The following is a 57,671-nucleotide window of genomic DNA, read 5'->3' as shown; positions in this document are numbered from 1 at the left end:
CTACCGTACCATTCTTAAAAATAAATATAGTATGCTCTTTATTTCGGTTCGGGCTTAATTTGATGACATCGCGTGATTTAGTTGAAGTAAATTCAGTCGACTGTTGTTTAAAATAATTATCTAACCGTGTTAGATCAATGGTTTTGGCAATACAAAAACTTAAGCATTCCATGATGGTAGTAACCCGCGAAAAAAAGCTTTTTAAGATAAATTTTTATACATATATGCTGTATCTGATTATCAATCAGCTAAGTCAGATACAGCATTCTACAATATATAATAATTATCTCAACTTTAACTATTATACACTATCTGCCGTTTCACGGCTTGTATAAGTTTTTTTTCGGTCAGTTGCGCCCCCTAACCATTGAGGACAAACTTCTAAAATTTCAGCAATTTTATCCAATTGCTCTCCGCCTGGAAGCATATGACCAAAAATTAAAGAGTTTGCTAAATGGCGAGAAACCCCAAATACTTTTGAAACCGCTTTAATTTTCTCTGCTAACTCTTCTGGAAAGCCAAGTGAAGCTAACTCGCGATTGAAGCGTTGCGAAAATACTTTACTGTTCATTTTCTCACTCCATGAAAAAATAATAATCAGCATTATGCTGCCCCATCTTAGATACCTGTCAATCCATGATTCAGGTAAAAAGAGTTATAACCCATTTTTTTTTAATAGCAAAGCCTTTTTTACCTATGTAATCAAATGGTTATTTGGAGCCTTACATCATGCTAACTCCTTGACCAACAATTTAACTCATAAAAAGAGTCCGAAAGCCATTAATAATTGGTTATAATAAGATCAATACGGCTTGTTGGTGTGCGACATGGTTATGAATTTGGCGAGAATTTTAGGCTTTAGTTTAAAAGGCTCGAATGCCAGTGCTCATGAAGTACATTTAAATACCATTGCCTATGATGATGAGGGTAAAGCACATCATGTCATTTTCAAAAAAAATAAGTTTTCCGGGAAAAAAGGACAAGAATCATCCAGATTAGAGGCATGCTTTACGGCGGCGGCCAATGCTTATTCTTCACCCGATCGCGCTTTAGGACAAGACATCGTTATCAATTCTCATAATCAAATTGTCGGAGTAAGTTCTGAACACGCGGCGCATGCTTTATTGCGCCTGCGTCAAAAAAATAGAAATATGGTATTCCTGCAAGCACCTCATCCATTACCCGAAGGCACTATCAGTAGTGAGCAATTCGAAACTTGGATAAAAGGCCATACCCGAATCGATGAATCTCCAAAGAATACAGTGACAAATTTTGGAGGAAGTAAATGGGCAGCAATTGCTATCAGGCGAGTATTTCAAGAACATGAAGATACTCGAAGGAAAAGGGAAGAAAATTATAATCAAAGATTAGATGACTATTGGGAAGAACGACTAAGGCTGGGTGAGTTCCAGAATATAGATCCCAAAAACTTAAAGATCGCTCTTGTGTATTGCCAGGAGCAATTTAGTAGAAAAATAAGAGAGTTTGACGTCAACAAAATCCCACCAAGATTAAAGCCCACATTAGAACCTTTGTCGGATCTCCTCCGGTATATTTTTGCCGTTGAAAATTTAAGAAAAAAATGGGGGTCCTACCAGGCGAAAGCTGAAAATCTTGAGCAAGAAGCAGCAATAGCTCGTTATGATGTAGGGAAGGGCATTCATTTTTTAAATAAAATGCCCCAAAATTTCTTTGCCAGGTTAATGGAACAAAAAAATCGAGGCAATGTCGACATAGATATGGATTCATTGGCTGATGTGTTTGCTACAGCCTATGGATTAGAAGAAGATGACTTACACAAGGGGAACATAGGCTATTATGTCACTCAAGAACAAGGCCGTCCCCGCTTCCATTTTTTTAAAATTGATCATGATCTCATGTTTAGTGACAAGATCATGGCGGCGCGCAGTGCGCGAGCCGCAAATCTCCGTTACTCGAGTGATAAATTTAGGATTACGGCTCGTGATTTGATTGGTTTTCCGGATTTGCAGGATTCAGGAAATCACTATTGGCCGACAAAAAGAGCAATATTTACTTCAGGTTCTAAAGCCTATCACAACGACGAAGACCGTGCGGCTTACAAAGGATTGAAAGATGATCTTGAATTTCAAAAGGCAAAGTGGAAACGCTTTTTAAAGCAAGCGGTACTCCCCCCGGGCTATCTTTCTAGATGTTTGCGGCAACCTTTACTAACCGCGAATACAGATCCAGAAATGGAAAGTACCTTGACTATAGTCCAACGTGCTAACTCTTCTAAAATAGCGGAATTAAGAACAAGGCTTCTGTCTATTCCTCAATTTAAAGAATATTTAGAAGAACACTTTGTTGAGGCAAGCCAATCAATCATTGATGAAATTGAGGAATATTGCATTAAAATGATGTGTACAGAGCGGGAAAGACAGCAATATAAGAGGGAAACTTTGAATATGCTCCATTCAATCTATGAAGCATGTCAACAGTATACTCCAGAAACAGCGCTACACGCTGCAATTCAAACCCAAAGTTATCGCTGTTTTGAAAGTGCAAAATATTTTAAAAATATTTTAAACAATACAGACCAGGAAGGTAAGACACCGCTCGATTTTGCAATCGCCCGTTTTCATGAGTGTGAAGAGAGATTACGGACACATCCAAAAAACCCTAAGGCAGTTGAGCTCAAACAAATGCAAGTCTATTATGCTGATGTCATTCTGGATTTGGATCAACATCAGGGAAAACATCATTTCTCTGAAGTAGAGTATTCAAGGGTTCTCGCCACAGTCAAAACAACAAGCTCTGCCTCTATTCTTATTCCTAGAATTAATACGTTGGAAGATTTTAAATATTATCTCGGGGTAATGCGCAATTCGCCTTTACAAACTTTAAAACAAGATAAAGTGTATGCTGTGAAGTTACTGGAAAAAGCGGATTTATCTGAAGAGGAACTTTTGCAATTGAAGGATGAATTAAATATGAAAGAACCCCCTGGACATCTGAAATTTATTAAAGAGCTTCGTTCTGAAATATGGATAATCAAAAAAATTAGAGGGGTATATGGTGAAACAGGAACAGTTTCCCAAATGAAAACATGTATCGATCAAAAATTACAACAATTAAGCGGACAACCTCAAGAATCCGGTTCTTTATTATCCTTTTATAATTCATTATAAAGCTCATTTTTTAGCATTTTTATGATGTTATAAGGTTTTTAAAGTTTTCTTAAACTGCTATATCAACATCCAACCGAGCTCATCTGTTGGCCATCCTTTTTCTCCAATACTCTGAGAAAAACCTTTTTTTTCCTGTCATTTTTCGGCCAAAATAAGAAAAAATTTATAAATTTTTACACTATTCGTATGAAATCGGGTATAATGGCCAACTGAAATTAATGAGAGTTGTCTTTTTTAGATAATTTTTTTATTTAATTGTTCTTTGTATTGGTTAAGGGATAATAACCCATTACATGGAATTTATTTCATATTAGGAGTTAAAACAGAATGATAAAAACAGCCTCAATCCTCTTAGGTTTGGTTTTAACTGGTTCTGCTTTTGCAGATTACCCTAAAGAAATAGCAGCTCATAAAGTCACCCTTGCTGGTTTACAACCTGGTGAAGGTCGTTTTATTCGTAGTGATGTATTTGAGAATAACCGATTTAAATCTGGTTCTTATTTTTGTGCAGGCGCTGATAGTGTTCTCTACGACATGCAATATGTTATTTCAAAAAGCCACGAACCATTTCATGCAGAACACTTAATCAAGTTTTCTATATGCCAAGATGAAACTCTTGCTGATTGTCAAGAATTTGCTACTGATAAATACCTTACTTTTAGAAACCTTGAAGGTTATTTACAAAATGATAAAACTAAATCAAGTGTAGACGTTTCTCCTTTAAAAGTTGTTTATCAATCTTGTGAACCTAATGAAGATATGGATGAGTTGGTGAAACAATCCATTTATGAAAATGATCGTCGATTCTCGCGTATTGGCTAATCGTCCTATCTTTAATTCACTATGTAACCGGCAATGAGGTTTGTAGATTTCACCGGTTACATGGCTCAGGTTAATTCAATGGTCTTTTGAGCGAATCGAATCAAACTATCTATATTCTATTTATGTCAAATTCATTAACAATTGGCCTGATATTTTTTTAATGTGATTATATGATAATCACTGATCGCATAATGTATTCTGGAGGTGCAGCAAATGAAAAAAATGAACTTATTAGGAGGTTGTTTGTTATTAATACTTGCATTGGATGCGCACCCTTACCAAACTCGCGATGGTAAAATTTATGATGGAAAAGACCAGCCAGTTCATATAGATGGCCTATCATGGTCTGGATTTCAGGATACGAATGTTTTTCAAGGGTTACAAAGTAATCCTTTTTATGCAATACCTTCTTTGAGTTCAAATCCAAGGACCTATGGAATGGTGGATTTAATCAGCCATCCCTGGGACTTTCCCAATTCAGGTGTAGACAAAAATTCAGGCGTACGCTTTAAAACAATACGTTTGCCCATTCAACCGGAAGTTCTCTATGATGAGCAACATGAAGTAGATTTGAATAAATCCATTTCTGACAAAGCCTTACCCAGGGCTGGCAATGGTATATTCTGTAAAACATGGCAAAGCAATGGTACCGCCTGTGAAAAGGCAGTTAGTCCTAAACAAGCTTTTTGGATAGTATTGCAAGAATTAAAAAAAAATCATCTTAAAGTCATGATCGACATCCACCACCGCCATGGTTATGGCGATGGAATGCGAGATGGTACGGTCTATGACATGCAACGCTATGCACAAGATATTTCTCTCTTGGCAACAGAAATTAAAAACCGCAATTTAGATAATGTCATCGGAATAGACATTTTTAATGAACCTTACCAATTAAACTGGTTTAAAACGCATAATGCGCAAGTCCCCTGGACCAAGGTCATCGCAACTGCAGCCAATGCTGTACAGAAAAATAATCCAAATTTATTATTATTCGTGGAAGGTCCTGATTCAGGAAGCGATGATGCAGATAATCCAGTCATTTGCGTGCCTAAATCACAAGTGGTCAATGACAATGGATATAGCCACTCCTCTGATCCTGCTTTATGCGGCAATTTAGAACGCATGTTTTTTAAAGGAAATTGGGGTGAGGATTTCAAACCTTTACTAAATCAAAACCAGGCTAAAAAGGGAATTCCCACATTGGATAAGAATCTTTTAAAAAATGAGTTAGTCAAACAAGGGATAAACTCATCAGCCCTTCAATGGCTATTAGGAGATGAAGCCCAAAACAGTCATTTGGTTTTCTCTCCTCATGTTTATCCTGCTGAAGTAGCAGGCTGGGAAACTGCTCCAGGAATGCCAAGCCAATTACGATTTGATTGGTCTTGGGGATTTTTGCACCAAGCAGGATATCCTGTAGTTCTGGGAGAAGCTTCATGGAAATCTGCAAAAGGAAAAGCGTTCTTTACTCATGCGCTGATGCCTTATTTACAAGCCAATATGGAAACCAGTGATCTCTTCTTTTGGGCAGTTGGTTATTTGGGAGATACAGTAAGCGCAATTGATCCCAATTCAGGTGAGCTCAATTTAGATGTGCAACAAACGCTAAAAGATTATTTTAATACTATATAATTCTTTCATTCTTCTTTCCTACATAATCCATCATTATCCCCCGCTCAGGCGGGGAAACTGTATTCACATAATAGATACAATGAAGATGTTTGAATTAATTAGATCTAGATCTCAAAAACATTAATTTTTGGGCAAAACCTTCCCATAGATTCACTTTTCAAACTTAATGCGGAGAAAACAAGTCACCCTGAAATATTATTTTAAAGTTTGTTCTATACTTATGAAAAGAGTTTTTTTATAGATTTGTATCATGGCTAAAATTAAGGTGGCATCAATAGACTTTGACGGTTGTTTAAGTCATCAAAGTTATCAAGAAAGTTTAAAGCAAAACCCTGAAGCAGACAGAGGTCAAAAATTGATCGAACATAATCAATTATTGATGGACCGATTAGCGGGATTTGATAAAATAATGGTTGGTTCTAATCGCCAAGATGTTCGAGGCGATGTGCAAGAATCCATGAAATCCAATTTTGCTCTCAATAGTATTGATCATACTGGTTCCTGCTTTTCGACTTTTCATTCAATGAGTGAGCATTTAGAAAGTACCTTTGATACTTTTTTGTTAGGAGATCTGTATACCCAAAAACCTCCAGGTTTTACCATTCAAGAAGCGATGAAGCTACAAAAAGATCATAAATATAGTGACGATCAAAAAGCAAATAATGTAGCTCATATATCAAGCTGGGCATTTGATCACAAAAAAGTTTCTGTTGTTTATGCACAAATCCAGAAATTGTCTTTAGAAAACCCCAATGATGAGATTGAATATAACTTTGTTGACGATCGAACAGATATTCTTCACGAGATAGAGCAGTTTTTTAAAGAAAATCCTGATTTAATTCCTGGCAATGTAAAAATTAAAACCGTTCGTTATTATAATGGTAACCCAGATAGACACAGTGTTGATTCTCAAATGCAAGTTGTAGAAAGAGAGACTATAGAATCAAATGATAAAACTACAAAGGCCAATCCTTTTTATGCTCAAACTCTTAGGTCTTGGGCTACTGATTGTAAAGATGAGACTGGGGAGCTGAGGCCTGACGAAAAAGAAAATTATAAGCACTTAGCCAAAGTACATACTTCAACACAAGAGGCCATGCAAAAATTACATCATGATTTTCAAGGCGTTCTAACGCTCACTAAAACCTCTTCTAAAGCAGCAAACGAACTTATTCGCTCGGATTTAAGCCAATACTCTGCTGATTCTTATAGGCAGAAGCTTGTTGATGTATACAAGGAATCTTGGGAAAAACAATATTACGCTGGCAAACTGAGCATCGGGTATTCTGCTGTATTAAGAAGTTTGACTCGGGAATTAGCGAATCAGCCAGAGCTTTTAACACAGGTAAAAAATGATTTGAAGGACTCCATACAAAAAGATAACACTTACGAAAGGTATCGTGCTGGTCCTACATCCTTTAGAGATGAGCAATTTGAGCAGGACTGGAATAAATTTACTGGGGCTGATGTTAATATATTTCAAAGAGCTGCGAAAACTATTATGCAAGCGTTCAAAAAGCCTAAAGAAGAAGTTGAACTTCCAAAAATGGATCCAGGGATTCATATGTAAAAAGAAGAATATCATTTATGTTTCTTCGAATAAATGTATTACATAAACCTGTGAGTTGAGCAAAACCTGATTGGTATTTAAGTAAAATTTTTACTTATTTCAAAGTCACAATCATAGTTCCATTGCAGGTTTAACATTCCAGGCAAGGCAATCCCACCTTATAGCCCGTTCTTTATTTTCAAAGACAGACAATGCCCCAGTTGACATTTTTATTCCATGCTGGGCACTGAATGATTCAAAATCGCCCGTCAAATAAGGCGCAAAACGGGCAATGCCATTACTTGTAACCACCAGACAGGTTTTTCTAGAGTATTCTTTGCGAAGGTGATTGGAAAATTCAAGCCAATTATTTATGAGCGTATCAGGCTCAACCTTCCAGCCTTCCGGGACTATTGCCTGCTTTTCCCAGGCACGAATTGCGTCTATCCCAATGCGCGCAACCACTTCTTCTTCGGGTTGGTTTTCGTCGGGTCCATAATCAATTTCATTGAAAATAGCCAAGGACTCAATAGCTAGATGTGTTCCCATAACAGTTTGTGCTTGTTCTGCGGTTTGTATGGCGCGCTGAAGTTTTGATGTGATAATGACATCAGGAATAAGATGATTTGTTTTTAGGTAGGAGCCGAGCATCCGGCCTTGTTCCAATCCACTTTTGACCAAGGGTAAATCAGTAGTTCCTACCCGCCGAACAATGTCACCAGGACTAAATGTATTTCCATGTCGCGCAATAATTAATCGTGTATTCATGATTCACTAGTCTCTAATAACTCACCATGTTGTAGAATCAAAGCTTCCGCTCGAGCCACGTCTTCTGGGCTATCAATGCCAGACATATTGGCACGATCTTTATAATCTACAGGAATGCAACGAAGCGTGTGGCCGTTTTCCAGAATACGTAATTGCTCCAATCCTTCCATTTTCTCAAAAGGGCTTTCTGGCAATGTAATATATTTTTCTAGCATTTCTCTCGAATAACCATATAAACCGATATGACGAAAAATGGGGCTTTTTTCGCTCTTTTGCCTTAACTTTTCTTCTTTGCGGATTGCCGGAATAATATTTTTACTAAACCAATAAGCATTGCCGGTTTTTTCATGAAACACTGCAGTCGTTCCACTAAAGGGAGTGATCTGTTTGTTTTTGCGAAGTTCATCCAATTGCTTCCAGGTTAATTGTGTGACAGGAGTCACAGCATCACAAGGAGAAGTTGCAAAAGCATCGATCAGTGCACGTAAAAAATCGGGTGGGGTTAAAGGGGCATCACCTTGCATGTTTAAAATGAAATCAGGTTTGTCAGCCAAAGATTGGATTGCCTCAGCCACGCGGTCAGTGCCGCTGGGCGCTTCTGGTGAAGTCATGACTGAAGTTACACCTAAAGCATTACAATGTTGAATAATGCGTTCATCATCAGTGGCTACCAGTACAGTAACTTTTTTTAATCCTTTCGCAGCAGCAAGCGACAAACGGACAACCCGTTGCAACATGGTTTGTCCACCAATTATAGCTAAAGGTTTTCCTGGCAAACGAGTCGATGCATAACGGGCTGGAATGACAATGGCACTGTGCATAAAAAAAAGATTCCAAATAAAAAAGGTCAATCATAACGTAAATATTATAGGGTGACTACAGTAAAAAGGTGATGTGAAACAAGTCTAAATAACATTTTAGAAAGGTACAGAAGCTGCATGGCAAGTATTCAGAAGGGTTACTCTTTCATTTTTTCTTTGCACTGTTGGAGGAAATATTGGGCGGGCAAATCATTACTATTACTTACAAGGATTTGTTCAAAAAGAGCCGCTGCTTCATCAAAGCGTTTTCCCTCATAAGAATCTAATGCATTCGCAAAGATAGAAGTGGAGTCCTTTTTTAATTGCACTTCAGCTGGAGGATTATGGTTAAATACTTCATAAATTTTAATAGGATGAACCTTACCTTTAACTTTAGTCGTTCCTAAGGAACGTACATCAAATGCATCTTTGAATTTGAACTGTTCGTAGGTCTCTTCGCCAATAATAATCTCAGTATTGAAAGTTCGTGTTAATCTCTCAAGCCTCGATGCAGTATTTACCGCATCGCTTATCACACTGCAATCCATGCGCTTTTCATAACCCACAGTTCCTACGATTAAATTACCGGTGTTGATGCCAATACCGACACGAATGGTAGGCTGGTTTTTTTTCTCCCTTAAGTCATTAAAATTATCCAAAGCTTCTAACATCCCTAATGCTGCATGTACCGCATCGTCCGCATTATCAAATAAGGCCATAATGGCATCACCGATGTATTTATCAATTACCCCCGAATTTTTAAGGATCGCAGGATCCAAGAAACTCATGAGCATGTTAAACAGATTGAAAATTTCCACAGGCGATAAACGTTCTGCCATCGTGGTAAATGATTTGATGTCCAGAAAGAGAACGGTCATGACTTTTTCAACGCAATCGCCAAGCTCTATATCTCTTATATTTTTGCGGTTTAATACTTTCAGAAAATCTTGGGGGACAAACCGCGCAACAGCAATGGCATTTTGTTGGATTTCGACGAGTTTATTAATCAACTCATCGTTTAATGCCCTAACCTTCTGTTCCGCAATTTGTAACTCCTGAAAATACGAACTGGTACGCACCATGTAGCGTACTCTATAACCTAATAGGGTGGGGTTAATTGGTTTGCTGGTAAAATCCGTTGCACCAGCCTCAAAAGCTTGGTTAATCGATTCATAATCCTCTAATCCGGTAACCATCATAATTGGAAGATATCGCCATTCTGCCGACTTACGAATTTTCTGACACACTTCAAAACCATTGAGGCCTGGCATTTCTACATCCAATAAAATCGCATCAGGTTTTGTGGTTTTCAGTAAAGACAATGCAGATTCCCCATTTTCTGCCTGCAGCACATTAAAACCTTCTTTGAGGAGTGCATCACAGGTGATCAAGCGCATCGTCGCGCTATCATCTACTACCAGAATGACCGGATTTTCTTTTTCCATATAAGCCTACTTATGTTCGGGGCTACAAATTTTATTTAAATAGCCTGCAATGTGCTCCAATGCGACAATATAATCTACCGCATTTTGAGATTGAGCGACGGCCCCCATGCCAAATACTATCGAACTCTCCTGGTCTTGAATTAAAGTGTGGCCATGGGCTTTTTTCAGCTCCAAGAGACCTTCTGCTCCATCATCACTCATACCGGTGAGTAAAATACCGATGGCTTTTTTACCACAAACTTGAGCAACAGATTGAAGAAGTCGAGTGATGGAAGGGCAGAAACCAGAAACTGGATCGGCATCGATCAATCGACAGATTAATTTATCATGATGACGTTCAATTTCCGTATGCTTGTGATCAGGAGCGAGATAAACAGTGCCTTTTTCTAAGGGCTCAAAATCTTCTGCAGTTTTGACATGAAGCTTTATATTCTCTTCAAGCCATTTCGCAAATCCACGAATAAATCCACTGCTCATGTGTTGAACTACGACAATAGGTACTGGAAAATGAGCATCTAATTGCGAGAGGATTGTCTTTAATGCAATGGGTCCGCCAATCGAAGCGCCCATCGCCACTATCTCAAAATGGGTTGCATCCCCATATTTCGCAATTTGTTTTTTATGCTCCTCAAAAATAGAATGTTTTTTTAAAGGCTTTTTGATGACTTTTATATCGGAAAGGCTACGAATCGTATCTGTTATGTGTTTGCTGCTTTCATGAAAAGATGGAGACAATACATTGACTGGCTTTGCTAAGGCAGTTAATGCTCCGGCTTCCAGTATATGAAAGGTTGCATCAAGGGATTCATCATTAACTAAAGAGCTGATGACAATTATGGGTGTTGGATTACTATCCATGATGATACGAGTTGCTTCGAGTCCATCCATGATCGGCATTTGGATGTCCATGGTGATAAGGTCAGGTTTTAATTTTGCCGTTAATTCAATCGCTTCTTTGCCATTTTTTGCGATACCAATGACTTGCATGTCCTGTTCAGCTTCTATGATGTGCTGAATCAAAGCAATTTCTGTAGGGGAGTCATCGACCAATAAAATATTTATCATGGGTAGCCATTCATAAGAGCAACATTCTTTTAATCATCTCTGAAGAGTTTAGTACGAAATTAATTTGATTGCTTCCTGTCAGTGTAGCTCCGATGACACAAGGGATGTTCGATAGGGGTTCTTGCAGTGGTTTGAGTACAATTTCCCTTTCTCCAATAATATCGTCAACAAGCAGGGCGATACGTTCTCCATCATGTTTGATGATTACAAGAGTATTGTATTCCGTTTTATTGTATTTTTTTTCTGAAAGATTCAGTAAATTTGCCAATGAGCATAGCAAAACAGGCTGTTCTTTGACAAGAACAGTAGGGCTTCCTTCCACAAGCTGTATCTCATGTTTTTTTATCAACATGACACTTTCAACCGAGTTGGTGAGAAGGACGAATATTTGATTCGTGCAAGAAACAATTAAACCGCGTTCAGTCGCTAAAGTTAGGGGGACTTTGAGATAAAATACAGTTCCTTTGCCAGGTTCACTTTTCACGCTGACCTTGCCTTTCAGATGGAGTAAATTAGAGCGAACCACATCCAGACCTACACCACGGCCAGAAATATCAGTCGCGATGTCGCGGGTCGAGAAACCTGGTTTAAAAATGAGCTCATAAAGCTCGTCTTTTTTCATATTTTCAATTTCGGATTGAGTCAAAATATTCTTTTTAAGGGCCACACGAATCAAATCATCAGGATTGATGCCCGCACCATCATCAATAATTTGGAATACAATTTGATTGTCTTCCTGGTGCACATTAATAGAAATGTTCCCTTGTGGTGTTTTGCCGGCTGCCAAACGAGTCTGGGTATTTTCAATGCCATGATCAATGGCATTACGGAGAAGATGTACCATTGGATCTTTCAAACCATCAAGAATCATTTTATCCATTTTTACATCATTACTGTTAATTTCAAGGTTGATCTGCTTATTTAGTTCATGAGACAAATCACGTACGATTCTAGGTAAATAACGCAATTGAGTGGTTACAGGAATAAGACGTAATGTCCGTATTTCATCTTGTAGTGCATTTAATAAAACAGATAATTCACCTACAGAAGTTCGCAACTCTCTTTGCATGAAACGAGAGGAGTTGGTGATTTCTGATAATTCGTTTAGATTAGTCAATGCCAATACGTCTATTTCATCTCCAGAAACCGGTTTTAAATGCGCTCTATTTTTTTTCCAGGATTGAATCAGCGTATCCATTTTGAAATTCATCTTTGCCAACTTGGAATAATATTCCTCTATAGCAATTTTAATCGCTTGAATTTCTTCTGTATAAACGGATACGCGTTCTAAATTCTGCAAAGAGACACGTATCGTTTCAAACTCACTGGTTTTTGCCTGTGTTTCTGAAACATTAGACCGTTCTTCTTGGCTTTCTGCTATTTTATGATGCGATGCTAAGGGAACAATTTCCTTCGCTGGCAATTCAATGAAATCTTCCAGCTGCTGCAAATGTTTTTTTAGATCAAATGACAAAGGTTTTTGTTCGCTATAACATTGCATCGCTTCATTCATGTAATCTATGGATTGCAAACACAGACTAATGAGATTCGGAGAAATTTGAATGGTTTTTTTTTGAATTGCGGAAAATAATGTTTCTATGTGGTGCGCTATTTCTCCAATATCCTGAACACCAATGCCCCGCGCTGATCCTTTTATGTTATGAGCCACTCGAAAAACTTCATCCAATGTATTCTGGAATTCCTTTTCGGAATCAATCCCTTTCTCAAGTTTTAGCAAACCATCGGTTATGGTCACTAAATTATCTTGAAGTTCTGCTCTAAATGTTTCTAATAGTTTATTTAAGAAAACATTATCCAATGTTTGAGCAGAGGGTTTCGTTTCTGAGTCGACAGGTTCAGTTAAAATGGGTTTTTCTTTGATTATTGGTGCTTGATCTTCGTATTCCCCAGAATTTAGGGCACGTTGCAATTGCTTTAATAAGGAATGAAGATTGTCTGAGATAGGTTTTTTATCGATATATTCCTGGAGGGCTTCCCTCATTCCATCTACCGCACGAAATCCTAAATTCAAAATTTCGGTTGGAGATTCTTGCAAGGGTCCAAATAATTTTTCTATATGTTCGGCGATTTTACCCAGATCTGGAATCCCTACTGAATATGCTGAAACTTTAATATTGCGTCCTGCTCGGGAAATTTCTGCCATATCCAGTTTAAAATTCCCTTTCGATTTGCTTCGGTCGATCTGTTTTAAATGATCGGTTATTATGGTTAATAATGATTCTAGTTCTTCACTAAATGTTTCAAGCAATTGCTTGGATACATCTTCTGGAGTCATAGATAATTCCTAAACTTTATAGATGTCCACATCTTCTTTCAGATGCTTGGCAATATCATCCAACTTTTGGATAAAGGCCATCATCTCTTTGATACCGCTGGAAAAAGTTGAGGTCGTGCGGTTAATCTCATTCATACTTTCAACGATTTGTTCAATGCCAACCGTTTCTTGACGAATGGCTACTTCAATATGTTGGCTTGAAATAGATGCTTCATTAATCATTTTACTTAACGTTTGAATCACATGGCCTGCTTTCTCAATGAGCTTTATTCCTGAGTCCAAAGTAGTTGCTCCTTCCTCAGTCACTGTAACTGCTTTTTCGGTAGTACGCCGAATGTCTTCGAGAATTTTTTGAACTTGTACTGTGGATTGCTCGGATTGCTCCGCAAGATTTCTTACTTCAGTGGCTACTGCAGCAAAACCTTTCCCTGCTTCTCCAGCTTTTGATGCTTCAATGGAAGCATTCAAGGCCAACATTTTGGATTGTTGGGCAAGCGTGTTCACAACGGAGGTGATATCCCCAATTTGTTGGGTATGATTGCTTAGATCAAGAATGGTTTGTGCAATGAGCTTCATCTTTTCTTCTGAAGCTTTAATTCCCCCGATACTTTGTTCCACAGATTCTGTACCCAGCTTCCCTTGCTCATAAGTGCTTTTCGCCACTTCTCTTAACGCTTGTGCTTTCGTCATCGTCTGTTTTGAACTTTTATCTATTTCTTCCAAAGAAGCACTGATTTCATTAATAGCGGATGCTTGAGATGTAATTCCTTCTGATTGTTCGTTGGCGGAATTGAGTACTGTTCCAACCATAGAGACAATATCAGAGCTGACTTTGGTAATTTTTTTGGTAATCGATGCCAGCCCATCTGTCATCAAATTGAGGTCTCTACCTAAATCTTGTAAAACATCTTCCCTGTCAATTTCTAGCCGTTCTCTTAAATCTCCTGCTGCAACCTTACTGCTATGAATTCTGAATTTTTTAGATGAAGTGACCAGTTTTTCAAACAGTTCTCTTGATTCTTCTTCTTTATGGCGAAGAATATCTTCATTTTTCTTTATTGCCTCTTGCATTGTTTTTAGCGATAAAAGTAATTTACCCAACTTATCTGCTGAATGGATTTGAATGTCGATATCCCGTTCCCCAGCTGCTATGCGTTCTGCAATGTTGATTGCATTGTCTACCGGGCGGGCTATGGCTCGTTGGGTTAAGTAAGGTACAATAAGTGTTAATGCTATAGTGAGGATTAAAAGCCAATAAGCGTAGGTTTTTAATGAATTTAAGCTGGTGTTTATTTCGTTGGTATTTCGTTCCACTTCTTGACCTAGAAGAGTATAGATACCGCCTATCCTCGCATTGAGGTCTGAAGTATAGTTACCCAGTATGATGTTGATCATTGAGTTTTCTATATCTCGTATTTTATTTCTACTATTTTCGACATTATTTGGATTATTTGGATCTCTTGGTGCATTCACGATAGACATTTGAGTATCATAAAAAGGGATGTAATATTCTTGTAATTTATCCCAAGATTCTTGTAATTTCGCATTGCCTATGGAATGCATTACTTTATCCCATTGGGTTCTCACGGAATTGATTTCACTCCACACGCGTTTTAAGTGTTGCTTCGCCAGAGGATTACCTGTCATTGCCCAATCTTCAAGTAAATCTTGAGCTTGATATATTTGGCTATCCAGAATTTGGGGCAAGTTTTCACTGTGGATTTTTTGACTTAAATAAATGACGCTGTTCACTTTAGGAATCAAGAAAATAATGAGAAGCAATACAGGCAGGCTAAGTGTCATAAATCCTATGATGAGACGAGCTCGTACAGTAATCACCAAACGTGGTTTATTGCCTTCACTCACCATGAACTTCTCCTATCTTGTATAGACGTCTTTTTATTTCTTGATTTAAATGAACGATTAGGGATTCCATATGAATAATGGCAGTAACTGACTGATGCAATCCTAAAATAAATTCCGGGTTGGTAGCCTTCGATGAAGAGATTGGCGCGGCTAAATAGTTTGGCAAGTAAATATCGCTGCCCTCCATGTGATACACCAGAAAACCTAGGGTGATATTGTTTGCCTGTACCACTATAATAAATTTATTTTCATATTGCTTTATGGGTAGAGAATGGTCTAGATGAAAAAATTGGAACAGATCAACCAATGTAATCAAAGCACCACGCCAGTTGATTACTCCAGCAATAAAATGAGGCACGAAAGGAGGCTTGGCGATAACACTACAATTGAGGACCTCTTGAACATATTGGTAAGGAATGCCATAGCTTTCTTTTTGTCCCAGGAGAAATCGAACAAAATGAATGCCGTTATTTTGACTGACATCGACTTCCTCCTTGGCCAGTTGTTTTGTTCTTGCCTGCAATATTTTTAATGCTTCCGGGCTTTTGGGCATTAATTCAGAAGCATTCTTTTGTTCTGTACTCATCATTCAAATCCTTTATGATTCTCATCATGCTTTTCTAATGAAAAATAGATTGCACCATCATGATGAAAGACAAGATTGGTTCCTGATGTAACAATAGGATCCGATGCGCCCAGTATAAGATAAGCGTTGTCATTCATGCTTGCGCTTATCTTTTTCATAATTTTTACAACAAGTTCATTATCAAAATAAATTAGCACATTGCGGCATAAGATTAAATCAACATCAAATATACCATTGATTATGGATGGATAACTGTTATCACACAAGTTCAGGTACCTAAATTGTACCAAGTCCAGAATTTCCTGGGAGAGTAAATAAGAGCGGTTATTTTTTTTGAAATACCGTTGCAGGTATTTTTCAGGAATCGAACGCATAGACCACTGACCATAAGTACCAGAAGTCGCTTTTTTCAATGCAGCCGAGTTGATATCAGTACCCAATAAATAAAGGTTCCACATATCAATATTGGGTAAAAGTTCAGTTAAAAGTATGGCAATGGTATATATTTCTTCACCTGAAGAGCAACCGGCACTCCATATTTTTAAATTAAAATTGTGAGATTTTTTTTGTATTAATCGAGGCAGGAGTTTGTTTTCAAGTAAATGCATTTGATTCTTATCGCGAAAAAAGTAACTTTCCCCTACTGTTATTGTGGCGATTAAATCCGCCAACAAGGGGGAACTACTAGAGCATTTTTTTAATTGGTCTAAGTATTCTTCCGGCAAATAATTGAATCGGTTACAGGCACTGGTTACCACTTTCGCCAACTCTTGAGCTTGATTGATATGAATAACAAGACCAAAACGACTATGAATTAACTCTATGAATTGAGGCTCGAGTAACTTAATTTCGTTTAATAGTTGATTATCCATATTGTCACTCATGAGTCGTACTGGAAGTATATGTCTTTTGTATTAACTTGACATTAAAAACCCAATCAATACTGAGCAACAATGAAATACCTGTATCCAAAGTTAACGCTCCAGAAAAGGGTGATTTATTTCTTGAAAATTCTTCATGCATTTCGATTTGATTTTGTTGGACATGACTCAATCCAAGGACTTTATCGACAATGAGACCGAGTTGATCCGTTCCATTAGAGCAAAGTAATATCGGCGTATTTAAAGGGTATACTTCAATCCGGTGCAATCCAGTACAAATGGCCAGATCGAGTACGGGAATGCATTTATTTTTAAGATTCATTAAACCGACAAAATAAACCGGACACGAAGGGACTATTTCGAGTGATGGCAAAGGAAGAACTCTCTCGATATAATGCAAATCCATACAGACTTGTACGTCTTTTAAAAGAAAATGCAGTACAGTAGGTTGATTGGTGAGCACTTTATCATCTTCCTCAAAATCGTTTTAAACTTAGCACCTATCAGAGACAAGTAAATTATTATTTGACCAAAGTATCAATAATTTGATTTGCCCATTTATAGTTATAGACCCAATAGAATTGATGTACAAGACAAGAGCTGAGAGTATGAGACGAATGCTGAGGAAAAGGGCTTCACTTGGGAGCAGAATGGAACGCTCCCAAAGTTAGATGTATTGAAAATTATTTATGATTCATGATGCGCAAAGTAATTAAGATCTAATTCTCGGGCTGCTTTGACATCGTCAAGCCGTTTGACTGGCAAAGTGTGAGGGGCCTCTTTAAGTAAATCAGGATTTGTAGATGCTTCCTCTCGAATGTTTTTCATGGCTTGAACGAAATGATCTAATTCTTCTTTACTTTCTGTCTCAGTAGGCTCAATGAGCAGGCACTCAGGTACGAGAAGTGGGAAATAGGTCGTCGGAGCATGAACGCCATAATCCAGTAATCTTTTGGCAAAATCCATGGCGGTAACCCCATACATTTTCTTCTCTGGGCTTAAAGTTAAAATAAACTCATGAGAAGCCCGCCGACTTGGATAAGCTGCGGTAAATCCTGCTTTGGTGAGCTCTTTCAGCAGGTAGTTTGCATTTAAGGTTGCATATTCAGAAACGCGCAATAATCCTTCTTTTCCTAATACTCGTATATAAAAATAGGCGCGCAACAAGATGCCTGCATTGCCCATAAAACAAGAAAGGCGGCCAATACTTTGCGGATAGTCTTGATGGTTCGCCCATTCATATCCAGACTCTGTTTTTTTCACAACAGGCAGAGGTATAAAAGGTAATAAACGTTTGCCTACAGCAACAGGACCAGCTCCTGGCCCACCGCCGCCATGAGGTGTGGCGAAGGTTTTATGAAGGTTAAGGTGCATGACGTCAAAACCCATGTCTCCTGGTCTCACTTTTCCTAAAATGGCATTAAGATTGGCACCATCATAATATAATAAACCGCCAGCCTGGTGGACCAAAGAAGCAACTTCCTTAATTTGGCGCATAAACAAACCCAAAGTCGAGGGGTTGGTCAGCATAATCCCCGCTGTCCGTGGACCAATTTTACTTTTTAACTCTTCAAGATCCATATCCCCGTCAGCCGCTGTAGCAATTTCCACAATTTTAAAGCCACACATCACAGCCGAAGCCGGATTGGTACCATGGGCTGCATCAGGAATAAGCATTTCATCTCGTGCAGTATCCCCTCGGGATTGGTGATAGGCTTTAATCATGGCAACACCTGCAAACTCCCCCTGCGAACCGGCCATAGGAGTTAAAGACACACCGGCCATACCAGTAATCTCAGCAATGTATTCTTGCAAGTCATACATTGCTTCTAAAAACCCCTGGCTATTTTCAGCGGGTGAGAGAGGGTGTCGATTGAGGAAATTTCCTATAGATGCTGCCTTATGAACCCCGCGGGGGTTGTATTTCATCGTACAAGAACCCAAAGGATAGAAATTACTGTCTATTGAGAAATTTTTATGCGACAAACGCGTGAAATGCCTTATCACTTGTAACTCAGAACAAGCCGGCAATTTTGGCGGATTCTTCCGCTGCAATTCTGCAGGAATGGCATATTTGCTGGTTGAAGTTTTTGGCGCTTGGGCGGTTGCCTGCCGATCGGTTTTGGATAATTCAAAAATCAACATAATTTGCCTTCCATTTTTTGAATGAATTCTTTTAGTTCAGCCCGATGATTGACTGGGGTAAATTCAATAAATTGATATGCTGCGATTTCTGCTAAATAATAGGGATCTTGTTTGAAAATGGATTCTAAATAATCCCGATCATTGGTGGCAGCAATAATAATGCCACCGGTGCGTGGTTTCATAGGTCCAGACACCAGCAATAGTCCTTGCTTATAATAGTAATCAAGAAATTCTCTATGTGCTTGCAGATACTTATCTACTTCACTTAAAGGAACCAAGTAGGTTAGCTGAATGACAAACATGACCGCACCCTCGTTAAGACATAATGGATTTCAATGTATTTGCATAGCGCATGATTTCTTCTTCGGTACGCATTTCAGTGGCGCAAACCAAAAGAGTGTTTGTAAATTGAGAATAGTGAGCACCTGGCATATAACCACCATTTATTCCTGAATTGGCTAACTGTTCTAATACTTTATCAACAGGCTGATTAAGCTTTAGTAATGCTTCATGAAAAAAAGGTGCTGTGAAAACTTGGGTAACACCTTCAATTTGGGTTAAAAGTGCCACTAATTCATGGGTATTTTGATGACATTGGCTTGCGACTTGACGTAAGCCCTCAGCACCTAAAAGACTCATGTGGATGGTGGCCGCTGTCACTAATAATCCCTGATTAGTACAAATGTTTGAAGTGGCTTTTGCACGGCGTATATGCTGCTCACGCGCCTGTAAGGTCAGAGTAAATCCTCTTTTTCCCTCTTTATCTAAAGTGCAGCCGATAATTCGACCAGGCATTTGCCGTACATGTGCCATTCGCGTACTTAAAAATCCAAAATAGGGACCTCCTGAAGCCATTGGCGAACCTAAAGGTTGCCCTTCTCCACACACGATATCTACGCCATGTTCCCCCCACGCACCAGGCGGCTTTAATAAAGCGAGAGAGATGGGATTCACGCAGGCGATGCTAATGGTTTTGTTCTGATGCGCCCAATGACTTAGTTCGTCTACTTGTTCCAAACAGCCAAAGAAGTTTGGTTGTGAGATAACCAGGGCGGTAATGTCTTCCCCAGTATAATGTTCTAAAGCAGAAAGCGAAGTAATGCCTTGTTTTTCGTCAAAAGGGAGGGTAATGACTTCGATATGCTGATTCCGCAGGATTGTTTCGATGGTTTCCCGATAAAAAGGATGCGTGGTCCCAGTAATCAATACACGACTTGTTTTGCTGTGTTTGTTCACACGCACTGCCATTAAAATGGCCTCAGCCAAAGCGGTGGCGCCATCATACATCGATGCATTGGCTACATCCATGCCGGTAAGTTCGCAGATCATAGTTTGGAACTCATATAACAGCTGTAACGTTCCCTGGCTCGCTTCGGCTTGGTAGGGCGTGTAAGCAGTTAGGAATTCACCACGAGAAGCGATGTCCCACACTGCTGCAGGTATATGATGCTCATAACATCCTGCACCCATAAAGCAGATTCCATTATGATTTTTATCCGCTATTTTATGTGCTTCTTTTAACATATCCATTTCATTCATGCCTGCAGGCATATTTTGGAATCCTGCATATTGCAAAGACGATGGAATCTCATCAAATAAAGATTGGGTATCTTGTGCTCCAATGGCATCAAGCATGGTTTTTCTGTCTTCGGGGGTGTGTGGGATATAAGGCATAATTAATGATCCTCAGCGATCTCATTTTGATATTGTTCGGCAGTAAGCAAAGTGTTTATTTCCTCAGGATGGCTTGGCTTTAATTTTACCAACCAACCGGCAGCATAGGGATCTGAGTTGACCAGAGCGGGATTTTCGATAACCACATCATTAATTGCCGTAACCACACCGCTAATCGGTGCGTAAAAATCTGAAGCAGCTTTTACTGATTCCACGACACCGAGCTCTTCACCAGCGCTGACTTTATCTCCAATTTCTGGTAATTCAACAAAAACCATGTCGCCTAATAATTGTTGCGCATGGTCAGTAATTCCTACAGTGACTTCATTTTGGTCTTCTTTTAACCATTCATGGGTATTTGTGAATTTAATTTCATTCATTGCTTTATCCTTATTTAATTATATATCCAAGGGTGTAGTGAATCAAAAACCAGCCATTGTCTGCATCAACTCTGCATTTTCCCTGGAAAGTTTACATAGTATTACTAATTACTGCGTTCTGTTAAATGGCTTTTCCTGATTTCACAAAACGGGGTTTTCCTACTTTTGCAGGAATTAATTTCCCACGAATGTCTACCAGGACTTCATCACCTGTTTCAACTGGGACTCGCGCGAGTGCAATGGATTTCTCCAGGGTAGGAGAGTAGCTGCCACTGGTGATAATGCCATCCGCGTATCCAGGAATGACCACCCGTTGACCATGGCGCATAATACCCTTATCCAATAAGGTGAGCCCTACCATTTTCTTTTTAACACCGATTTGTTTTTGGGAATATAAGGCTCCCATACCAATAAAGTCACGATCTGAGGGTTCCCATTTAATGGTCCAGGTGAGTCCTGATTCCAAAGGGTTGGTGGTCGTATCCATATCTTGGCCATAAAGCAGCATTCCCGCTTCAAGGCGAAGGGTATCCCGTGCACCTAATCCACATGGATGGACACCAGCCTGCATTAAATCATTCCATAAAGGAACAATTGCTTCCGAAGGGACTATGATCTCAAAACCATCTTCCCCGGTGTAACCTGTGCGGGCAAAAAACCATTGTTCTACATCGACGCATTCGAAGTTCGTTAGTGTTGAAACTGCATCAATTTGTGCTGGATTGAGAATTTTTAATGTTTTTTCGATTGCTTTTGGCCCTTGTACCGCAATCATGGATAACTCTCTTCGTTCTTGTAAACCTACGGCAAAGCCTTCGCTTTTTTTGCGGATCCAGGCTAAATCATTCTGACGCGTTGCGGAATTCAGCACAACACGATAATTATCAGAAGCCCGTTGATACACAATGAGATCATCAATGATTCCACCATGTTCATTACACATGCAACTGTAAAGTGCTCTTCCATTGTGTTCAAGCAAATCGACATCATTCGTCAAAAGCTTTCGTAAAAATTGGCGGCCACCAGCGCCGAGAATATCGACTATGGTCATGTGGGAGACATCAAACATGCCTGCATCTTTACGAACAAAGTGATGTTCATTGAGCTGAGACCCATAATGTAACGGCATTTCCCAGCCATGAAAATCGACCATTTTAGCGCCACATGCTAAATGTGCGGCGTGAAGTGGGGTTTTAGCAATCATCGTACGTCCTTTTTCAATCACCTCGATGGGTGATTATACCTATTGAGATATATACTGTATATTGCATACTGCATATTTCTTAGGACAACTTCAATGATTGGACCAAATATTTGGCGTTGGACGCTTGATTTAGGATGGTTGCTTTTTCTGCTCGTCATTTTCCGACATTTCTGGCGGGACAGACAAAATTTGGCACAAGCCCAATCCTGGTTACAAGTGAAAGGCCGGATTACCGGGTGTGAATGGACTCAAGTGGGCCATAGTGTCTGGCCTAAAATTGAATACACGTACGAAGTCTATGATAAGGTATTCACGGGTGAATATTTATTTTTAGACACAGCCCACAACAGTCCAAACAGTAAATATTCACGAGGGGTAGCTTATAAGGCAGCGGTTGCCTTTAAGGAAAATTCAGAAATTGATATTTATTACAACCCCAACCACCCAGAACAATCAGCTTTAGATGTCACCATGCCAACCAAATTAACGACAATATTAATTTTGATTGGCGGATTAATTGTGGTGCACCTTGGACTTATGGCTTGGCGTTACTTGGGCTAGGTGGGTTCGCAGGTCCTGTTTTTGCGGGGGGAGCACTTGTTGAAGGTGTGTTTGAAGCAGGGGTACTAGTCGAAGGAGCCGGTGGATTGGGTACTGTTTCCTCATCAATATCACATTTACAAGGTTGTTTGATAACAAGCGATTGCAAACTGGTAATACTATAACCTCGTACTCCTTGTCCTGATGGTGCGACCATAAAATTAATCGTCACTTTTAAATGCTGTTTTTGTTGATATTGTGGATTTCGATACGCGACCAATAAATCCATAGAGGCTTTCCAATGGGTTGGGTCTACATTCGTGATTACAGGAGGAGTTGTCGCAACGGAACTTACCTCATAAAGATTTTTTTGTACTTCATCGGGAATTTTGGAAGCATTTAATGCGTTGGTATAAGATATCCAGGCTTCAGCAGTGAAATATTTCGCTATTTTCTTCTGATCTTCGAGATAATTTTTATAGCTAAACGTATAGGTTGCAACGATGGCTTCATTGACCCACACGGATAATTGTGCTGGCTCCGATTGTGCGTAACTTATTTGTAAAACCATTGCTAATAAGAAAAAAACTATTTTTTTATTCATTTTGCATACATTCCAATTGAATCCATAATTGATTGTATAGTGTAACTCATTCAATAGACATAAAAAAATCCCCGGCGGCTGCCGGGGCAAATCGATGTTTGGACATAAATCCAAACACTGCCCCGCTTAAGAGGGGGTAAAGCGGAGCTAAGCATTCGGGGGAAATGCTCATTAGATTAGACACCAAGACGGATTAAAAAGTTCAATAATTAATCAAAAATATTTAAAAGAGGGCACAGATAATTTTCAATTTAAGAATTTTATTCGTTTACAATTGCTTTTTTTCATTAAGACGCGCATCATATTCGCCCGCTTTAAATCTATCGATTGAAGCATCTTTATGGTATTTTATAATTCAAAAAAAAGCAGCTGAAGGTACTCTAATATTAATTGCAATTGCTAGATAGTTTCGGAAGCGGACTTTTTTTCATAATTGATCTACTTTTAAATTTTACTGCGTGATTTCTCGTTGCAGAGAGTTTTTAGCTGTCGACAAAAAAGATTAAGGAGGCAATGTGCGCGAAAGTCGGTTCTACTTTGCTAATCCTGATAGATTTGGCCGATATGTCAATCGTTGGGATTTATTGCTTCTGGTACTTGTTTTTTCAATCCTGTTTTTTTTGGGCTGGGCAGGCTCGCAAATGGCTACTCCTTATCAGTTAGGAGAGCAGATCCCCATCTCTTTAGATCCTGCCAATCTGCCTTTTTATGCGCTCCGAACGGTACTTCGCATGTTTATTGCGCTCTTTTTTTCTATTCTATTTACATTTGCTGTAGGACTTTGGGCAGCAAAAAACCGCCGTGCGGAGCAAATTATTATTCCGGCGATTGATATTTTGCAATCCATACCCGTATTAAGTTTTTTATCTATTACCGTTACGGCCTTTATCCGTTTATTCCCCAATAGTTTATTAGGACCTGAATGTGCGTCCATTTTTGCAATTTTTTGTGCACAAGTGTGGAATATGACTTTTGGTTTTTATCAATCTTTGAAAACATTACCCCATGATTTACAAGAAGTATCTTCAATGTTCCGACTCTCCGCCTGGCAGCGTTTTTGGAAACTTGAAGTTCCTTTTTCCATGTCCAGCCTGTTATGGAATATGATGGTTTCCATGTCCGCAAGCTGGTTCTTTGTGGTTTTATCCGAAGCAATATCTGTAGCGCATCAAAACATCCGCTTGCCTGGGGTAGGTTCCTATATTGCGTTAGCCATCCAGCAACGCGATTTACATGCAGTAGGCTACGCCATTGTGACCATGGTTGTGGTCATTTTTTTATATGATCAAATCTTTTTTCGGCCTCTCATTGCATGGTCTGAAAAGTTTAAAACTGAGCCCTCGCCGGATGGGGTGGAATACCAATCTTGGTTGGTGGATTGGATGCGCGGGAGCCGGTTAATGAAGCAATTCGCTGAAATTCTGAAGATTTTTAAAGATCATTTCATTAATGCACGCTGGTTAAGAATTAATGAAAATAAGACAATCAAAGAAGTCAATTTTAAAAAACAAAAGATAATTGATCGGTTTTGGAATCTTTTGGTGCTCACTTGTGTGGGTTCTGGGGCTTGGTTTTTATTGCGCTTTATTCTGGCTGAATTAAAAGTGAGCGATATCTTGCATGTGTTCCTACTGGGCGCCGCAACGGGTACACGGGTACTTTGTATGATTGTCTTAAGCTCTTTGGTATGGATTCCGGTGGGGGTCTGGATTGGTTTGCGGCCCAGAATTGCTCAAAAAATACAACCTATAATACAATTTGTGGCAGCGTTTCCGGCAAATTTGTTTTATCCTTTATTTGTCATAGCCATTGTTGCGTTTCATTTAAATGTAGAAATATGGGTGACGCCGCTCATGATTCTTGGAACCCAATGGTATATTTTATTCAATGTGATTGCAGGCGCATCGACTATTCCACGAGAGCTCTATTTAGCAGCCGATAATTTTGGCCTCAAAGGATGGATTTGGTGGAAAAGACTGGCGTTACCAGGAATATTCCCCTTTTATATCACTGGGGCGATAACCGCAGCAGGGGGAGCATGGAATGCCAGTATTGTTGCCGAATTTGTGAGTTGGGGTAGCACCACCTTGAGGGCTACCGGTTTGGGCGAGTACATTCAAGCCAGTACTGCAACAGGTGATTTTCCAAAGATTGCGTTGGGCACGGCCATGATGTGTTTGTATGTGCTTACCTTTAACCATTTGATTTGGCGTCCGCTTTACCGTTTAGCGGAAGAACGTTTTAACTTTAATTAAAGATACTTATGTCTGAAACCATTATTGCTATAGAAGGCTTATGCAAATCATTTAAAAAAGCCGCCGAACAAGACTTACTGGTACTTGAGGATGTCAATTTCAAGTTGCAAGAAGGTGAAATCGTGGCTTTGTTAGGTAAATCTGGCTCCGGAAAATCTACCTTATTGCGTATTATTGCCGGTCTTATAGCGCCCACAAGTGGAACAGTAACTTATCGAGGCAAACCGGTTAATCGCCCCGTAGATGGTATTGCCATGGTTTTTCAATCCTTTGCCTTGATGCCCTGGCTTACCGTTTTAGAAAATGTAGAACTTGGGCTCGAAGCTCAAGGGGTGAGCCGTGATGAGCGCAGGCACCGGGCAATTGAAGCAATTGATATTATTGGTCTTGATGGTTTTGAATCGGCATTCCCAAAAGAACTTTCTGGGGGAATGCGACAGCGCGTTGGCTTTGCCAGAGCATTGGTGATCAACCCGGATGTTTTATTGATGGATGAGCCGTTTTCCGCACTGGATGTACTAACCGCAGAAAACCTGAAATCCGACTTATTAGAATTATGGAAAGAAAAGAAAACAAATACGAACGGTATTTTGTTGGTTACTCATAATATTGAAGAAGCAGCGAATCTGGCTGACCGAATTGTTATTTTTGGAAATGATCCTGGCTATATTCGGGCAGAATTACCGGTTACTCTACCCCAACCACGCGATCCAGAATCTCCTGAATTCAGGGCATTGGTGGATAAAATTTATACATTGATGACCACTGGGCCTAAAGAGAAGGCCAAACGGGCACAAAGAGAGCGTCAAATCGGTTTAGGCTATCGATTGCCTGATGTAGAACCTTCAGAGCTTACCGGTTTGATTGAGACTATGACTTCTTTTGAAGAACGAATTGATCTTCCTGAACTTGCTGATGAGCTCATGATGAATATTGATGACTTGTTCCCGATACTTGAAACTCTTGAAATATTGGGCTTTGCCAAGGTTTCTGCAGGAGATATTCAATTAAGCGATTTAGGAAAGCAATTTGCAGAGGCAGATCTCCAGGAACGGAAACAATTGTTTGCGCAAAGATTATTGGAGAAAGTACCCCTGGCGCGTTACATCCGTCGCATTTTAGATGAAAAGGTAGGTCATCGGGTGTCTGAAGAACGATTTTTAAGTAAACTCGAAGATTATTTAAGTGAAAAAGAAGCAGACCGGGTTTTGCGGACCATGATTGATTGGGGGCGCTATGCAGAAATTTTTGCTTATGATTTTAACACTGGAATATTAAGTTTGGAAAATCCCGGTAAGGGAATATAACAATCCTTAATTAAGCCGTCGTATTATTGTCATCTTTGTATTCTTCCCAGGGCTCCTCACGGTTAAAAAATGACTCTTTAGATCAAAAAAAGCTTAAATCGTCATGATTTATTTGTTATTATTTGTTCAGATTGATTCAAGGAGGAGTATATCGCATGGAACAGAAGCAAGAATTCAATGAGCATTTCAAAATCATCCTGCTGGGTAATAATTTTGTTGGAAAATCGAGATTGTTGCTTACCTATTGTGGTGGCCAGTTTTACATCTCTGATGAATACATGGACACAATGGGCGTAGATCAGGGAATAAAAAAGCTTAAAGTTTTTAATAAAATCATCCAATTGCGGATTTGGGATGCTTCAGGCTCCCCCAAATTACTAAAAATAGTCTCTTCCTATTTTCGAAGTGTCGATGGGGCTTTGATCTGTTTTGATCTAACCAACAGAAAATCCTTTATCGATACCAAGGGACACATCGGCCGGCTAAGGGAAGTTAAAAAAAATATTCCCATGATACTTGTGGGTTGTAAAGCAGATTTGGATAAACGCAGAGATATTTCCCTGCTCGAAGCAAAAGAATGGGCTAAGCAACTGGGCGTTTCCTATTTAGAAGTCTCATCGCTGGCAAAAGAGAACATTGAGCAGCCATTTACCCTAATTACCAATCAAATATACATTGCAGCGCAACTTAATAGACTCAAACCTAAACTGGAGGAGTGCTTGAATCATTATTTACAAATTGTTCATCCTCCGAGCCGTTCCAATTTTTTTAGCGAACAAAATTCAGATTTAGGTAAAGAGGGTGCCTTAAAAGAAGAATATAAAATTCTGTATGAGAAATTGCTCCTGACAAGAAGTGCGGATGAGTTAAAGGACATCGAAAAAGATATCATGCCACTTTTAGACAAGGCCAATGATTGTTATAAAGTAAGTAGCCCTTTTTTAAGTTCCTTTGTATCAAGTCCTCTTGCAAAAGCATTAAAGCAAACATTAGATTGCCTTAAGGAATTACTTGCAGAAACGCAAAATTTTCCCACGGACAAAGAAATGGTTTATCCGAAAAAACTAGAAAGCATGCAGATGGTAGTGTAATGGAAGATGCATTTTACCTTCTAGATTTTCAATCCCTATTTTTGTCATCCCCACGCAGGGCGGGAATCTATCCCTCAAGCAAAGTGATGGAGTAACTGCATGGATGGTTTTCCCGCCTGCGCGGGAATGAAAGGGGGTGGAAGGAGCTATAGAATCGTAACTCATCGTTCATTATCCAGAAATTAAAGCATCTCTTGTTTTCATAGGTACAATGCATTTACCTTCTAGATTTGCAATCCCCATTTTTGTCATTCCCGCGCAGGCGGGAATCTAACCCTCAAGCAAAGTGATGGAGTAACTGCATGGATGGTTTTCCCGGGATGAAAGGGGTGGAAGGAGTTATAGAATCGTAACTCATCGTTCATTATCCAGAAATTAAAGCATCTCTTGTTTTCATAGGTACAATGCATTTACCTTCTAGATTTGCAATCCCCATTTTTGTCATTCCCGCGCAGGCGGGAATCTATCCCTCAAGCAAAGTGATGGCGTAACTGAAATGGTCGGTTCCCGCCTGTGCGGGAAGGACAGGGATTTGTGGAATGAGCTCTAGAATCGTAACTAATCTCTCATTAGCAAAAATATTAAATATGTCTTGTTTTCATAAGTATGGGTTGGGCCTTGGCCCAACCTGAGTGAATTTAGGCGGATTTTCGAGCGAGGAAGTTTAATATTTCAAATAAACGGTCTGGAGACCCTGCCATTTGTAAATCGGTTTTATACTTATTATTGACTACAAAAGCCGGAACAGCGTTAATTTGATAAGAACCCATGAGGCTTAAGCCATTTTGCACGCGCATATCAATGGCAGGGGAGTTTTCAAATGCACTCTTGGCAATCTCTTTATCCACACCTTGGGAAATAAAGAAGTTAATCATGGCTTGTTTTGAATCAAGAGGCTTTCTTTCTATCTGTATGGCTTTAAAAAGCAAGGAGTCCATTTTGTCAGAAAGCGCAAGCGTCTTTGCAGTATAATATGCCTTTGCATAGAGTTCCCAGGAAGGTTTAAATACCACAGGGATGCGTTCAAATTGAATGTTGTTTCCCATTTTGCCAACCCAGGTGTCCAATTGTCCCTCTAATTTGTAACACCAAGGGCATCCATAGCTGAAAAATTCTTCAACCAAAGGCGCTTTATTTTTGTTATTGGTTGTGCTTGGATTCGAAACAATTTGATAATCTTTACCTTCAACAAATGAAGCGGCTAAAGCCAGAGTGGGAAAAAGAAAGAATACTGCGATTAATTTTTTTAGCATAATTTAAATTCCTAATGTAACCCTTCGATATAATGTGCCACTGCTTCCATATCATCTTGACTCATTCTACTGCTAATGTCTTGCATAATATGATTTAAATCATTTTTCCTTATACCTTCTTTGAATGCATTTAATTGCAAAACAGTATAAGCGGCGTGCTGACCAGAAAGTACCGGAAAACCTGCCTGGCTATTGCCAGTTCCTTTAGGACCATGGCAAGCAATGCATGCAGTGATCCTTTTTTCAAAATCTCCTCCACGATAGATTTGTTCTCCACGCTTGAGAAATTTTTCAGGCGTACTTCCTTGGGCAAGAGGCATTTTAGCATAATATGCTGCCAAGTCACCCATATCCTTCTCGTTCATAGCGGCTACCAGGGCGCTCATTACAGGCACATCCCGTAATGCAGGGTTTTTCATGTCCTTCAATTGCTTCATGAAATATTTGGGATGTTGGCCGGCAATATTAGGCCATTGAGGATTTGTACTATTGCCTTGCTCACCATGGCATGCAGTGCACACAGCCGTTTTATTTGGTTCAGATGCAATGACTTTTGGAGCAATAAGGACAACTGAAAGAAATGTCACCAAAGTAAGTACAAATTTTTTCATCGATCTCTCATAATAATTGACAAAGTAATGGTACACTGCCTGGGTTGAATCCCAAAATTATATAATTTTATGCTGGAAAATCCTTATTCTAAAGCAGTATTTCTAAAAAGTGCTGCCCGTGTTTCTCATTTGCCTGATGATTTGGGATATGAAGTTGCTTTTGCTGGCCGTTCCAATGCAGGAAAATCAAGTGCTTTAAATTGCCTTACGGGCATTAAAAATTTAGCCCGGACCAGTAAAACTCCGGGGCGTACCCAATTGATTAATTTATTTTCACTCGATGAAACCCGACGTCTTGTGGATTTACCCGGCTATGGTTATGCCAAAGTGTCTTTAAATATCAAATTGGAATGGCAAAAAAACTTAGCTCATTACCTTGAAGTCAGAAAAAGCTTAAAAGGTTTAATTTTGTTGATGGATATACGCCATCCTTTAAAAGATTTAGATTTAATGATGATCGATTGGGCATTAGATCGCGAACTTCCAGTACATATTTTATTAACTAAGTCCGATAAGTTAAGCCGCAGTGAAGTAAAAAATACTTTATTCAAAGTACGGAAATTTTATGAGCTGAGCGAACATTTAATTACGGTGCAATCGTTTTCTTCCTTGAAAAAAGATGGCGTTGGGGAGTTGATTGCTTTATTAAATCAATGGTTTGATCTCGCGTAGCCTTGACGCAGCGTCGCGCAACCCAGGATTTTGCCATTCATTGATATTCAGAAATCCCGGATTTCACTACGTTGCATTCAGGCTATGCGTTCAGGTATTACTTAATCTCTGCGTTTTCTAATACTTTTTCAGCTTGTGCTTTACGGTAATTTTTAATTGCATCCCGATATTCAGGATATTTATTACCCAGGATTGTGGTTGCCAAAATCGCAGCATTGGTTGCCCCTGCCTTACCTACTGCAAGAGTTCCAACTGGAATACCAGCAGGCATTTGCACAATGGACAAGAGCGCATCCAGACCGTCAACGAATGTGGAGGAAGGCATGGGCACGCCTAGAACAGGTACAATGGTTTTCGCCGCAACAACACCTGGCAAATGCGCTGCGCCACCGGCTGCCGCAATAAAAATTTCTACACCCCGTTGTTCTGCGGATTTAAGATACTCAAACAATGCATCGGGGGTGCGATGTGCGGATAAAGCGCGTACTTCGTGCGGAACATTAAATTGTTCCAGAGTCAGGCTGGCTGCCTCCATAATGGACCAGTCAGATTTAGAACCCATCAGTATTGATACAAGTATATTTGACATAATTCCCTCGTTATTATCATCTTAAAGTGTTGTGACCGAAATTTGTTTTCATGGAGCTGGCGAGTATCCGGATTGCTTCCACCAAAGCGGGTCCTTCAAGTTCCTGTACTCTGGTTTTTAAATGCTCAGGAGTATCTCCTGCAAGTACAGGGCATTTCTTTTGCAATATAATGGGCCCGGCATCCACGTGTTCTGTAACGACATGAACGGTACATCCAGTTTCCTTTTCTGCTGCATTTAATACAGCTTGATGTACTTCCAAATTCATTAATCCGCCATAAGCAGGCAAAAGTGAAGGATGGATGTTGATTATTTTATTTTCCCACTGTTGAACAAATTCAGCCGAGAGGATACGCATATAACCAATTAACACAACAAGTTCTATGTGATGTTGTTGGAGTAATCTGGATAAATGAGTGTCGTACTCAGGGCGGCTTAAACCTTGTGGATCCACAAACATTGATTTAATCCCAAAATCTGCTGCTCTTTGTAAAATCAGCGCGTCTCTTTTATTGCTCAATACCAGCTCTAGCGATGCCAATAAAGTGTGATTTTTTGACGCAGTAACCAGTGCGTTAAGATTAGTACCACGAGTTGAACCAAGTACAGCGATGCGGATCATGAGGCGCGTATCCTTTGCATGTGATCAATACGTTGCTGGATCAATTTCTTGGTGCCGATATCCTGACGATGGAATAAAGGACCTTCGATGCAGGAAATTGCCTCTTCTGCTTTCTTTTCGGCGGCATAAATCGAGTCAGCAATACCTACATAAGCGGCTGTACGCGATCCTTCAGCAAAGATTTGCTGCGCAACCTGGTTCACAGAAGATAGGTATAAATGGTCTTGGCAGGCGACATTTGAGAAGTCAACAACAAAATTCTTTTTTGGCGCATCGGGATAACCTTCCGGAACGGTGTATTTGCAAACAGTCGCTTTTTGCGAAAATCGAACTTTATCTTCAGTCAGCTCGCCCTGGACCATCGCCTGGCATAAAGCAACGAAATCAGATTCCAGGATAGATAATACGTTTAATGCTTCGGGATCGCCAAATCGCGCATTAAACTCAATGACGTAGATCCCATTTTTAGTGGCGATAAAGCTTCCATATAAAATACCGATATATTGCTCTTTGCATTCAATGGATAAAGCGCGAAAAACGTCATGGTTAATCGCCAAAGCTTCCTGTACTTCTTTGGGCGTTAAAAATGGCAGTCCATGATTGGTGTCGGAATAACTTCCCATACCTCCGGTGTTAGGCCCTTTATCGTCATTGTAAGCCCGTTTATGATCTTGTACTAAAGGCATCGGAATCAGCGTTTTTCCATCAGCAAAACACATAAAAGAAAATTCCTGTCCTATCAATTTTTCCTCTATCAGGACCGTTTGTTTTTTATTGAGAATTTCCTGACAAAAACCTAAAGCTTCCGCCATTGAATGCAAATGTTCTCCAGCTACTTTGACGCCCTTACCACCCATCAATCCATTTGCTTTGATGACATAATTGCCTTCTCCAAGCTCTTTTAAAAAATCTTCAATGTGCTCCAGATTAATAAATTTTTGATAGCGGGGAAGACCGGCTATTTTATATTTTTGCATCAGATCACGGGCAAATTCTTTGGAAGTTTCAATTTGTGCCAATTCTTTTTTGGGGCCTATGGTGCGGATCCCTGCTTGCCATAATGCATCAGCCATACCCTGTTCAAGTGGTGCTTCAGGACCAATAATTGCCAACTCGATGCCCCATAGTTTTGCCATAGAAACGATTTCAGCACAATTGGTGATGTCACCAGAACAATATTGTGTAGTGAACTGATGGATACCCGGATTAATGGCTGTACCATAACAGAACAAAGACGGTTGTTGCGGCGAGCGATGTAATGCTTTGATGAGGGCATGCTCGCGCGCGCCAGAGCCGATTACAAGAATGTTCATTCAATAGGGTCCTCAATTTCTGGAGTAGTGGTAATTCGTGTTGTTTCTCTCTGGAGTTCCAATTGTTTCATTTTAGCTGCCGTTAACTTAGGACAAAAATAATCTCCATCCATACAGGCCATGCAAGGTTTTTTAATTTGGTGATCTCCGCGGCGTGTGACTGCTTCCACCAAATCCTTATGGGATTGATAGAGTAAAACGTCAACGCCTAAATATGCAGCAATCTCTTCATCACTTTGATTTGCGGCAATCAACTCTTTGCGTGAAGGGATGTCAATGCCGCTAAAGCATGGATTTTTTAAAGCGGGAGAAGTGGAGGCAAAATAAATTTGTTTTGCTCCCGATTCTCTGACCATTTTGACGATTTCTCGAGAAGTTGTCCCGCGGACTATGCTGTCGTCGATAATCATCACTACTTTATTTTTAATTTCTGTGCGTTGGGGTGTTAATTTATAACGGATGTTGCGGCTTCTTGCCTTTTGATTCGGCATGATGAACGTACGCCCTATGAACGGGTTCTTGTATAAACCTTCAGAGTATCGAATACCTAATTCATGGGCAAAAGATAACGCGGCAGTATTTGCAGTAAACGGGGCAGGGATGACAACATCGGGAATAAGGTTGGGATATTTTTTCTTCCATTGAAGCGCCAGGTTTTGTCCCATGCGCAAACGAGCCCGATAAACACTTACATTATTAAGGGTTGCATCGGGACGGGCAAAATAAACATACTCAAAAACACAGGGTCTAAATTCTTGACTTTGCAGCACCCGGCGGTGTAGTTTCCCCTCGAGATCCACATACGCTAATTCTCCAGGAAGGATGTCGCCTTTGGGTTCAAAGCCTAAAGCATAAAAAGGTGTTGTTTCTGAAGCAAATATAGTATCTACAGTTCCGTCTTGATTCTCACGCGTACCCCAGACCAAAGGCCGAATGCCATGGGGGTCACGAAATGCAACAAGACCTTTGCCAATAATGACTGAAACAATAGAATAAGCCCCTTCAATTTGTTCAAAAACTTGCGAGACTGCTTTGGCCAATTGTTCGAAAAAAATCTCGCTGTTTTCTTCGTGACCCGACATGGTATTCGCAAGGTTGTCTGCATATTTAAGTAATAGTGCTTCCGAATCCAGGGATGAATTAAGGTGACGGTGTTGTTTTAAACGAATCTCATCTGCCAATTCTGGATAGTTGGAGAGATTGCCATTATGTGCCAAGGCAATACCCCTGGGGCTGCCAATCCATAAAGGTTGTACATCGGTTTCCGAGTAACCCCCTGCAGTAGGATAGCGTACGTGCCCTATACCGATATTCCCTTGTAATGCGGCCACATTATCCGAATTAAAAATCTCACGAACCAAACCCAGGCCATGTTTTGTATAGAATCGTTGATCACAGGTCAGTATCCCAGCAGCATCCTGGCCCCGATGTTGCAAATGGATAAGACTCTCATACAATTCGGAGGCTACTGGTTCATGACTGTAAATACCGACTATCCCACACATGAATGATGCTACCTCAGGAAATTTGAAATATGGCGCATGATTCGTTGTTCAGCAGGTTCTTTAAGTTCTTCGAAATTGAACTGATTACCTGTGATTCGCTCATACAATTGAATATAGCGTGATGAAAGTTCGACAATGAGTTCCTGGGGTGCTTGTGGAAGTTGCTCATCTCGATAGGGATCGGAATTTTTTGCAAACCACAAACGTAAAAATTCCTTATCGATATTTTCTGGTTCCAGGCCTGCATCAATTCGCTCCTGATAGCTGTTAGCCAACCAATAACGGCTTGAGTCAGGTGTATGGATTTCATCAATAACAATAATCTTACCGTCGGCATCGCGTCCAAACTCATATTTGGTATCCACCAGAATCAAACCATGATTTTTGGCGATTTCACTTCCGCGTTGGAACAATTTGAGCGCCATCTCGCTGGCTTCTAACCAGTCTTCCTCAGTCATCCATCCTTCCGCAACAATTTCAGCTGGAGCGATAGGCCGGTCATGAATTTTTTCTTTGGTAGTCGGCGTTAAAACAGGTTGTTCCAGTTTTTGGTTTTTCTTTAATCCTTCAGGAAAAGTAATGCCGCAATATTCACGTACGCCGTTTTGATATTGAGTCCATAAAGAGGTGCTGGTTGTACCGCTGATATATCCTCTGATGACAAACTCAATTGGAAAAACACGGCATTTCTTGGCAATGACCACATTGGGATCTGGAACCGCAATGATGTGGTTAGGAATCAGGTTTCTGGTTTGTTCAAACCACCATGCGCTGGTTAAGTTAAGCACTGCGCCTTTATAAGGAATAACCGCAAGCTGTCTGTCAAAGGCAGAGAGCCTATCGGTCGTGATGAGCATGATCGCATCACCTAAATCATAGGAATCTCTAACTTTACCTTGGTATTTTTGGCCTACAGGTAAATTGGTTTGATCGAGACAAAAAGCTATTGCATCTCGAATTTCATTTTCATAACGAGTGGTTGTAGCGGTAGCATTCATGAGCATATGGATTCCCGATAATATGAGTTAACAAAATTGGATCAATTAAAGTAGAGACATTGGTTTCATGACTGGTAAATTGCCATAAAATACCATGTCTTATTTTATTTATGTTGTGTACTTTATAGTGATTATGTAACGTTTGTAATGTTTGTTGTCCCTTCAAATCTTCTTTGGCGCGAACGAGATAAGTGAAGGCATTTTTAAAACCCAGTTCGTCTGCAGAAACTTCCCGTTCTTTTCGATCAGAATACAAAAGTCCCGTTTTTTTAAGTTGCGCAAAACGCTCTGGGGAATCACATTCGACTTCCCAATGTTCGAAACGGTTTACTGTTACGGGAAAACCTAACCGCCTTAATGTTTTTTGTACGGTTAAAGCTTGATTATCCGTAATGATGAGTTTGACAAGACATAAGTGACTCGTTGGAACCTTGTTAAAACTTTTGAAATTGGCCGCCATATCATCGACAGCGTCCCGCGACTTGTTCGCGGGATCCAGGTCTTGGGAAAGTCCTATTTCATTATCCCGGATTACAGCTTGGCCTTCATCGAGGGCGGCTATACGCTCTTGGATGTAATCACGCATAGAAGCAAAAATCGGATCACCATTTATCGTGCGTTCAGGGTGTGGCATCATGGCCATAACATTTCCTGCTTTATTCGATATCGCAGCACAATTACCTGCAGATCCGTTTGGATTGGTGGGGAAATTGTCGATAATATTTCCCTGTGCATCACAATATTGAAATAAATTTAACCCATTGTTTTCTATTTTCTGCAACAAGGGACCGGGCATAAGGAATCGACCTTGCGCATGAGCAATCGGAAGGTGAATCAAATCTGTAGGTTTCAGGTGGCGGGTAAATGCATTATGCTGATGATTTTCCGCCAATCGCATATAGGCCCAGGCATTATAAAATCCGGATCCGATAATTTTTCCATTAACAATCCGTTTGTTTTCAGTCAATGCCATACAGATTTCTTCATTATCCAAACCAGGAACCAAACCGGATTCCACGAGAATTTGTGCCCCGTTACAAATTCCCAAAACGGGTTTACCTTTGGCGCTTTGGACTTTAATTTCGTTAATTACGGGATCAAGGGCTGCAATGATTCCTGCCCGCGATCGGTCTTCGTAAGAAAAGCCGCCAATGAGAATATATCCATCCAGCTGCCTTAATTTGTCTAAGGATTCATTCCACAAAAATTCAATGGGCTCCATCCCCACACGCTGTACAGCAAGTGCTGTCTCGCGTTCACAATTGGAGCCGGGAAATTGAATTAAGCCAATACGTATCATAACAGCGTCACCTTTTGCTCACCTGAGACAACCTGCCCGATTTCATAAAGCGGGAAAGCAGGAAATTGACGAAGAATGTCTTTCACTGCAGAAAGGGTTTCTGGTGCAATGAAAAGAACCAAACCTGCACCCATATTAAAGGTACGGTACATGTGGTCATCATCCAGATTACCCAATCTGCGCAACAAATTAAAAATTGGCAACTCAGGGATTTGTTTCTTATGAATTTCGACAGCACAGTTTTTGGGTAAAATCCGGGGAATATTCTCCAATAAACCGCCACCGGTAATGTGGGCCATGCCTTTGATGGCTATATTTTTTTCCAAAATACTTAAAATGGGGCGGGTGTAATTGATATGGGGTTGTAACAGCTCTTCCCCAATGGTATGCGAAAAATCCTGGAATTGTGAATCGACACGAAATCCCGCAACATCAAACAGTAACTTTCTTGCCAGGGAATAACCATTGGTATGCAAACCACTGGAAGGGAAAGTAACAACAAGATCCCCTTCACAAATTGTTTCACCCTGGATGGCTTTCTCCTTTTCGACCACACCGGTGATGACGCCAACCAGATCCAATTCGCCAGGCAAGTAGGTTCCTGGCATTTCTGCAGTTTCACCGCCAACTAAAGAAATATTATTTTCCTGACACGCCTTGACCATCCCTGCAATGATCTGCGCTACAGTGTCAGGTTTGAGTTTGTCATTGGCAATATAGTCAAGCAATGTTAGGGGCTTTGCTCCGAGAACAATGATGTCATTGGTAGTGGCGCTGACTAAATCAATTCCGATGGTATCAAATTTCTGCATCATTTTAGCCACCATCATTTTGGTGCCTACGCCATCAATGCTTTGTACCAGAACAGGATGATCGTACTCTTGTAAAAGACTTTTGAGATCATACATGGCGCCAAAGCTGCCAATTCCGGTTAATACTTGGGGTGAAAAAGTGCTTTCGACCGATTTTTTAATGCTACGAACTGCTTCATTACCTGCTTCGATATCTACGCCTGCAGCTTTATAATCAATAATTGACATTATATGAGCCTCTCAACTAAACCATTTTCCCAGGCAGATTTGGCTGCACTGACTGATAGATTGATTACCGAATTAATTTCCAAAGCGGGGTTTGCTGTGGTTTCACCTATGGATTGAAACGGAACCGAATAACTAATAAATATTTGCGCCAGGGTATTTAACTTTTCTGGAGAAACTTCGAGGATGAATCCGCCACTTTCAGAAAATAATTTTTTATCCTCAGACAATTCCCCGGGAATAAAAACATTGACGCCAATATTGTTTTTAAAGCTCATCTCTGCCAGAGCAACTGCAATTCCCCCTTCGGAAATATCATGGGCTGACAAGACCACACCTGCCTGAATTGCAGTATGTACGGCCATAATTTCTTTTGTAAATGCAGCAAGATCCGGTTGGGGTAATTGGCGGCCTAAATGTTGATGTAACTGGTAATAAATACTCCCGCCACATTCATCTTTACGTGCACCAACCATGATTAAAACGGAATTGGCTTGTTTGAAGTCATAAGTAATCGCCTTGGCGTAATCATGGATGGCGCCAACGCAACTGATGATGGGACTCGGTGGGATTGCTCCTTGAGCGGACTCATTATAAAGCGATACATTACCGGAGATAATCGGTAAACTCACGGTGTGATCGTCATACATTTTAACGGCGTTACATGCATCGACAATGCCGCGTACAGAAGCAACAAATTCACCCATTTGCTCGGGCTGTTCCGGATTGCCAAAACACAAGCAATCGGTAAGTGCCAAAGGCCAGGCCCCTACTGCAACTATGTTGCGGACGGATTCAACGACTGCATTGACTGCACCCCAATAGGCATCTATTTTGTTGTAACGTGGGTTGTGATCAACCGATAAGGCAACTCCCGTGCGACGAATTTCTTCAGGATATTTTCCTTCGTTAAAAGGTGCTATGAGCCCTGCATCAGCCCATCCGGGCTCAACTACTGAGCGGCCCTGCACTTGTTTGTCATAGTTTTCATAAATAGGGGCGCGTGAGGCAATATTTTCATGCGCCAGTAACTTTAATAATTCGTTATTAAAATCATTGACCAAAATAGCCTTAGGTTCACTCTGCATATTTTGTTTGGGCGTGTGGGGGCGATCATAGAGAATGCCTTTTGTTATGTCTTCGGCACGGGCACGGACGATTTCTTTCCCTTGTGCGGTGACCACATATAATCCATCCGTTCTGATGCTCCCGACAACAGTTGCTTGCGCGCCATCGCAGATCTCGGGAAGGGCGAAACGTTTGTTGTAATGTGTTAAAAATGTATCGACCAAATCTTTGGGAACGACCCACATAAATCGCTCTTGTGTTTCGGAGCATAAAACAACTGCAGGCAGTAAATTGTTCATACTGGTAGGGACCAGATCGAGATTAACTTCTGCGCCATAGCCGCTTGCTTCTGCTAATTCCACGCTCGCACAAGCAATTCCACCTGCGCCTAAATCTTTAAAACCGACACGATCGATGAGATTTTTTTCGCGCAGGAATTCAAACATGGCATAATTTGCTTTAAGAATATGGCGTTGTAAAAAAGCATTCGGTTCTTGTATGGCGCCTTTATTTTGCTCTTGTTGTTCTTCACTCAGATTGGCTGAAGCAAAAGCCGCGCCGCCAAAACCACTGTTGTCTGTGGGTTTACCAACGAGTATGAATTGATAATCCTCAGCATTGGCCGGTGCATAGGAATGGATTATATGATCTTCACGAACCACGCCTAAGGTAACCACCGTAACCAGACAGTTGTCATTATAGGCTTCATCATAATATGTATCCCCGGCGATATTCGGGATACCTAATGGGTTTGCATAACCTGCGATTCCCTGGACGACTCCCTGATGTATCCATTTTGTTTTCGAACGATTGATATCGCCAAAACGTAAACTGTCTGCCACTGCAACCACTTCTGCGCCCATACAACTTACATCACGGACATTGCCTCCGACTCCGGTAGCTGCTCCTTCATAGGGAACCAATTGGGAAGGGTGGTTATGGGATTCATGGCTGACTACAATACCGTAGCGTCGATTTTTTTTGTCCGTGGCTACGGCAACGATCCCAGCATCTTCTTTGGGACCCAAAATGACATGAGGTGCTTTCGTATTAAACTGATTAAGGTGTTTACGACTGCTTTTGTAAGAACAATGTTCTGAACCCTGAATGGACCATAAAATACATTCCGCATAGGTAGGTGGTCGTTTCAATAAGGAGTTCTGAATGGTAAGGGCTTCTTCAGGAGTGAGGCGCACGCTAAAACGTTGGAGTAAATTTGCTATTTCCTCCAAGGACAGCTTGGAAAAGTCAAAACAATCCGGGGTTTCTTGCATTTTAGGGAATCTGACCTGTAGCTAAAAACGTGACTAATTTTACTTGTTTATTGCGCAGAAAGCAACACATTTTTCACATTTAATTGACAAATTGGTTAAAAATTGTAAATTTTGGCGCGAGTGTTTTTGGTACCCTCGGGTGAAGATATCGCGCCGTCCGGGTTATTCAAAATGAACAATTTTTTACCTAGATTTTCTGACTACTACAGCATCTAAGTTCTAATTTGTGACACGCCTATTTAGATTGATTGACCTCCTTCCAAAGCTTCTCAACACAGTTTGGGTTTGCCAATGTGGAAATATCACCCAGTTCTTCCAAACTTTGAATTTCTTTCCCCGCAATTTTGCGTAAAATACGACGCATGATCTTACCTGAGCGTGTTTTGGGTAAGTCGTTTACGAAGTGAACGATGTCGGGTTTCGCAATAGGACTTATTTCCCTGCTTACTTGTTGCATTAACTCCGATTTCAATGGTTCATTGGCGATGAAATCTTGTTTTAATAGGACATAGGCATAAATCCCCTGTCCTTTCAGGTCATGAGGAATACCTACAACGGCTGCTTCAGCTACGGCATGATGACCCACCAGGGCGCTTTCAATCTCGGCAGTACCCAAACGATGCCCTGAGACATTAATGACATCATCCACCCGCCCGGTTATCCAATAATCACCATCTTCATCCCGTTTGGCGCCATCTCCTGTAATGTAATAGCCATGGTGCAAATAAGTGAGGCAATACCGATGATGGTCTCCTGCAATGGTTCGCGCCATGGATGGCCAAGGATATTTGATTGCCAATAATCCTTCTCCTGCACCATGAAGTTCATGTCCATGTTCATTGAGTAAAACGGGAACCACGCCGGGGATAGGTTGACGCGCTGACCCTGGTTTCCCAATAGCATCATCAGGTCTTGCGCTCATCATGATGGACCCCGTTTCAGTTTGCCACCAAGTATCTACAATGGGGCATCGGCTTTGACCTACCTTTTGAAAATACCATTGCCACGCTTCGGGATTGATGGGTTCTCCTACAGAACCGAGCAAGCGTAAGGATTTCCTCGAACTGGAACTTAACCATTCATCGCCAGCGCGCATTAAAGATCGGATTGCGGTGGGTGCAGTATAAAATACATTCACCTGATGCTTGTCAATGATATGCCAATTTCTGGAGAAATCAGGCCATGTGGGTATTCCTTCATACATCAGTGTTGTAGTCCCGGTGCAAAGAGGCCCATACACCACATAGCTATGGCCTGTAACCCACCCGACATCGGCAGTACACCAGAATACTTCTTTATTTTGGCAATTAAAAATCAATTGCTGCGTATAAGCAGTCTGGACAAGGTATCCTCCAGTCGTGTGGACTACGCCTTTAGGAAGGCCAGTACTTCCTGAGGTATACAAAATAAATAAAGGATCCTCAGCATCCATAGGCTCTGGATCGCAGTGGACATCTACCTGTTCTTTAAGCTCATGCCACCAGTGTTGCTTGTTATTATCTAACGCAGCAGAATCATCTTCAGTTTTAATTAAAAGCTGTTGTAAGGACAAATCACTACAGGCTTCAAGGACCTGGTTCTTTAAATCGATTAATTTACCACCACGAAAAAAATTATGGGTCGTAATTAAGCAGGTGCACTCCGAAGCAATCATTCGTTGTTTTAAGGCAGTGGCTGAAAAACCCGCAAATATAACCGTGTGCACGGCGCCAATGCGGGTACAAGCAAGCATGGCGATGGCTGCTTCGGGGATCATGGGCAAATAAATGGCAACTTTATCCCCTTTCTTCACCTTTAACTTTTTGAGTACATTACTCATACGGCATACTTCAGCATGTAATTCCGCAAAAGTTAAGATTTTATGTTGGTCTGGATCATCTCCTTCCCAAATGATTGCTGGCTGATTTGCTTTTTCAGGAAGATGGCGATCCAGGCAGTTGGCACTCACATTCAATTTTCCACCTTGAAACCAAGTGACATCACCCTGTTTCAAACCCCCGGTCAGAACAGTATCCCAAGGGTTCATCCACTGTACTGTCTGTTGGGCTACTTCAGACCAAAACTCAGTAATTGAATCTTCAGCGGGTGTTAAATTTGGATGTCGCAAATAAGCGTGCATATTACACCTCTTCGCCTTGGGAGATTAATTTGATGATTGCTGAAAAGTCAGATTCCCCTAATCCTTGGTCAATGAAACGCTGATAAAGAGCAGTTGCCTTCGACCCTAAAGGGGTTTTCACGTTGACTGATTTCGCCGAATCCTGACTCAGCAGCAAATCCTTAAGCATCATTGCTGCAGCAAATCCTGGTTTGTAATCGTTATTGGCGGGGACGTTTTCCAGCACACCCGGAACCGGTGCATATTTGGTCATAGCCCAACATTGTCCCGAGGCATTGCTCACCACTTCAAAAAGTTTTTGGGGTGACAGTTGCAGTTGCTCTGCGAGCGTAAATGCTTCAGAGATGGCAATCATCGAGATTCCCAAAATCATGTTATTGCATATCTTCGCTGCTTGCCCGCTCCCTGCTGCACCTGTATGGATAATTTTCTGGCCCATAGCGGCTAAAACAGGTTTCGCTGCCTCAAACGCAGGCGTCTCTCCGCCAACCATAAAGGTTAATGTTGCTGCTCCTGCTCCGGCAACGCCACCCGAGACCGGTGCATCGACAACGGGGAGATGGTGTTGTTTGGCCAAATGATGCAATTCACGGGCACTGTTAACGTCGATAGTGGAACAGTCAATAAATAAGGTATCTTTCTTTGCAGTTTGAAATAAACCATTGGTTCCATGACAGACATTTAATACTTGTTGTCCATTTTGCAACATGGTAATTAAAACATCTTTATCTTTGGCAACATCTTGTGGGGTTCGCGCGGTGAGACCACCTGAAGAGGAAAAATTATTTAAAGCGGCTGGCTGTAAATCATATCCTGTAACCTCATGCCCTGCTTTAATGAGGTTGATGGCCATTGGTAAACCCATATGACCTAATCCTACAAATCCTATTTTTGCCATGGAGCGCTCCGTGTAATAAACAATATGCAGCTTTTACCATTGATTTAGCTTTGGGGGTGGCGATGCGAAACCCAGATTTTAAGTTATTTTCTGGGTGACGCGATGCGCCACCTAAGCCGGTGCTGATTAATCATGCGTGGGCATGCTAAAAGCACTTTCCTTAATTTCTGTAACCGGCCATTTACTGGTGACGGTTTTGCGCCGAGTATAGAAATTAATACTTTCTTGCCCGTGCATGTTGGTATCACCAAAAGAAGAGTGTTTCCATCCGCCAAAAGGATGATTGGCGACCGGGACAGGAATCGGGATATTTATCCCCACCATGCCTACTTGTACGCGTTGGCTGTATTCACGAGCACTAAATCCGTCGCGGGTGAAAATGGCGGTTCCATTACCGTATTGGTTTCTATTCACCAACTCCAGGGCTTCTTCAAAATGATTGGTGCGGATAATGACCAAAACAGGACCAAATATTTCATTTTGATAAATAGACATGTTTTCATGCACATGATCAAACAAACATGGTCCCATAAAGAAACCTTGCGGATGTTGTGGATGTTTGAATGATCTGCCATCGATGATTAATTGGGCGCCTTCTTCGATGCCTTTGTTAACGGCTGCTAAAACTCTTTCTCGATGAGGTCCGCTAATTAATGGACCCATATCAGTATTCGGAACATCACCCGCATTGATGCGAGTTGCCTGAATTTGCGGGCTTATTTTTGCAATTAAAGCATCTGCGGTGTGTTCACCCACGGCGACAACAACGGATATCGCCATACATCGCTCGCCGGCTGAACCGTATGCGGCACCGACGATTGCAGAAGCAGCTTGATCAAGATCGGCATCAGGCATAACAATACAGTGGTTTTTAGCGCCACCAAAGGTATGCGCGCGTTTTCCATGCGCGGCCGCAGTAGTATAAATATGTTGGGCAACTGGTGTTGAAGCTACTGCAGTAAATGCCGCAATATCTGGATGTGTCAGTAAATGGTCTACCGTTGATTTGTCTCCCTGAATACAATTGGCAACGCCAGCGGGTAATCCGGCATCACTTAAAAGTTCAAGTAAACGGACCGGAGCAGACGGATCTTGCTCCGAGGGTTTCAAAATGAAGGCATTACCGCAGGCTATTGCAGGAATCATCATCCATACGGGAACCATGACTGGAAAATTAAAAGGCGACACCCCGGCACACACGCCTAAGGGTTGTCTTAACGTGTGGCAATCAATCCCAGTGGTTACATCGGCCGAAAAGTCTCCTTGGAGTTGGTTCACAAGACCGCAATGTAGTTCCACAACTTCTATGGCTCGAGCTACAGAGCCTTTGGCATCCTCCAGGGTTTTTCCATGCTCACGGGTAACGATTCGCGCCAAATCGTTTTGATTTTTTTCTAATAAGTCACGGAATTTAAAAAGGATTCGGGCCCTTTTAATTGCTGGAGTTTGCGCCCATCCTGTTTGGGCTTCTTTGGCGGTGGCGACGGCTTTATCGCATAGGTGATTTGAGGCAAAATAAACTTGTCCTATTACTTCTCCAAGGGCAGGATTATAGATAGAATGACTTGTTGTATTTGTTTCATTGATTAATTTGCCACCAATATAATGTTGAACAATGTAGCTCATTAGCAAACTCCTTTTTATTATTTTTATCAATTTTAATGATTATTGTAATTGTTTCATGGAATTATTTATACAATAATAACGAAGGAATTAGGACTAAATTAACCTCTTTTTGAATGGCTCGGCAGGAGTTATTTTGAACTGGGGTAAGTAGTTAAGGATAAATTCAATGGGAAAAGGAATTATTTTACGCGTACCTCATGGTACTGAATTATCGTCTCAATTGCTTCAATCATTAGAAATTCGCTTTCCTGGCTATGTTCTTGAATATTTTAACGAAAAACCGGATTATCGTCGCAGCTTTACGCGTCGGGTCAATAGCCTGCATAATGCATTCTCTTTTCTTCTTAATGCTTATCCATTCCCTCCGCAGAGTAAATTTTTAGTCAAAAGCACTTTAGAGGATTACATTAATGAATGCAAAGAGAGTGCGTTGGAAGCAAAAGGTCCAATTGATGAATTGCATAAAGAATTAGAAAGATATACTGCAAAGTTAGTCGAATTAATTAAACTGGTTTGGGGTGCATCGATCAAAGAAGGGATTGAACTGCTTAATGAAGCAGAGCAATATGAGCTGATGCGGCAAGGCCGTTATGATCTGGCCACGATAACTCCCATAAAAGTAGATGAGAATACTGATTTTATCATCCAGCTTGACGAGTCACTTCCTCCACATTATGAGCAGTTCATTACCGAATTAAGACAAATAAAGGCTAAAAAATACCCTAAAACACCTTATTGGTTGTATGGCCTTACTGAATCTCAACAAGCTTACTTTTGCAATCTGGATCGTAAAATTGAAACCCATACCGAGTTGGTTCAGGATTTTAATGATTTTTTAATCAACTGGACCTCGATAAAGAAAAAATCACTCAGTTTAAACATCGATTTACAGCAAGTTGCAAGCGGATCCTTACCTCTTCCTTCGTGGTTCAATGAGCTTAGCCCCCATTTAAAAGAAATGATGCGGATATTGGCCGCAGATCCGACGACATTGGAAAAAAATTTAACCCAATTCAAAAAACTTATCTGTTCTGAAAGTTTTAAAAGGGAATACTCCGAAACAGCGGTACACCCTGCTACGATCCCACAGTGGTATTGGGTATTGCCTCATCATCAGCAATTTTTTTTAGAGCATGCACTTAAAGGGTTTGAAAGGGAAGAAGATGCAGTGACTTTCCTATCCAGTCGGCATCGAACGCTGCCTTTACCGGCTAACTATGCAGCACATAGTATATTAGCAATTAACCGTGACGGAGAAATTCGGGAACTCACAAAGAAACGATATCGTTCCAGCCATATTGCTACCCGCGATGGATTAGGTTGGCCTATGGCAGTACAACAACGCCATATCGATTCGAATCTGACTAAAGTCATGGAGTATGCCAAATCAGGCATGCTGGCCATTTTGCAGACTTTAATTAGCCCAATTCATGCTGCAGATTATGTACCGAATTGGCTCACTGATTATTTACCTACCCTACCTCCAGACTTAGAGCTTTATAAACTTGCCCGTGCAGCAGTGCAGCGTCGAGCGAAGCATCAAGAAATTCTTCAGAGCAACCACCCTTATAACTTGGCAAAACGTCTTTATTATACGCAGTCCAATGATAAAGACGGCCTAACGCTATTAGCAATTGCCAAAAAATACGTTTCCTCCACTCCAGGTCTACAGGAGCTCTTGGAACAATATAAAAATGTGCTCGAATCGGCACCGGGAACGGCTACAATTTTTGATTATGCGGGTAGAGAATTATTTTTAAGTTCTTTAGAGCAATTGATTCTCTTGGCGATTGGCGGCCATTCTTACGGTTCTTGCGTCAGTGGGAAGGATAGAAAGGCGATCGAACTCATTCATACTGATGCCATGATTCTTTATAAACAAATCTATGGTAGCCTGCCTGCATTTGATGAGCTCCCCGATAAAGAAAATCGTATCCGCTTCGTTTCTTTAGTTGCTGATTTATATATGAGCCGTCATCAACATGAACATGCAGGGCAAAATGCACCTGGATCAGAAGGCATCAAAACTCCAGAATGGTATTTGCCTGAAGATATAGCCAACGAAATTAAAAAGCGATTGGATAATGAGCGGGCACTTAAAAATGATGATCGGATGGCGACTGATAATGAAGTAAAAAATATATTTATTGGCGGCCATAAAAAAGTTAAAGAATATTTATTTTCCGAAAATACACTCCTTTGCCGCTTGGTCGCGCGACAATTAGGAAATGCCAATTGTACTCGTCTTTATGATGCCCTACACCCCTTAATCAATGAAAAAGGATTGTTTAATTCAGTGGAGACCACTTCAAGCTGGACTCCTATGTTTTTCTCTGAAACAACAGGCAGCCCTGGGGGAATAAAACAAATTTTTGATTTAATGATCAATCCATCTTCCGGAAAGGATAATGTGGTTCGTATTGAAAAAATAATGCAAATCGTATTAGAGCGCCCTGAAGCAAATGAAAGCCGCAGCGAAGCAACCAATTCAGTTTATGGACGGTTTCGAGCATTTATGAAATCGGAAAACTTTAGCGACATGGTAGAAAAAACGGTTGAAGAATGGGGCTCTTTATTTAAAAAGTCCAAAGAATCCTATACAGAGTCTCCCATATATTCCTAATCTTAATGCACAATATAAACCCATTACATGAAACCTTGTCATTCCCGCGAAGGCGGGAATCCATCCATTTCAGTTACTCCTTCACTTTGCCTGAGGGATAGATACCCGCTTGCGCGGGAATGATAGATATCAAATAGAAATGTATGGGACAAAGTGCATGCTTTACTTGAATTCGGAATGATAAACCCATTTTAAAGTATGTGCTCAAGGCCGTAAATCAATGTGGTCAATTCTAATACTTTCTGACAACACAACACGACTCCTGGCATAAAACTGCGCCGATCGATGCAGTCATCTGTGATGGTTAATGTCTCACCCTCACTGCCAAAAATAACTTGTTGGCGAGCAATAACTCCAGGAAGTCGAAGCGAGTGGATGTTGATGTCATAATGAACGCCACCGCGTGCACCGGGAACTAATTCTTTAAGATCTAATTTATTTTTCGGTTTTTTTCGGGCTCCAGCAATCATTTCCGCAGTTTTCAAAGCAGTTCCTGAAGGGGCATCCAGTTTTTGTTGATGATGCGCTTCGATGATCTCCACTTCTGGAAAATATTCTGCAGCCTTCGCAGCAAAAATCATCATTAAAACGGCGCTAATCGAAAAATTAGGGGCAATGATTCCACCCAGACGCCGACTTTCACATAAGTTACTCAATTCTTTAATTTGATCAGGGAGAAGGCCGGAGGTGCCAATAACAGGGTGGGCGCCCTGGTTGATGATTGTGAGCGCATTTTGATATACAGAATCTGCACGGGTAAGATCAACGACAATTTGAGCTTGAGTGTATCTAATGGCTTGGGCTAAATCGTCTTCTCTGCCAAGTTGCGCCACTAATTCAAATTCTTTATGTTGATTTAACGTGTCGCAGGCGAGAGAACCCATTTTACCTTTGGCCCCATTGACAATAACGCGATTTAGCATGATTCTCCTTTGGAAATATTATTGTTTTGGTTTTGGAGGTGGGTAGTGTGTACGCCAAGCCCAAATTGTTGCAAACGGCCATCCGATTACTGTAGCTTGTAACGCTAAAGTAACAAATGCTCCTCCAGGGTTATCGTTGATAAGCATTATGACCCATGGAAAAAAAACCGCTAAAAAAAGCATAAACATTTTTGAAATAAAATTTGTCATATGTTGCTCCATAAGTCTTTTACAAATGGCATATCAAGCCAGATATATCAGCGAAAATAGTATTACGTCAATGGACCCGTAAAAAATATTTTTTTAAAAATTCTTGTTTAATTATAGGACTATCGCCTTCTATTTTCTACTGAGAACACCTTTTATTAATCTATCCAAGGATGCTTGCAAACAATCATTAAACATTGTACATTGTGCGCTCATTCTCAATGCGAATGATTTTATTATCCGGATATGACATTCGATATCTAACAAGGGTACTCTAATGAGACGACAAGAGCTGCACCCACGCACTGCCGTTATTAACAAAACTCAAAAAAACAAATCTAAAAAATCGCGAAACGATGCATTATTGTGGCTTGCTGCAAACTTCCCTGCGGCCTTTGATAATTCCATTAGAATCCGTCCGTTAAAAATAGGCATTATGGATGATATTTTGCTATATGCTGATAAAGCGCATGAGGCGGGTGTTTCCAAAAGTAAATTAAGAGAGGCGGTTGTTTTATTTACTCGCAGACTTGATTATTTGGCGTGTCTTAAATTACGTGAGCTACGCGTTGATTTAGACGGCAACGAAGTCGGTGAAGTCACTGCAGAGGAAGCAGAACATGCAGCTGCAAAAATAAAAAAACGCGTGGAAAAGAGTATAAGGAACGCTCGTAAAATTCAAACCGAAAAAACGGTAAGCCCCTGCACTGCAAACCATCAAAGCACCCACTCACAATCCAAACCCATGTCACAGCCCACATCCATAGAAGATCATTTCCCTTATCCACCGCGTTCATCAACGTATAATAATCTCAGTGCACCTCCCCAACCCACTCGAGCAACAGCAGTGGTCGTGAAGAATAAAACCACGCGGCAATATGATCCCGATGCTGTAGCCCGTTTAAAAGAAAAATTAGGATTGTGTCGAAGTGAAAAGAAAGAGGTGATTGATTAGTATTTATAATTTTAGATTTCTTATAGTACAATCGCTTTTTTTGGAAATATGAGATACCTTTTATAAAAGTGGTTGTTTATGTCTGTTAATTGGAATATGAGTATTGGCAGTTCACTTTCATTGAATGTGCTCCATCCCAACAAACAAGAGATTGAAGCCATTAAACTTCATCTTCAAAGCATGGGTTTTCTCCTTTATTTGAGCAATCGTTACTTCCTCAAATAAGGACGCTATAAACTAAACGGGAATACACTTGAAAGCAATTAATGGAGCGGGTGATGGGAATCGAACCCACGCTATCAGCTTGGGAAGCTGAAGTTCTACCATTGAACTACACCCGCAAAACACCATCCTACCAAAGTAAATGGTGTTTTTACAGACAGCAATTTATATGATTAAACTATTAGGAGATTTGGATAATCTCCATACTGTTCGTCCCCCCCGCTTTACCAATTTCGCGTCCACGTGTTAATAACACATATCCATTTTCCACTAAAAGACCATTTTCCTTTAATTCTGAAAGGACCTGCTGATTCAAAGTGTCAGAAGCGAATTGATGGTAGTTCATAAAAACGGGAAACACATTATGGACAAGGCATAAGCGGCCTATAGTGCGTTTGTTGGCTGATACGGCTATGATAGGCACGGCACTTTGTTGTCTGGATATCCATAACGCTGTGTCCCCTGATTCAGTTAAAGTAATAATTGCCTGTATGGGGAAATGATTCGCTGTGTGCATCGTGGCCATGGCAATCGCTTGATCGGCACGCTTGTAATTGCAAATTTCATCCGTAGCGCGATAATAAACCCGTGCGTGTTTTTCAGTGCTCGAACAGATTTTATTGACCATAGAGATGACTTTAACCGGAAACTGGCCACTGGCCGTTTCTGCAGACAACATGACGGCATCGGTTCCATCCAGGATGGCATTGGCCACATCCGAAACTTCAGCGCGTGTAGGTTGTGGATTGTTTATCATGGATTCCATCATTTGGGTGGCGGTAATGACGACTTTGTCGAGACGACGCGCCTCACCTATAATTCGCTTTTGAATCGCAGGAACTTCCGCTGCGCCTATTTCAACACCTAAATCACCGCGCGCAACCATAATCGCATCGGATTCGAGAATAATTTCTGCTAAATGATCCAAGGCTTCGGTGCGTTCGATTTTAGCAACGATCGGTATTCTCTTGCCAAATTCGGCCATTAGGGTTCGGGTATGGCGAATATCTTCTGCATCTTTAACGAAGGACAAACAAATATAATCCACATCTGCTTTGATGGCAGTTTGTAAATCGCGCTTGTCCTTATCCGTCATGGTTCTTGCCGCTAAGCCTCCGCCTTTTCTATTGAGGCCTTTGAGATCGCTTAAAATACCACCTTCAACCACGACACATTCAATTTTAGAATACGAGATGTCTTTAACCTTTAATTCGACCAAACCATCATTGAGCAGTAAGTGATCGCCGGGTACCAATTCCTGACATAAACTTGGATAAGCCACAAAAACTTCTTTGTTGTCTCCCAATAAATCCGGAGTATCACAGTCTAAGGTAAAATTTTGTCCTTCGACCAATGTAATGGATTTATTATTGAAGCGGCCGATGCGAATTTTTGGGCCTTGTAAATCGGCCATGACCGCTAAAGGTAGCTGTAACTCTTCAGCGATATTTCTTACCAGTTCAATGGTTTGTAGGGCAGAGGCATCTGCATGGGAAAAATTAATGCGCACCACATTTACCCCTGCGGATAACATGGCGCGAAGTGTTACCTGATCGTGACTTGAGGGTCCTAACGTGGCAACAATTTTAGTTTGTCGTAACATCTTTTGCTCGCTCCTGCAAAATGGCAACAGCTGGCAAGGTTTTTCCTTCCAAATATTCTAAAAATGCCCCACCTCCAGTGGAAACATAAGAAATTTGCTGATTGAGATCATAAAGATCAATCGCTGCAAGGGTATCACCGCCACCAGCTATAGAAAAGGCATCACTTTCCGCAATAGCAATTGCTAAAGCGCGGGTACCGTAGGCAAATTGAGCAAACTCAAAAACGCCCACAGGACCATTCCATATAATTGTTTTTGCCTTATCAATCGTATCTACGTATTCACTCACTGTCGTAGGTCCAATATCAAGGATCATGTCATCTGAAGCGACATTATTCAATGATTTATTGTATGCCGGACAATGTTCACTAAATGTTTTACCCACTACCACATCAGTAGGCAAGGGGATATGGCATCCTTTCTCTTTCGCGAGCTGTAGAATTTCTCGGGCTTCATCGAGTAAATCTTCTTCGTATAAAGAAACGCCGATTTCAAATCCTTGCGCTTTAAGAAAAGTATTGGCAATTCCGCCGCCTGGAATTAAGTAATCCACAAGCGTGACTAACTGGCGCAACAAACTAAGCTTGGTGGATACTTTGGCACCGCCCACAATCGCGACAATTGGTTTTTGGGGGGCGGCAAGTGCTTTGTCTAAAGCATCCAGTTCACGTACCAGTAAAGGGCCTGCCACAGCGACTGATGCAAATTGTGCAACTCCGTAGGTAGATGCTTGAGCACGGTGTGCCGTACCAAAAGCATCCATCACAAAAACATCACAAAGATTGGCAAGTTTTTTTGCCAGCTGTTCGTCGTTTTGCTTTTCACCGACATTAAAACGTACGTTTTCACAAACCACTAATTCGCCCGGTTTTGCGTCCACTCCATTGAGATAATCACTCACAAACCGTACAGGGTAATCTAAATTATCCCGCAGGTATGCAGCAATAGGCTCCAAAGAAAATCGACGTTCAAATTTACCTTCTTCAGGCCGGCCCAAGTGGGACAAAACAATGACTGCAGCACCAGCAGACAGTGCCTCTTTTAAAGTAGGTAATGCAGCCTGTAATCGTTGATCACTGGTAATCATTCCTTCTTTAATTGGCACATTCAGATCTTCGCGAATAAGCACCCGTTTACCTGCCAGGTCTATATCGCTCATTTGTTTCAGATTCATTCATTATCTCCGGGGATTAGCAACTCATCATTTGCTGTGCCGTATCCAGCATACGGTTAGAAAAGCCCCACTCATTATCATACCAGGCTACAATTTTTACGAGATTGCCAAAGACCTTGGTTTGAGTCGTGTCAAAAATTGCAGAAGCAGGATTATGGTTAAAATCACAAGATACGAGCGGATCATCATTGATTTGTAAGATACGGCTTTTTGCCTGGCGTACAATATCGTTCACTTCTTTTGCAGAGGTTTCACGCTTCGCAGTGAAGGTTAAATCAATAACCGAAACATTGAGAACTGGTACACGCATCGCAAAACCATCAAGCTTACCTGATAATTCGGGTAATACTAATCCTACCGCAGCTGCAGCACCTGTTTTTGTAGGAATTATTGAGTGAGCGGCTGCTCGGGCGCGACGTAGATCTTCATGACTTCCATCGAGAAGCATTTGATCATTCGTATAAGCGTGAACGGTATTTAATAAACCATATTCTATGCCTAATACATCGTTTAAAGGCTTCACGACAGGGGCCAGGCAATTGGTAGTGCAAGAGGCGTTAGAAACAACCAGATCTGTGGGCTTGAGTGTTTGATGGTTTACACCATAGACGATGGTTGCATCCACATTTTTTCCTGGAGCAGATATCAATACCTTTTTTGCGCCTGCAGTAATGTGCTGCATTGCTTTTTCCCGTTCGGTAAAGAATCCCGTACATTCCAAAACCAAATCTATTTTTAGTTCTTTCCATGGTAAATTCTGAGGATTACGCTCTGCAATAATTTTTATTGCATGTCCATCAACAACTAACATATCTCCTTCAATGCTCACATCGGAATTGAAAGGTCCATGAGTCGTGTCATAACGGGTCAAGTGTGCTGTAGTTTCTATGGCAGATAAATCATTAATCGCCACTATTTCAAATTCATTTTGTTTTTTGGATTCAAAAATTGCTCTTAAAATACAACGGCCAATGCGGCCGTAGCCATTAATCGCGACACGTATTGTCATATTACTTCTCCAATTTTAGTAATGAGTTACTTATCACAAGCTAAGCTCTTATCATTATTTGGTGAAAACCAGCCATAATCCGGAATATAAGGTTTCGGGTTATATCTGCCTCACTGCTGTAAAACAGAGGATTGAATTACCTCCACTTTGCAGCTTAATTTCATATATCTAAATCCACTCCCGCAGCTTGACCGCAGATCCAAGGTCTCAACTTCATGGATCCCGCGGACAAGCCGCGGGAGGTAGGCTTGGTTTTTATAGGAAACCACCTATTAAACTTCCCCATCCCGCAGATCCAGGGTCTCGCAACATCATGGATCCTGCGGACAAGCCGCGGGAGGTAGGCTTTGGTTTTTATAGGGAGCCACCTATTAAACTTCCCCATTCCGCAGCTGACCATAAATCCAGAGTCTCGCAACATCATGGATCCCGCCGACAAGCCGCGGGAGGTAGGCTTGGTTTTTATAGGGTGCCATCTATTAAATTTTCCCATCCCCTCAGCTGACCATAAGTCCAGAATCTGGCAACATCATGGATCCCGCGGACAAGCCGCGGGAGGTAGGCTTGTTTTTATAGGAAGCCACCTAATTAAACTTCCCCATCCCGCAGCTGACCATAAATCCAGAATCTCGCAACATCATGGACCCCGCGGACAAGCCGCGGGAGGTAGGCTTGGTTTTTATAGGGAGCCACCTATTAAACTTCCCCATCCCGCAGCTGACCATAAATCCAGAATCTCGCAACATCATGGACCCCGCGGACAAGCCGCGGGAGGTAGGCTTGGTTTTTATAGGGAGCCACCTATTAAACTTCCCCATCCCGCAGCTGACCATAAATCCAGAATCTCGCAACATCATGGACCTCGCGGACAAGCCGCGGAAGGTAGGCTTTGATTTTTATAGGAAGCCACCTTTAAACTTCCCCATCTCCTCAGCTGGCCATAAATCTAGAATCTCGCAACATCATGGATCCCGCGGACAAGCCGCGAAAGGTAGGCTTTGGTTTTTATAGGAAGCCACCTTTAAACTTCCCCATCCCCTCAGCTGACCATCAATCTAGAATCTCGCAACTTCATGGACCCTGCGGACAAGCCGCGGGAGGTAGGCTTGGTATTTATAATAAGTCACCTATTTCGGAAGGTAGGCTTGGTATTTATAATAAGCCACCTATTTATAGGTCCCAACATATTAAACGCCTACGTCCCGCGGCTTGTCCGCGGGATCCAGTCTCTTTCCATCCCGCGGCCATGCTGCGGGTGGGAAATTATTTAATTATTCCTTAGTTTGTTATTGTTTTTGTACTAAGGTTTCCAACGTTTCAATAATTCTTTCTACGGTGATACCCAAATATTCATATGCCTGCTTCGCTGGAGCGGAGACGCCAAATCGGTCCAATCCAATCACAGCGCCTTGTAAACCTACAAATTGATACCAATAAGCAGAACTGGCAGCTTCTATTGCGATCCTTGCGGTAATGTCTTGGGGCAATACCTCATTTTTATAATTTTGGTCTTGCTGCAGGAATCGTTCTGCACAAGGCATGGAAACCACTCGGACTTTAATTCCTCGTGATTTCACTTGTTCCGCAGCAGCAATAGCAAGCTGAACTTCCGATCCCGTGGCAATCAATATGGCATCAGGAGTGCCTTCGCAATCCGTGATGATGTAACCCCCTTTCTTTATTAATTCAGCTGCTTTGTCGCCATGGGGCAATGCCGGTAAATTCTGTCTCGAAAGCAATAAAGATGTTGGGCCATTATGATGCTCTAAAGCAAGTTTCCATGCAATGGCTGTTTCCATTAAATCTGCAGGGCGCCAGACGCTCATGCCCGGAGTCATACGCAACATGGACGCATGTTCCACCGGTTGGTGGGTTGGGCCATCTTCGCCTAAACCGATGGAGTCATGGGTAAAGACATATATAACGCGTTGATTCATTAAAGCACTTAAACGTATCGCATTTCGCGCATAGTCTGCGAAAACAAGGAATGTGCCGCCATAAGGAATAAACCCTCCATGAACTGCAAGACCGTTCATGATCGCCGCCATGCCAAATTCCCTCACCCCGTAGTAAAGGTAATTGCCTGAATAGTCTTCTTGAGTAATGGCTTTGCTGCCAGACCAATCGGTATTATTTGAGCCGGTTAAATCTGCAGATCCGCCCAACATTTCAGGTAAAATACGCGCAAAATGTTCAATACATTGTTGTGATGCCTTGCGTGTGGCTACGGCTTTATCGTTAGTTCGACATTTTTCTAAGAATTCATGGCTATGGCTTTGCCAATCATCAGGAAGATCGCCATTGATGCGGCGTAAAAATTCATAGTGCTCTTGAGGAAATTTTTGCTGGTATTGATTTAAAAGCGTTATCCATTGCTGCTCTTCTTTATCGCCTTGTTCAATGTGATTCCATTGCTGATAAACCGAATCAGGAACAGCAAAAGGTTCATGCGGCCAATTAAAATATTCACGGACAGTCGCCACATCTTTTGCGCCTAAAGCCGAACCATGGGCTTTTTCACTGCCTGCTACCGAAGATCCCAAGCCAATAATGGTTTTGCAGATAATCAGGGTAGGTTGGGTGGTGTTGGCTTGTGCCTTAATAATGGCCTGTTCAATCTCATCCATATTATGGCCATCGACTCCTTCGATCACTTGCCATTGATATGCTTTGAAACGCTGTGCCGTATTGTCAGTAAACCAAGATTCCACTTTACCATCAATGGAAATCCCATTGTCGTCATAGAACACAATCAGCTTACCGAGGCCTAAGGTTCCTGCGAGTGAGCATACTTCGTGTGAAATGCCTTCCATAAGGCAACCATCGCCTGTAAAGGTATAGGTATAGTGATCTACCAGATCAAACCCATCCCGGTTGAAATGGGTTGCAAGAACCCGTTCTGCCAATGCCATACCGACTGCATTTGCCAAGCCTTGGCCTAAAGGGCCCGTGGTTGTTTCTACACCAGGAGTATGGCCAAATTCAGGATGGCCAGGTGTTTTGGAATTTAATTGGCGGAAATCTTTCAAATCATTTAAAGACAAGTTATATCCGGTCAGGTGCAGTAAAGAATAAAGCAGCATGGAGCCATGACCATTAGACAATACAAATCGATCGCGGTTAAACCAATGCGGGTTTCGTGGATTGTGTTTTAAAAACCTGGTCCATAAAACAGTGGCGATATCGGCCATTCCTAAAGGCATCCCTGGATGTCCAGACTGGGCCTGTTCAACTGCGTCTACACTTAACATGCGAATGGCATTAGCTAATTCTTTAGAAGGATTCATGGCTTCTCTTGTGCATTTAATTCGGTGCGATATTGTCGCTCAGAAGACATCATTCAGCAAGAAAACAAACGAAATTTGACTATTTTTTTTCAAAAAGATTGAAATTTGTCCTGTTTTCATGTTTTATAAGCAAGCTAAAGCGATCTACTCCTCTACCTAAAGTATACACAGGATAGTCTGGGACGAGGTGATTGGAGATGAAGTTTAGATATCCATAAGAGTGCGATTTAAATAAATAGTTCATAAATTTTGTTTTTGTGTCAGATTTATATATAATCAGAGCGATTTTTTTACGGTTAAATGTTTTTATAGGCAATAAACAAAAGGTAAAGCAACATTTGTTTGTTGACTCCCAAAATGCAAAACCTATTTTAGGACATCATGACCCCGGTAATTAGACATTTACAAGAAACTTTTCCTGAGCTTTCTTTGGATCGGATAAAGAATCCATTGAAATGCACATTCATCGAAAGTATTCAACGGCTGGGTCCAGAATTTTACCGTAAAATCATCTCAATGCATTTGGTGTTGAATCTGGAATACAGCCTTTTGGGCCAACAACTCAGGGCGAAGTTTCTTTCGCCCCAACCAGTCGATCAAGAGGAATTACGCGAGCAATTGCTTGCAGCATTAATGATGGCCGAACTTTTGGAGTATGTCTATCAGTACTACCTGGACATCCCCAGAGAAGTGGTTCGCTTACGAGAACAACAAAATCTCT

At 41.1% G+C, this 57,671-nt stretch carries 50 protein-coding genes and 1 tRNA gene (2 of these 51 running past the window's edge); 14 read left to right on the top strand and 37 right to left on the bottom strand.

The window, feature by feature from the left end; genetic code table 11:
• Both BU07_RS0112660 and BU07_RS0112655 read right to left on the bottom strand, forming a co-directional pair.
• Positions 1-172: the 5' end (the start) of an RMD1 family protein gene (locus BU07_RS0112660; RefSeq protein WP_031566602.1), read on the bottom strand. Its footprint begins 635 nt before the window's first position; the window shows 172 of its 807 coding nt (coding positions 1-172); the start codon lies at positions 170-172; its stop codon lies off the left edge, out of view.
• A gap of 129 nt (positions 173-301) precedes the next feature.
• On the bottom strand, positions 302-571 hold the full coding sequence (locus BU07_RS0112655; RefSeq protein ID WP_031566600.1) for a hypothetical protein: 270 nt from the start codon (positions 569-571) through the stop codon (positions 302-304).
• Positions 572-827: 256 nt separating this feature from the next.
• Here BU07_RS0112655 and BU07_RS0112650 point away from each other — a divergent pair, with 256 nt between their 5' ends.
• The 4 genes from BU07_RS0112650 (at position 828) to BU07_RS0112635 (ending at position 7,176) form a co-directional block, all read left to right on the top strand.
• Positions 828-3,149, top strand: coding sequence for a hypothetical protein (locus BU07_RS0112650; protein ID WP_031566598.1), 2,322 nt, complete (start codon positions 828-830; stop codon positions 3,147-3,149).
• Positions 3,150-3,476: 327 nt separating this feature from the next.
• A complete protein-coding gene (locus BU07_RS0112645) occupies positions 3,477-3,971 on the top strand; it encodes a hypothetical protein (protein ID WP_031566596.1) in 495 nt (164 codons plus the stop codon).
• A gap of 213 nt (positions 3,972-4,184) precedes the next feature.
• Positions 4,185-5,606, top strand: coding sequence for a cellulase family glycosylhydrolase (locus BU07_RS0112640; protein ID WP_031566594.1), 1,422 nt, complete (start codon positions 4,185-4,187; stop codon positions 5,604-5,606).
• Positions 5,607-5,856: 250 nt separating this feature from the next.
• Positions 5,857-7,176 carry a hypothetical protein gene (locus tag BU07_RS0112635; protein ID WP_031566592.1) on the top strand — a complete coding sequence of 440 codons (1,320 nt, stop codon included), beginning with the start codon at positions 5,857-5,859 and terminating at the stop codon, positions 7,174-7,176.
• 111 nt (positions 7,177-7,287) lie between these two features.
• On the opposite strand, the gene BU07_RS0112630 is transcribed toward BU07_RS0112635, so the two are convergent.
• The 14 genes from BU07_RS0112630 to gcvT form a co-directional block, all read right to left on the bottom strand.
• Positions 7,288-7,923, bottom strand: a complete 636-nt coding sequence (locus BU07_RS0112630) for a histidine phosphatase family protein (RefSeq protein WP_031566590.1) — start codon at positions 7,921-7,923, stop codon at positions 7,288-7,290.
• The gene (kdsB, locus tag BU07_RS0112625) at positions 7,920-8,744 is read right to left on the bottom strand and encodes a 3-deoxy-manno-octulosonate cytidylyltransferase (protein WP_031566589.1); all 825 of its coding nucleotides are present in this window, start codon (positions 8,742-8,744) and stop codon (positions 7,920-7,922) included. Before kdsB ends, BU07_RS0112630 begins: the two co-directional genes overlap by 4 nt.
• A 137-nt stretch (positions 8,745-8,881) precedes the next feature.
• On the bottom strand, positions 8,882-10,168 hold the full coding sequence (locus tag BU07_RS0112620) for a response regulator (RefSeq protein WP_031566587.1): 1,287 nt from the start codon (positions 10,166-10,168) through the stop codon (positions 8,882-8,884).
• 6 nt (positions 10,169-10,174) lie between these two features.
• Positions 10,175-11,233, bottom strand: coding sequence for a chemotaxis-specific protein-glutamate methyltransferase CheB (gene cheB, locus BU07_RS0112615; RefSeq protein WP_031566585.1), 1,059 nt, complete (start codon positions 11,231-11,233; stop codon positions 10,175-10,177).
• A 10-nt stretch (positions 11,234-11,243) separates the two neighbouring features.
• Positions 11,244-13,529 carry a chemotaxis protein CheA gene (locus tag BU07_RS0112610; protein WP_031566584.1) on the bottom strand — a complete coding sequence of 762 codons (2,286 nt, stop codon included), beginning with the start codon at positions 13,527-13,529 and terminating at the stop codon, positions 11,244-11,246.
• 9 nt (positions 13,530-13,538) lie between these two features.
• Positions 13,539-15,398 carry a methyl-accepting chemotaxis protein gene (locus BU07_RS0112605; protein ID WP_031566582.1) on the bottom strand — a complete coding sequence of 620 codons (1,860 nt, stop codon included), beginning with the start codon at positions 15,396-15,398 and terminating at the stop codon, positions 13,539-13,541.
• Positions 15,388-15,984 carry a chemotaxis protein CheW gene (locus BU07_RS0112600; RefSeq protein ID WP_031566581.1) on the bottom strand — a complete coding sequence of 199 codons (597 nt, stop codon included), beginning with the start codon at positions 15,982-15,984 and terminating at the stop codon, positions 15,388-15,390. The genes BU07_RS0112605 and BU07_RS0112600 overlap by 11 nt, the downstream gene beginning before the upstream one ends.
• Positions 15,981-16,853, bottom strand: coding sequence for a CheR family methyltransferase (locus BU07_RS0112595; protein ID WP_031566579.1), 873 nt, complete (start codon positions 16,851-16,853; stop codon positions 15,981-15,983). Before BU07_RS0112595 ends, BU07_RS0112600 begins: the two co-directional genes overlap by 4 nt.
• 4 nt (positions 16,854-16,857) lie before the next feature.
• Positions 16,858-17,325 (bottom strand): chemotaxis protein CheW, encoded by a 468-nt coding sequence (locus tag BU07_RS0112590; RefSeq protein ID WP_031566577.1) that lies wholly within the window; start codon positions 17,323-17,325, stop codon positions 16,858-16,860.
• 224 nt (positions 17,326-17,549) lie between these two features.
• Positions 17,550-19,007, bottom strand: coding sequence for an aminomethyl-transferring glycine dehydrogenase subunit GcvPB (gene gcvPB, locus BU07_RS0112585; protein ID WP_031566575.1), 1,458 nt, complete (start codon positions 19,005-19,007; stop codon positions 17,550-17,552).
• Positions 19,001-19,309, bottom strand: a complete 309-nt coding sequence (locus tag BU07_RS0112580; RefSeq protein WP_031566573.1) for a YciI family protein — start codon at positions 19,307-19,309, stop codon at positions 19,001-19,003. Before BU07_RS0112580 ends, gcvPB begins: the two co-directional genes overlap by 7 nt.
• 13 nt (positions 19,310-19,322) lie before the next feature.
• Positions 19,323-20,681 (bottom strand): aminomethyl-transferring glycine dehydrogenase subunit GcvPA, encoded by a 1,359-nt coding sequence (gene gcvPA, locus BU07_RS0112575; protein WP_031566570.1) that lies wholly within the window; start codon positions 20,679-20,681, stop codon positions 19,323-19,325.
• Between the two features lie 2 nt (positions 20,682-20,683).
• The gene (gene gcvH / locus BU07_RS0112570) at positions 20,684-21,061 is read right to left on the bottom strand and encodes a glycine cleavage system protein GcvH (protein WP_031566569.1); all 378 of its coding nucleotides are present in this window, start codon (positions 21,059-21,061) and stop codon (positions 20,684-20,686) included.
• A gap of 121 nt (positions 21,062-21,182) precedes the next feature.
• Positions 21,183-22,265, bottom strand: a complete 1,083-nt coding sequence (gcvT, locus tag BU07_RS0112565; protein WP_031566567.1) for a glycine cleavage system aminomethyltransferase GcvT — start codon at positions 22,263-22,265, stop codon at positions 21,183-21,185.
• A gap of 93 nt (positions 22,266-22,358) precedes the next feature.
• Between gcvT and BU07_RS0112560 the strand changes: the two genes are divergently transcribed.
• Positions 22,359-22,826 carry a DUF3592 domain-containing protein gene (locus tag BU07_RS0112560; RefSeq protein ID WP_031566565.1) on the top strand — a complete coding sequence of 156 codons (468 nt, stop codon included), beginning with the start codon at positions 22,359-22,361 and terminating at the stop codon, positions 22,824-22,826.
• On the opposite strand, the gene BU07_RS0112555 is transcribed toward BU07_RS0112560, so the two are convergent.
• The gene (locus tag BU07_RS0112555; protein ID WP_031566563.1) at positions 22,801-23,409 is read right to left on the bottom strand and encodes a DotI/IcmL family type IV secretion protein; all 609 of its coding nucleotides are present in this window, start codon (positions 23,407-23,409) and stop codon (positions 22,801-22,803) included. The genes BU07_RS0112560 and BU07_RS0112555 overlap by 26 nt on opposite strands.
• A 515-nt stretch (positions 23,410-23,924) precedes the next feature.
• Here BU07_RS0112555 and BU07_RS0112545 point away from each other — a divergent pair.
• The 3 genes from BU07_RS0112545 (at position 23,925) to BU07_RS0112535 (ending at position 28,062) form a co-directional block, all read left to right on the top strand.
• Positions 23,925-25,664 carry an ABC transporter permease gene (locus BU07_RS0112545; RefSeq protein ID WP_031566562.1) on the top strand — a complete coding sequence of 580 codons (1,740 nt, stop codon included), beginning with the start codon at positions 23,925-23,927 and terminating at the stop codon, positions 25,662-25,664.
• 8 nt (positions 25,665-25,672) lie between these two features.
• Positions 25,673-26,971 carry an ABC transporter ATP-binding protein gene (locus BU07_RS0112540; RefSeq protein ID WP_031566560.1) on the top strand — a complete coding sequence of 433 codons (1,299 nt, stop codon included), beginning with the start codon at positions 25,673-25,675 and terminating at the stop codon, positions 26,969-26,971.
• A gap of 155 nt (positions 26,972-27,126) precedes the next feature.
• Positions 27,127-28,062 carry a Rab family GTPase gene (locus BU07_RS0112535; protein WP_031566558.1) on the top strand — a complete coding sequence of 312 codons (936 nt, stop codon included), beginning with the start codon at positions 27,127-27,129 and terminating at the stop codon, positions 28,060-28,062.
• 638 nt (positions 28,063-28,700) lie between these two features.
• On the opposite strand, the gene BU07_RS0112530 is transcribed toward BU07_RS0112535, so the two are convergent.
• Positions 28,701-29,315, bottom strand: coding sequence for a thiol:disulfide interchange protein DsbA/DsbL (locus BU07_RS0112530; protein ID WP_031566555.1), 615 nt, complete (start codon positions 29,313-29,315; stop codon positions 28,701-28,703).
• An 11-nt stretch (positions 29,316-29,326) separates the two neighbouring features.
• Positions 29,327-29,926, bottom strand: coding sequence for a c-type cytochrome (locus tag BU07_RS0112525; RefSeq protein ID WP_031566554.1), 600 nt, complete (start codon positions 29,924-29,926; stop codon positions 29,327-29,329).
• A 69-nt stretch (positions 29,927-29,995) separates the two neighbouring features.
• Between BU07_RS0112525 and yihA the strand changes: the two genes are divergently transcribed.
• Positions 29,996-30,598, top strand: a complete 603-nt coding sequence (gene yihA, locus BU07_RS0112520) for a ribosome biogenesis GTP-binding protein YihA/YsxC (protein WP_031566552.1) — start codon at positions 29,996-29,998, stop codon at positions 30,596-30,598.
• A gap of 97 nt (positions 30,599-30,695) precedes the next feature.
• On the opposite strand, the gene purE is transcribed toward yihA, so the two are convergent.
• The 11 genes from purE to BU07_RS0112465 all read right to left on the bottom strand — a co-directional run bounded on the left by purE (position 30,696) and on the right by BU07_RS0112465 (position 44,947).
• Positions 30,696-31,187, bottom strand: a complete 492-nt coding sequence (purE, locus tag BU07_RS0112515; protein ID WP_031566550.1) for a 5-(carboxyamino)imidazole ribonucleotide mutase — start codon at positions 31,185-31,187, stop codon at positions 30,696-30,698.
• Between the two features lie 16 nt (positions 31,188-31,203).
• Entirely contained in the window at positions 31,204-31,809 is a 606-nt protein-coding gene (gene purN / locus BU07_RS0112510) for a phosphoribosylglycinamide formyltransferase (RefSeq protein ID WP_035899127.1), read from the bottom strand.
• Positions 31,806-33,122: a phosphoribosylamine--glycine ligase gene (gene purD / locus BU07_RS0112505; protein WP_031566546.1), complete on the bottom strand. Its 1,317-nt coding sequence runs from the start codon at positions 33,120-33,122 to the stop codon at positions 31,806-31,808. Before purD ends, purN begins: the two co-directional genes overlap by 4 nt.
• Entirely contained in the window at positions 33,119-34,627 is a 1,509-nt protein-coding gene (purF, locus tag BU07_RS0112500) for an amidophosphoribosyltransferase (RefSeq protein ID WP_031566544.1), read from the bottom strand. The genes purD and purF overlap by 4 nt, the downstream gene beginning before the upstream one ends.
• A gap of 8 nt (positions 34,628-34,635) precedes the next feature.
• The gene (locus BU07_RS0112495) at positions 34,636-35,631 is read right to left on the bottom strand and encodes a phosphoribosylaminoimidazolesuccinocarboxamide synthase (RefSeq protein WP_035899126.1); all 996 of its coding nucleotides are present in this window, start codon (positions 35,629-35,631) and stop codon (positions 34,636-34,638) included.
• Positions 35,594-36,925 (bottom strand): phosphoribosylformylglycinamidine synthase I, encoded by a 1,332-nt coding sequence (purQ, locus tag BU07_RS0112490; RefSeq protein WP_031566540.1) that lies wholly within the window; start codon positions 36,923-36,925, stop codon positions 35,594-35,596. Before purQ ends, BU07_RS0112495 begins: the two co-directional genes overlap by 38 nt.
• The gene (purM, locus tag BU07_RS0112485; RefSeq protein ID WP_031566538.1) at positions 36,922-37,965 is read right to left on the bottom strand and encodes a phosphoribosylformylglycinamidine cyclo-ligase; all 1,044 of its coding nucleotides are present in this window, start codon (positions 37,963-37,965) and stop codon (positions 36,922-36,924) included. Before purM ends, purQ begins: the two co-directional genes overlap by 4 nt.
• The gene (gene purL, locus BU07_RS0112480; protein ID WP_031566536.1) at positions 37,965-40,304 is read right to left on the bottom strand and encodes a phosphoribosylformylglycinamidine synthase subunit PurL; all 2,340 of its coding nucleotides are present in this window, start codon (positions 40,302-40,304) and stop codon (positions 37,965-37,967) included. Before purL ends, purM begins: the two co-directional genes overlap by 1 nt.
• Positions 40,305-40,539: 235 nt before the next feature.
• Positions 40,540-42,423: an acetate--CoA ligase gene (gene acs, locus BU07_RS0112475; RefSeq protein ID WP_031566535.1), complete on the bottom strand. Its 1,884-nt coding sequence runs from the start codon at positions 42,421-42,423 to the stop codon at positions 40,540-40,542.
• 1 nt (position 42,424) lies between these two features.
• On the bottom strand, positions 42,425-43,321 hold the full coding sequence (mmsB, locus tag BU07_RS0112470) for a 3-hydroxyisobutyrate dehydrogenase (RefSeq protein WP_031566533.1): 897 nt from the start codon (positions 43,319-43,321) through the stop codon (positions 42,425-42,427).
• Between the two features lie 126 nt (positions 43,322-43,447).
• The gene (locus BU07_RS0112465) at positions 43,448-44,947 is read right to left on the bottom strand and encodes a CoA-acylating methylmalonate-semialdehyde dehydrogenase (protein WP_031566531.1); all 1,500 of its coding nucleotides are present in this window, start codon (positions 44,945-44,947) and stop codon (positions 43,448-43,450) included.
• Between the two features lie 166 nt (positions 44,948-45,113).
• Between BU07_RS0112465 and BU07_RS0112460 the strand changes: the two genes are divergently transcribed.
• Positions 45,114-47,570, top strand: coding sequence for a hypothetical protein (locus tag BU07_RS0112460; protein WP_031566529.1), 2,457 nt, complete (start codon positions 45,114-45,116; stop codon positions 47,568-47,570).
• 191 nt (positions 47,571-47,761) lie between these two features.
• On the opposite strand, the gene dapB is transcribed toward BU07_RS0112460, so the two are convergent.
• Both dapB and BU07_RS0112450 read right to left on the bottom strand, forming a co-directional pair.
• A complete protein-coding gene (gene dapB / locus BU07_RS0112455) occupies positions 47,762-48,493 on the bottom strand; it encodes a 4-hydroxy-tetrahydrodipicolinate reductase (RefSeq protein WP_031566527.1) in 732 nt (243 codons plus the stop codon).
• Positions 48,494-48,511: 18 nt separating this feature from the next.
• Positions 48,512-48,703 carry a hypothetical protein gene (locus BU07_RS0112450; protein WP_031566525.1) on the bottom strand — a complete coding sequence of 64 codons (192 nt, stop codon included), beginning with the start codon at positions 48,701-48,703 and terminating at the stop codon, positions 48,512-48,514.
• A gap of 274 nt (positions 48,704-48,977) precedes the next feature.
• Between BU07_RS0112450 and BU07_RS0112445 the strand changes: the two genes are divergently transcribed.
• Entirely contained in the window at positions 48,978-49,655 is a 678-nt protein-coding gene (locus BU07_RS0112445; RefSeq protein ID WP_031566524.1) for a ProQ/FinO family protein, read from the top strand.
• Positions 49,656-49,733: 78 nt separating this feature from the next.
• Complete coding sequence (locus tag BU07_RS17470) at positions 49,734-49,880, top strand: hypothetical protein (RefSeq protein WP_154659377.1); 147 nt, start codon at positions 49,734-49,736, stop codon at positions 49,878-49,880.
• A 42-nt stretch (positions 49,881-49,922) separates the two neighbouring features.
• On the opposite strand, the gene BU07_RS0112435 is transcribed toward BU07_RS17470, so the two are convergent.
• The 4 genes from BU07_RS0112435 to gap all read right to left on the bottom strand — a co-directional run bounded on the left by BU07_RS0112435 (position 49,923) and on the right by gap (position 53,663).
• Positions 49,923-49,996: transfer RNA gene (locus BU07_RS0112435), tRNA-Gly, on the bottom strand.
• A 62-nt stretch (positions 49,997-50,058) separates the two neighbouring features.
• Positions 50,059-51,480 carry a pyruvate kinase gene (gene pyk, locus BU07_RS0112430; protein ID WP_031566522.1) on the bottom strand — a complete coding sequence of 474 codons (1,422 nt, stop codon included), beginning with the start codon at positions 51,478-51,480 and terminating at the stop codon, positions 50,059-50,061.
• Positions 51,464-52,654 (bottom strand): phosphoglycerate kinase, encoded by a 1,191-nt coding sequence (locus BU07_RS0112425; protein WP_031566520.1) that lies wholly within the window; start codon positions 52,652-52,654, stop codon positions 51,464-51,466. Before BU07_RS0112425 ends, pyk begins: the two co-directional genes overlap by 17 nt.
• Before the next feature lie 16 nt (positions 52,655-52,670).
• Positions 52,671-53,663, bottom strand: coding sequence for a type I glyceraldehyde-3-phosphate dehydrogenase (gene gap, locus BU07_RS0112420; RefSeq protein WP_031566518.1), 993 nt, complete (start codon positions 53,661-53,663; stop codon positions 52,671-52,673).
• A gap of 347 nt (positions 53,664-54,010) precedes the next feature.
• Here gap and BU07_RS0112410 point away from each other — a divergent pair, with 347 nt between their 5' ends.
• Positions 54,011-54,556, top strand: coding sequence for a hypothetical protein (locus BU07_RS0112410; RefSeq protein ID WP_154659376.1), 546 nt, complete (start codon positions 54,011-54,013; stop codon positions 54,554-54,556).
• 393 nt (positions 54,557-54,949) lie between these two features.
• Here BU07_RS0112410 and tkt read toward each other — a convergent pair whose 3' ends face one another.
• Positions 54,950-56,950, bottom strand: coding sequence for a transketolase (gene tkt / locus BU07_RS0112400; RefSeq protein WP_031566510.1), 2,001 nt, complete (start codon positions 56,948-56,950; stop codon positions 54,950-54,952).
• 381 nt (positions 56,951-57,331) lie between these two features.
• Between tkt and BU07_RS0112395 the strand changes: the two genes are divergently transcribed.
• Positions 57,332-57,671, top strand: the beginning of a protein-coding gene (locus tag BU07_RS0112395) for a hypothetical protein (protein ID WP_031566507.1). Its footprint extends 968 nt past the window's final position; only the first 340 of its 1,308 coding nucleotides appear in the window; its start codon is at positions 57,332-57,334; the stop codon falls past the right edge of the window.

Origin of the sequence: Legionella wadsworthii DSM 21896 = ATCC 33877 (assembly GCF_000701265.1) — a bacterium.
Classification (GTDB): Bacteria; Pseudomonadota; Gammaproteobacteria; order Legionellales; family Legionellaceae; genus Legionella; species Legionella wadsworthii.
This window is presented reverse-complemented; position numbering and strand designations above follow the sequence as displayed.

Excerpts from the sequence above, each read along its gene's own strand:
- BU07_RS0112630 (WP_031566590.1), bottom strand. The coding sequence starts at position 7,923 with ATGAATACACGATTAATTATTGCGCGACATGGAAATACATTTAGTCCT.
- BU07_RS0112635 (WP_031566592.1), top strand. The coding sequence starts at position 5,857 with ATGGCTAAAATTAAGGTGGCATCAATAGACTTTGACGGTTGTTTAAGT.
- BU07_RS0112650 (WP_031566598.1), top strand. The coding sequence starts at position 828 with ATGGTTATGAATTTGGCGAGAATTTTAGGCTTTAGTTTAAAAGGCTCG.
- BU07_RS0112535 (WP_031566558.1), top strand. The coding sequence starts at position 27,127 with ATGGAACAGAAGCAAGAATTCAATGAGCATTTCAAAATCATCCTGCTG.
- BU07_RS0112595 (WP_031566579.1), bottom strand. The coding sequence starts at position 16,853 with ATGGATAATCAACTATTAAACGAAATTAAGTTACTCGAGCCTCAATTC.
- BU07_RS0112610 (WP_031566584.1), bottom strand. The coding sequence starts at position 13,529 with ATGACTCCAGAAGATGTATCCAAGCAATTGCTTGAAACATTTAGTGAA.
- BU07_RS0112465 (WP_031566531.1), bottom strand. The coding sequence starts at position 44,947 with ATGAGCTACATTGTTCAACATTATATTGGTGGCAAATTAATCAATGAA.
- mmsB (WP_031566533.1), bottom strand. The coding sequence starts at position 43,321 with ATGGCAAAAATAGGATTTGTAGGATTAGGTCATATGGGTTTACCAATG.
- BU07_RS0112655 (WP_031566600.1), bottom strand. The coding sequence starts at position 571 with ATGAACAGTAAAGTATTTTCGCAACGCTTCAATCGCGAGTTAGCTTCA.
- BU07_RS0112580 (WP_031566573.1), bottom strand. The coding sequence starts at position 19,309 with ATGTTTGTCATTCAGCTAACCTACTTGGTTCCTTTAAGTGAAGTAGAT.
- kdsB (WP_031566589.1), bottom strand. The coding sequence starts at position 8,744 with ATGCACAGTGCCATTGTCATTCCAGCCCGTTATGCATCGACTCGTTTG.
- gcvPA (WP_031566570.1), bottom strand. The coding sequence starts at position 20,681 with ATGCCTTATATCCCACACACCCCCGAAGACAGAAAAACCATGCTTGAT.
- BU07_RS0112525 (WP_031566554.1), bottom strand. The coding sequence starts at position 29,926 with ATGAAAAAATTTGTACTTACTTTGGTGACATTTCTTTCAGTTGTCCTT.
- gcvT (WP_031566567.1), bottom strand. The coding sequence starts at position 22,265 with ATGATTGCTAAAACCCCACTTCACGCCGCACATTTAGCATGTGGCGCT.
- BU07_RS0112620 (WP_031566587.1), bottom strand. The coding sequence starts at position 10,168 with ATGGAAAAAGAAAATCCGGTCATTCTGGTAGTAGATGATAGCGCGACG.
- BU07_RS0112460 (WP_031566529.1), top strand. The coding sequence starts at position 45,114 with ATGGGAAAAGGAATTATTTTACGCGTACCTCATGGTACTGAATTATCG.
- BU07_RS0112450 (WP_031566525.1), bottom strand. The coding sequence starts at position 48,703 with ATGACAAATTTTATTTCAAAAATGTTTATGCTTTTTTTAGCGGTTTTT.
- BU07_RS0112600 (WP_031566581.1), bottom strand. The coding sequence starts at position 15,984 with ATGATGAGTACAGAACAAAAGAATGCTTCTGAATTAATGCCCAAAAGC.
- purQ (WP_031566540.1), bottom strand. The coding sequence starts at position 36,925 with ATGATACGTATTGGCTTAATTCAATTTCCCGGCTCCAATTGTGAACGC.
- purF (WP_031566544.1), bottom strand. The coding sequence starts at position 34,627 with ATGTGTGGGATAGTCGGTATTTACAGTCATGAACCAGTAGCCTCCGAA.
- purD (WP_031566546.1), bottom strand. The coding sequence starts at position 33,122 with ATGAACATTCTTGTAATCGGCTCTGGCGCGCGCGAGCATGCCCTCATC.
- BU07_RS0112425 (WP_031566520.1), bottom strand. The coding sequence starts at position 52,654 with ATGAATCTGAAACAAATGAGCGATATAGACCTGGCAGGTAAACGGGTG.
- cheB (WP_031566585.1), bottom strand. The coding sequence starts at position 11,233 with ATGATAAATATTTTATTGGTCGATGACTCCCCTACAGAAATTGCTTTG.
- BU07_RS0112640 (WP_031566594.1), top strand. The coding sequence starts at position 4,185 with ATGAAAAAAATGAACTTATTAGGAGGTTGTTTGTTATTAATACTTGCA.
- BU07_RS0112555 (WP_031566563.1), bottom strand. The coding sequence starts at position 23,409 with ATGAATAAAAAAATAGTTTTTTTCTTATTAGCAATGGTTTTACAAATA.
- purN (WP_035899127.1), bottom strand. The coding sequence starts at position 31,809 with ATGATCCGCATCGCTGTACTTGGTTCAACTCGTGGTACTAATCTTAAC.
- BU07_RS0112495 (WP_035899126.1), bottom strand. The coding sequence starts at position 35,631 with ATGCTCATGAATGCTACCGCTACAACCACTCGTTATGAAAATGAAATT.
- yihA (WP_031566552.1), top strand. The coding sequence starts at position 29,996 with ATGCTGGAAAATCCTTATTCTAAAGCAGTATTTCTAAAAAGTGCTGCC.
- purE (WP_031566550.1), bottom strand. The coding sequence starts at position 31,187 with ATGTCAAATATACTTGTATCAATACTGATGGGTTCTAAATCTGACTGG.
- gcvPB (WP_031566575.1), bottom strand. The coding sequence starts at position 19,007 with ATGTTGATTTTTGAATTATCCAAAACCGATCGGCAGGCAACCGCCCAA.
- BU07_RS0112530 (WP_031566555.1), bottom strand. The coding sequence starts at position 29,315 with ATGCTAAAAAAATTAATCGCAGTATTCTTTCTTTTTCCCACTCTGGCT.
- BU07_RS0112445 (WP_031566524.1), top strand. The coding sequence starts at position 48,978 with ATGAGACGACAAGAGCTGCACCCACGCACTGCCGTTATTAACAAAACT.
- BU07_RS0112560 (WP_031566565.1), top strand. The coding sequence starts at position 22,359 with ATGATTGGACCAAATATTTGGCGTTGGACGCTTGATTTAGGATGGTTG.
- BU07_RS0112605 (WP_031566582.1), bottom strand. The coding sequence starts at position 15,398 with ATGGTGAGTGAAGGCAATAAACCACGTTTGGTGATTACTGTACGAGCT.
- BU07_RS0112645 (WP_031566596.1), top strand. The coding sequence starts at position 3,477 with ATGATAAAAACAGCCTCAATCCTCTTAGGTTTGGTTTTAACTGGTTCT.
- gcvH (WP_031566569.1), bottom strand. The coding sequence starts at position 21,061 with ATGAATGAAATTAAATTCACAAATACCCATGAATGGTTAAAAGAAGAC.
- purL (WP_031566536.1), bottom strand. The coding sequence starts at position 40,304 with ATGCAAGAAACCCCGGATTGTTTTGACTTTTCCAAGCTGTCCTTGGAG.
- gap (WP_031566518.1), bottom strand. The coding sequence starts at position 53,663 with ATGACAATACGTGTCGCGATTAATGGCTACGGCCGCATTGGCCGTTGT.
- acs (WP_031566535.1), bottom strand. The coding sequence starts at position 42,423 with ATGCACGCTTATTTGCGACATCCAAATTTAACACCCGCTGAAGATTCA.
- pyk (WP_031566522.1), bottom strand. The coding sequence starts at position 51,480 with ATGTTACGACAAACTAAAATTGTTGCCACGTTAGGACCCTCAAGTCAC.
- BU07_RS17470 (WP_154659377.1), top strand. The coding sequence starts at position 49,734 with ATGTCTGTTAATTGGAATATGAGTATTGGCAGTTCACTTTCATTGAAT.
- tkt (WP_031566510.1), bottom strand. The coding sequence starts at position 56,950 with ATGAATCCTTCTAAAGAATTAGCTAATGCCATTCGCATGTTAAGTGTA.
- purM (WP_031566538.1), bottom strand. The coding sequence starts at position 37,965 with ATGTCAATTATTGATTATAAAGCTGCAGGCGTAGATATCGAAGCAGGT.
- dapB (WP_031566527.1), bottom strand. The coding sequence starts at position 48,493 with ATGCTAAATCGCGTTATTGTCAATGGGGCCAAAGGTAAAATGGGTTCT.
- BU07_RS0112540 (WP_031566560.1), top strand. The coding sequence starts at position 25,673 with ATGTCTGAAACCATTATTGCTATAGAAGGCTTATGCAAATCATTTAAA.